This is a genomic window from Methanoregula sp. (assembly GCF_023227875.1).
GTDB lineage: Archaea > Halobacteriota > Methanomicrobia > Methanomicrobiales > Methanospirillaceae > Methanoregula.
The window spans coordinates 1-56,471 of the sequence record NZ_JALOCH010000005.1; the positions used below are offsets into that span (position 1 = coordinate 1).

Sequence of the window (56,471 nt, forward strand, 5' to 3'; positions counted from 1 at the left end):
TCCGGCTCGCTGATTTCTTAAGTGTCTCCTTTCTATTTGATTTCACACTCAAGAAAAGGAGACATTGTACCTTAGATCTTTTGGTCGTCGGTACAACCATTTTTGGATGAGGATTTCAACAGAGCAGGTTATCCATTTCTCCCATGCGATCTTTTTTATCGAGCCCTGAACATGGTTGATTGTTTGGTTATTAATTTCTTCCATAGATTTCGCTCCGGGCTCTTACGTACCGGAGAAGGATAAGGATGTTTTCGTTATAAGGCTTAATTAATTTTAAATGATGGATTGCTATTGCTGTTATTCGATCCATTGATTCCTGCGAGAATGGATCCTTGAGTCCGCCGGACTGATCCGGATTCCGTGACATCCCGTACCGCCCGGGGATTTCCCGGGGAGACCCGGCGCAGATACTAGTGATTATATAAGATTCCGCGAAATTGTTTTCCTGTCGAATTTATATTTTTGGTGATACCATGAAACGTCAATATCCTTGGAATAATGCCAGAAACCTGGTAATTTTTACCCTTATCCTGCTGATGTGCTGCACGGTTGCAGCGGCAAATATCACATTTTCTCCGGACGGTAAGGGATACCGGTTTGAAAAAGACGGGTGGACCTATCTCCATATTGAAGGTGCTCCCTATGAACGGGGGTACCAGCACGGATACCTGATGGCATCGGAACTTGCGGAAATACAGGATCTCAACAGGTATTTTGTCTATCACGATACCGGCATGGAATGGAATTATTTCATTAATGCTTCAATGGAGATGTATCCTCAGCATATAGACGATGAATTCAATACCGAGATGCACGGGATTGCAGACGGGGCAATGGCCGCAGGGACAAATATCAGTTACGATGAGGTCCTTGCATGGAATACCTTTATCGAAATGATGGGGTACTGGTGGCCTCAGGAGGAACCCGGGGCATACGAGACGATGGAGATAATGAAGGATTCCTGTACTGCATTTATCGCAACCGGGGATTACACAAAAGACAAGGGAATTGTGTTTGCTCATACGTCCTGGTATCCCTTTGAACGTGCCCATTACTTTGACTTAATAGAAGATATCCAGCCGGAGAACGGGAGCCGGATTCTGATGCAGACCGCTCCGGGTCTTCTTGACAGCACGATCGATTTTGTCGTGACCGATGCCGGGCTCATGATCACCGAGACAACGATCGGCGGGTTCCACCAGTACGAGCAGAACATGTCGCCGAATTTTTACCGGATGCGAAAGGCAGCGCAGTATGCGGATAGCCTGGATGAATTTGTCACGATCATGGACACGAACCGGAGCGGGGGCGTGGCAAACGCGTGGCTGGTCGGGGATCTCAACACCGGCGAGATCATGAGATTTGAGCAGGGCCTCAAGTTCTCCAGCGTGACCAAAACCAGGAACGGGTACTTTGTCACGGCAAACAATGTTGCAGACCCGCGGATCCGGAATTTTGAGGTTTCCGGGTTCAACCCGACCGATGTGCGGAACCCGGTGGGTGCACGGCTTGTCCGCCTCTCGCAGCTGATGGAGGAATACAAGGGAAGACTCTCTCCTGATACCGCAAAAGTGGTCCTCTCCAACCATTACGATGTCTGGCGCAGAACGACAACCCCGTCATCCCGGTCGATCGAAGGGGCATACTGGCTCGATCCGGATCCGGCCACGAGTGCTCCTGCCTACCGCCCGGCAGGTTCCTTCGACGGCAAGGTGGGCGATTCTGCCATGGCGGCAAATATGAGTTTTGAAGCCCGGTGGGGATTACCATCAGGCATGGCCTTTGATGCCGATGCATTCCTGGAACAACACCCGCAGTGGGGATACATGGAAGATTATCTCAAATCTTTTCCAACTCGTTCCTGGAATGTGTTTACTATCGAAGATAAGGATATTCCATGACCCCTTTTTTCTTTTTATTTTGGTTTGTTGATACTCCCGGAAAAGAATACAACCGACAGTAAGATATTAGTACGAACGACCCTGTGCAGTTGTATGCAGAAATAAACAAAGGGCGGACAACTCCGCTGCGACGAATAATCTCCTTTTTTTATCGGTCCCTGCCACCCCGTCGTTCGCTGTACGGGATATCGGCGCTCTTCCCCCGGGATAACTTCTCCCGTTCGCGCCGGGCACTCTCGAACCGCTCATCCAGAGGAATGTCGACACTCCCCCCCCGGGAAAGCTGCTCCTTCTCTCTCGCACCCTGGAACCGTTCCTCAAGAGGGATCTCAACACTCCGCCCTTTTGAGAGCTCCCCCCGCTCGCTGCGTGCCCGTTCGAACCGGTCCTGGAGCGCGATCTCATCGCTTCTCACGGAGGTGTACCGTTCCTGGGCATCACGGTCGCGCTGCTGCCGGCGTTCCTCAAAGGGGATGCTTGCACTCTGTCGTGACAACGACCCCCGGGGGGCAGCCGGCGCCGGTGCATCACTGTCGGAAATAAAATCGATACCGGGATCATCGGAAATGCTCCGGGAAGCCCGGGCTGGCACACGGGACCCGGCACCACGCCCGGCCGCCCCACCAACATCGGATGGCGTATGCCGTACTCCAGTGTATGCGTACGGGCTCTGGCCGGGGGCCCGTTTTTTCTCTCCCCGGATCTTCGCCACCTCATCGTTGATGATCTCCTCACGCTCGCTCTCGCTCCATTCGGTGAACATCAGGAACTGCAGGAACGCTTCCGGTTCCCGGAACACGGAGGCACGGATCCGTTCAAAGACGATCGTCCGGTCGACATTGCCGAACCATCCTCCCGACCGGATCGTGATCGCATCATCGCCGGACTCAAACACGAACACCCGCTCGATCTCGCCGTTCCGTCCCCAGCCGGTCTCCGACACTCCCTTATCCTCGAACGTGAACAGTTTTCCTACGGCACCATAATCGCCGCCTTCCCGGACGGCGATCCGCTGCGCTCCTGCCTCGTACTTGAATGTCCGGGGCGGTTGCCCGAAGGCAAATGTCTCTTCGAGCATCCCGTACGAATCGAAGATAAAACGGCGCAGGATCGTATCCTGGCGGGACAGGTCGTGCTCCGTCATGATATTGGTTGACGGGTCGAACCGGTATAGCCGTTTCTGGACTTTTCCTCCGTCAAGTACGCGGACTCCCCCGTTCCCGTACTGGTAATAACGCATGATGGTCCCGTGCCGGGACTCCGCGTGTTCGATAATGACTGCATCGGTCATATCAACAGGTCGCTCCGTTATTTTGAGTGTATCACTGGTTTTAACGTTGATCTGTCCGCCAAGAAATAGTTTCTTCCCGGATTGAGGATTTACGGGCTCATACAAAAGAGTAACCTTCATCCATTCCAGCAGATAACAGCTATCCGGAAATGACAGAAGACGTTCAGGCACCCGTACCCGATGGAGTGGCACAGGACAGTACCGTGTCGGCCCAGCCCGCCCCTGAAGAATCCGTTGGTATCCGCCAGGAACGCGGCCGCACCCTGTACCTGGCAAAGTGGAGCACGCGGTTCTGGGCATGGCTCATCGACTTCTGCATGGTGATCCTCTTCCTCAATATTATCCGCGGCATCTTTGCCCCGTTCTGGAACATCCCGTTGTATATCGATTTCCAGCATTGGGAACCATTTGAATTCGGGTTCCAGACCCTGTTCTTCTTCTTATACTGGACCGCTATGGAAGGGTTCCTGGGAAGGGGCCAGTCCATTGGCAAGATGGTGATGAACTTAAAAGTGGTCAATCGCGATGGCACGAAGATCCGTTACGGCACGGCCGCCATCGAGAGTTTCGGCAAGGCATTCATCCTCCCGCTTGACTGCCTCATCGGCTGGCTCGCGATGCCAGGCACCAAGCTCCGTATGTTCAACCGGCTCTCCAACACCATTGTGATCAAGACCGATTACAAGGAACCTGACGGTATCCTGTACATGAAGGACAAGGAATAACGGAAATTTTTTAGATCTTGTCTTTTGATAATTCAGGATTTCCGGATCAGCGGGAGATGCTTTTTCAGTACGACAACCGTATCCCGGGTCATTTGATGCGGGGGACCACCGGGACCAGGAGTGCTTCCCGACAGGATCGCTGAAAAGATCTGTGATACGGCCGCACCGTGGGAGGGGCTGTAGCCGCCTTCCAGCACGAGAGCTATAGGACAGTCCGCGGCCTGCATGAGGAGCCGGGTCAGGATGAAAAAATCCTCCGGCCGCAGGTCCATGCCGCCAAGCAGATCATCGTGGAGGGTATCCTGACCGGAGGAAATGATCAGGGCACCGGGCCGGAACCGCTCGATGGCTGGCACAAAAATCTCCGAGAATACGCTCCAGAAATCGGCGATGCCGGAACCGGCCTGGAGCGGGGCATTGATCGTGTAACCAGACCCGTTCCCGGTGCCGGTGTTGCCGATCTTCCCGGAATACGGGAACAGGTGTTGCTGGTGGACTGAACAGTAGAGCACCCGGTCCGTTCCATAAAAGGCATGCTCGGTCCCGTTCCCATGGTGGACGTCCCAGTCAACAATGGCGACACGGTCAACAATGTCAAGCGCATGTGCAGCTGCGATCGCCGCATTGTTGAGCAGGCAGAACCCCATTGGCCGGTCGTGTTCGGCATGGTGCCCGGGCGGCCGGGCAAGGGCGAATGCGTGCTCGCCATCCAGCGAACGGTCAACGGCCATGATCGCGGCGCCCACTGCATAGAGGGCCGCTTCATATGAGCCCTGTGTCACATAAGTATCGGGGTCAAGATAACCGGGAACCCGTGCGGCTGCGCAGCGCTGGCGGAGCCATGCGGTGTAATAAGGGGTATGCACGGTGTGCACGATCTCTTCGTCTGCCGGTCCCGCGATCCGTACGGGAACATGCGGGGGAACACCCGAAAGTGCTGAGAGCAGGCGGGCGTTGCACTCGGGATGAGCAGGATTGTCATGCCCGGCACTGGCCGGACTGGTGATTGCACAGCAGCGCCCCATCGTTGCTCCCTGCCAGAAAAATCCGTGGCCAGGTTACGGGAGTATTTTAATTTCCGGTATATCCAGTTTATGCCAGCGGAACGCAGGATATCAGGAGCGGGAGTATGGAGATGACAGGGAAGATCCGTCAGTCAGAAGAAAGAATCTCCGCAAGCCGGGCGGAACAGTCCGGGCAGAGCATCTTTTTCTTGCGGTCGAGTTCATCCAGCGTATCGGGCTTGAACATGATGCACTCATGCTTCTCGCAGTGGTCCAGGCCAAGCATGTGCCCGATCTCGTGGGCGCCTTCCTTGGTGATCCGGTCGATCAGGTCGTCGTCATTGCTGCGCAGGCCGTAATATTCGTTGCTGAGCCGGGCGCTCGATACGACCGCAGCGCCCACCTGCTGGCGGGCAAGCCCGAAGACAAAACTGTTGCCGTCCCTGAACAGGTCCTGGTGAACGACAAGAAGGACGGGATCGTCAATCCCGTGACGGTGCTTGTAGGCCTGGATGCTGTCAAGTAGTGCCTGCGCATCGATCTGCTTCCGCGCCGTGACGTAGCCCATCATCCGTACAGGGTTATCCGACACCGTTGTCAGCACACCAAGTAACGAGGAGATGATGCGGGAAACCGGCATCTGGAGACCGGGGGGTGACAAGGCATCCCAAAAAATATGGACATGCATCGCTATATTCTGTTGGAATGGACTCCTATAAACATATTGAGAATTGTGTCGGCAGGTACATCGCCGGGCACTACGCGAGTCCTGTTGAAGTGGGGATCGGGAAGAACTTTGACGCAGCGGAGGTCATCCATGCCGCGGGCATTCCGGTCCGGTGCACGGATGTGAAGGACCTTGTCCTGCCAGCAGGGATCGCGTTCCGGATCGACGATGTATTCGAACCGGACTTCTCATTCTACCGGGGTGCCGATGTGATCTACGCGATCCGTCCGGCGGTCGAGATGGTCCCCCCCCTTATCGCCCTTGCAGAACAGGTCGGGTGCGACCTCCTCGTGTATCACATGGGGTTCGAGGTCTACGGGAACGGGGGAGAGCCCATTGACTGCGGGGTGCTCCTCCACCGGTACGTCCGGGGATCAAAACCCGTCAAACAGGGTTGACTGGGTCTTTGCCGGCACTTTTTTTGTTTCAGGTTCATCTTTGGGAGCAATGGGCTCTTCCTTTGGCGGCCGGGGTTCCGGGGGTGTTTCAGCGAGGGAGATTACCGGCGCCGGTTCCACACGCGGTTTCTCTTTCTTTGGCTCTTTCTTCACCTTTTTCCGCTGCACGGTTTCCTTTTCCCGCTCCTTCTCTTCCTTCATGAGGGCCTTTATGATCTCCGTTGACCGGGCCCGGTCATTGAGGAAGAAATTGAGCTGGTCGGCATCGAACGAGAGCTCGCGGGCATACCCGGTAGGGTCCTGTTCGACTAAGAGCGAGATCGTGCCAAGATAATTCTCCCGCAGCGTGTTCTGGGGCATGTGCATCATGGCAGAGACCTTGTTCAGCGTGGCAAGGCGGATGGATTTCTGTTTCTTTGCCGTCGACATCTTCTGCCACCGCTCCGGGGGCATGATCCGGGTATGGATGCCCTTTCCCCCGGCGGCATCGGCCACACCGAGGAGCATGACCGCGGTTGCGTAGCGCCAGAGCGTGTGGTACTGGCGGCGGTAGGTATACCCGAGATATTCGTCGGCCCGCGAGAGGTGCCGGTATGCCCGGCCCATTGCGGCGGGGTCCTCGATCAGGTGGACACTGCCTTCAACCCACTGCTCGATGGTCTCCGGGGTATCGTTCACATCATACGAGAGCCGCATCAGCTCTTCGTCCCCGGTCCTGCCAAACAGGGCCGAGATCAGGGAGAAGATGGAGACCCGCTCGTCTTTCTGGGACGTGTGGACATGCACGTCATCCAGGTTGTCCCTCCCGATCGCAGAGGCATAGAGCATGTTGACCGCGGACCGGATGTCGCCTTCAGCGCTGTCAGCAATCGCATGGATGGCCGCATCGCTGCAGCTGATCTTCTCGGCAGCACAGAGGTACTTGAGGCGCGGGGCAATGGAACGGGCAGGGACTGCCTTGAACTGGACCGGGTCGCAGCGGGCCCGGATTTCCGGCGAGAGTCCGTACAGGTCGTTTGCGATCAGGACCATCGGCTGCTGCGCATGCCGGATGCATTCAATGATCGCCTTTGCCCCGCCACGGTCCGCATTCCCCTGGAGGTTGTCGGCTTCATCGAGGACAACGAGCTTGCGCGTCGCCCCGGTCAGGCTTGCGGTCACGCTCCCGGCGCCGGCGATCCGCTCGATCACCCCGGCGGTCCGCTGGTCGCTCGCGTTCAGCTCGATGACCTCCCAGTTCATGTCGTTTGCGAGCGCGTACGCCGCGGAGGTCTTGCCGATACCGGGCTTGCCGTAGATCATGAGGGGGCGGGACTTGTTCGTCCAGTTCCTCGCCCACTCCGCGATCTGCCGCACGGCGGTCGTGTTCCCGACGATGTCCGCAAGATGTGCGGGCCGGTACTTTTCTGCCCAGTCCATACAGACACGTTAGCCGTGTATCAAATAAATTATCTCTGATGAGACTCAAATGAAGCATACACGAAACTACGTTTCGGGTTTTTTCAGGTGATGTCGTGGTCCACAACTGCTCCACAGAGACAATTGCAAAAGTAGTCCGGGAATACGAGGGTGTCAAGAGAAAGCATGCCATCGGTGAGATGGTCAAGGCACTCAGGATTGACGCTCCCCATGTTGTGGCCGCATTCGGAGAGGACGCCGCGGTGATCGAGCATAACGGCGAAGCACTCCTCCTTGCTGCGGACGGCATCTGGTCAAAACTCATGGAGGCAGACCCGTACTGGGCCGGGTACTGCTCGGTACTGGTCAACGTCCACGATATCGCGGCAATGGGAGGGCGACCGATCGCGATGGTGGATGTCTTCTCCATGTCCAAGAGCATGATCCAGGAGCAGGTCGTGAAGGGGATGCACGACGCCTCGGCACAGTTCGGTGTCCCGATCGTCGGGGGACACCTGCACCCGGATGCTCCGTACAGTGTCATCGATGTCTCGATCCTGGGATCAGCCCGGCTTGACTCGATCATCTACAGCCATACGGCACAGGCCGGCGATGTGGTTGTTGCGGCTATTGACTTAAACGGTCGGGTCCACCCCTCCTGTGCCCTCAACTGGGACTCGGTCACCATGAAGTCCGCAGCCGAAGTCCGGGCACAGATCGCGGTGCTGGAACAGATCGGAGAGAAACATCTCGCGACCGCCGGCAAGGACATCAGCAACCCCGGCATCATCGGCACGCTGGGGATGCTCCTCGAGATCAGCGGCAAGGGGGCCGAGATCGATCTCGGCCTGATCCCAAGACCGGACCTTGCCAGGAACGGCATGACGTTCGAGCAGTGGGTCAAGATGTACCCGGGCATGGGTTTTATCCTGACCGCGAAGAAGGAACATGTGCCGGAGCTCATCGGGACATTCGCCGCAGTCGGCATGACCGCAAAAACGATCGGCACAGTCGACAATGAGAAGACCCTTCGGATCCGGTATGATGGCGATGAGACGCAGGTCTTCGACTTTATCAACAACGGGATCATGCACCTGACTGAAGAGGATGTTGCATGCCAGCCAAGGTAAGACGGGTCGGTATTGGTATATTGGAGGATCCCGACAAGGTCATTGAGAGTGCCATTGCCGCGAGCGGGACCTGCGAAGTCATCTGTTATTGTCGTCCCGGCGTGGTCAGCAAAAAACCGGGGAACCCCTCCGTCCAGATCACCGAACACGCCAGTCCCGAACAGGCAATGATCGACGACCTCATGGCCGGCAGGATCGACGCGGCCGTTCGGGGCACGCTCCCCTCCAATGCAACGCTGAAGGCGCTGAAGATTGCCGAAGGTGTTGACCATCTCGAACGTATCGCCCTGCTGGAGACTGCCCGCGGGAAAAAATTCCTGCTGACACCGGTTGGTGTGGATGAGGGCTGGACCGTCCCGGAAAAACTCGAGCTGATCCGGAAAGGGAAGATCATTGCGAAAAAATTTGGCCTTCCGGAGAAGACCGGTGTGCTGTCCGGGGGACGGCTGGGTGACGTGGGACGCCACAAGCAGGTGGATGCGAGCATGGCAGAAGCCGAGCTCGTGGCCCGGCTCTCCGGATCAGAGCACTGCGAGATCCTGATAGAAGATGCCATCGAGACGTGCGGCCTGATCATTGCACCGGACGGCATCTCCGGCAACCTCATCTTCCGAACCCTCACGTTCCTGGGGAACGGGTACGGCCATGGCGCGCCTGTGGTAAATATCAGCAGAAATTTCGTGGATACTTCGCGCGCCTCACCAAATTACACCAATGCGTTATTGCTCGCAGCATCTTTGTTGGAATAATTTAAAACCTTTAAATATCCTCTTTTTTCGAAAAACAACCATTTTTTAAGAGTAAAAAATATTCTGCGAAATTACGGACTCCGATTTCCTCTTGCTGTGCAACATGCCCTCCAATATCATAATACTGGATAAATTGCAGTATTTCCCCAAAAAGTATTTAAATATAACAAGTTGATTTCTTTTTGAGGTAAGAAACATGGCAGATTTACCAATTGCCGCAGTTGTAAGGATTGCGAAGAAAAACGGAGCCGAGAGAGTAGGAAGCGATGCAGCAGAGGCACTTGTGGCAAAGGCCGAGAAGTACATCGCCCAGCTGACCAAGGAAGCCAACAAGCTTGCCGAGCACGCTGGAAGAAAGACCATCAAGAAAGAAGACGTTGATCTGGCTGCAAAGTCCAACTGATCAACTCTTTTTTTCTAAAACTTTGGAATCTGTTTTGAGTTTTTATTGCTGCATTAAAGGATTATCGTAGTATCAGGACATCCACTTCATGTTCCGGACCATCCCCTTGTCCCCGCGGGATCCAGGCCGGTGCAGGAGTCTTTATCTGACATTCCACTCCATCAGATGAGAATAGGAGCCATGGCAATGGTACAGATTGACTACATGCAGGGAATGATTGCCGGGTACGCCACGTCACCGAAAGGACAGGAAACGATACGGAAATTCCTCACATCTCCCGAAGGCCAGAAGACCATCGACAGGTACCTTGCAACTCCGGAAGGGCAGGAGATGGGCCGGCTCCTCCTTACGAGGGCACTTGATTGCCTCGATCTTCCAGCGCCGGTCAAGGAACAGATCCGGACTGCACTTACTGATAAAAAGTGCTCATAGCGTCCCGATATTCCGGGGAGCGTTTCCCCGGATACGGAATTTAAGCGAGAAACATTTTTCACTCATCGAAAGATATTGGAATTAATGATATCCCTCCTCTATGTTGACGATGAGCCGGAACTGCTCAACCTGGGAAAACTGTTCCTTGAGAGGGAGGGGGAATTTTCTGTCACGACAACCGCATCCTCGCCGGAAGGCCTGGAGCTGATGGCAGGGGGAACGTTTGATGCCATCATATCCGATTACCAGATGCCCGTGATGGACGGCATCGAGTTCCTCAAGCAGGTGCGGGGCATGGGACGGTCCACGCCGTTCATCCTGTTCACCGGCAAAGGAAGGGAGGAGGTGGTCATCGAGGCGATCAACAACGGTGCGGATTTTTATCTCCAGAAAGGGGGGGATGCCCGGCCCCAGTTCGCAGAGCTCCGTCACAAGATCCTCGCAGCCCTGGAGCGCCGGCGAGCAGTCGATGCACTCAGGGATTCCGAACAGAGGCTGTCTGATATCATTAATTTCCTTCCCGATGCAACGTTTGCCATCGATACAGCGGGAAAAATAATCGCCTGGAACAAGGCGATCGAGATGATGACCGGCATGCCTGCCACAGATATGGTGGGCAGGGGGCAGTACGAATACGCAATCCCGTTTTACACGACCCGCAGGCCCATCCTTATCGACCTCGTCCTTTCCCCGGATGAACAGTATACGAAGGAGAACTACCATGATCTCTTAAATGCCGGTACGACCATTACCGCCGAAACGGTCATTGAAAAACCCGGTAGCGACACGGTGCATATCTGGGCAAAAGCCAGCCGTCTCTATGACAAGAACGGGAACATCACCGGCGCTATCGAGTCCGTGCGGGACGTGACCGGGCAGAAGAAAGTGGACCAGACCCTGCGGGAAAGCGAGGCGAAATACCGGGAACTGGTCGAGAATGCCAACAGCATCATCCTGAAACTGGACAAATCCGGCAATATCACCTTTTTCAACGAGTTTGCACAACGTTTCTTTGGGTTCACCGCCACGGAGATCCTCGGGAAACCGGTTGTCGGGACGGTTGTCCCGGCGCAGGAATCCGGATCTGACCGGGACCTCTCCCACATGATCGAGAATATCATCCGGCATCCTGAGGATTACGTGAATAATGAAAATGAGAATGTCACGAAAAACGGTGACCGGGTCTGGATCCACTGGTGGAACAAACCCATCTATGACAGGGACGGTGTTTTCGAGGGGGTTTTATGTGTAGGGACGGATATCACCGCCCGCAAGCGGATCGAAGACGAGCTCCGGATGGAAAATGAGAAGAACCGGGGGCTCATGAACCATGCCATTGACGCGATCGTTGTCCTGGATGCGGAGACCAGCATGTTCACCGATGCAAACCATAGAGCACTGGAGCTCTTCGGGAAGACCCTTGCCGAACTCAGGGCGATGAACTTTACCGGGATCTTCCCGGCAGAATTCCATGAGAAATACCAGGGGTACTTCACCGACACGGCCAGGAAGGGGACCGGATCGCATTCCCTCCTCGTTACCGGCAGTGACGGCCGGCTGATTCCGGTCATCGTGAGTTCAACGGCCATCGATCTCGGGGGCAGGCGCCATGTCATGGGAATCTTCCATGATATATCGGAGATCCAGATGGCCCAGGACGCATTACAGCTTGCCAACAAGAAACTCAACCTGTTGTCCGAGATCACCCGCCATGACATCCGGAACAAGCTTACGGTCCTCGGGGGGTACATCGAGCTCGTCAGGGATCACCCGCAGGAACCCGAGTACACCATGTACGTCCGGAAGATCCAGGAGATCGTTGGGACCATCGGCGAGAACATCGAGTTCACGAAGCTGTACCAGAACCTTGGGGTGGCAGCGCCGGGCTGGCAGAACGTCCATGACGTGTTTTTCCATGCCTGTGCCCGCCTCGATATCCGTAAAATATTTGTCCAGTCGGATACGGGCGACCTGGAAGTCTTTGCCGATCCTCTCCTTGAGCGGGCATTTTACAATCTTGCGGAGAACGCCATCCAGCACGGGGGGAATGTGACCACGCTCCGTATATCTGCCCAGAAATCACGAGACGGCGTGACAGTTATGATCGAAGATAATGGCATGGGGGTTCCCCCATCGGATAAAATCAGTATTTTTTCCAAGGGATTCGGGAAGAATACCGGTCTTGGCCTGTTCCTGGTGCGGGAGATCCTCTCCATCACCGGCATCAGTATCACCGAGATCGGGGAGTACCATAAGGGGGCCCGGTTCGAGATCCGCGTGCCACACGGGAAGTACCGCTATTCCGCGAATAAAATGGCAGACCGGTGCCATATACAGATCACCGGATCGGATGCCCCGGAAATTCCCGGAAATTCCCGGTGATCAGAAGAGGGACTTCAGTCCTGCCTGCACGAGAGGCCGGAGAAGCCGGATCATTTCAGGCCTGAAAAGCAGTTTTTTTGCGAGTGTCGACGGCCGGTCCATGTCGCCGTACTCCTCAATTGTCCTGATGATTTCCGGATCATTGAGGGCACGGACCAGATCGTCGATGTCCTGCCCGGAGAGGTGCTGCCGCATCTCGAGGAACCTGAACCCCAGGGCAAGCTCGTTCCCGATATCCGCCTTCCACCGGCGTTCATACCCGGACAGGACGGAATCGTCGAACCGGCTGGATGCACATGCCTCTGCTGCGACCGCGGCCGCATGCCGGGCCGACCGGATACCGGTATATACCCCGCCACCGGAAGTTGGTTTCGCAAAGCCTGCGGCATCCCCGACAAACAGCGTCCGGTGACCGTAGGTCTTCGGCATGACCCCGAGGGGAATGGTACCCGTGACGAGATGCACGGAAGAATCGCTGAATTTTCTGATGAAGGTGGCAAAATGCTCCTGTGCGTTCGACCGGGCACAGAGACCGACCCGCACCCGGCCCGGTGCCGTGGGGATCGACCAGCCAAAGAACCCGGGCGATGCATCCGGGTAGAGTTCGACAAAACGGGGGTCCGTTTCGTGCAGCGAGTCAGCCTGGATACCGGCAAGATATACCGGTGCCCGCTGCATGCCGAGCATCCGGGCAACCGTGCTCCGTGGCCCGTCGGCAGCGATCAGGACCTTAAACGGGATCGGTTCTTCCTGGTGGACTCCCCGGGTGATGAGCGTGTTGTCCCTGATGCCGCAGACGCTCGTCTTCAGGAGGAACTCCGCACCGGCGCGGGCCGCATTTTCTGCCATCTCCCGGTCGAGTGCCCCCCGGTCAACAACCAGCGCCATGGTTTTTTTCGCATCGATGAGGATACTGGAACCCTGGCCTGATATAACGCGGGCACCGGACACCCGGTTGAGGACGGAATGGTCCGACACGCGGCATTCGGCAAACGCCGCGTTGGAGAGGAGGCCGGCACACTGGACGGGATAGCCGATGGTGCCATGTTCCTCGATGCAGAGTGTCTTCAGCCCCAGGCCGGCACACTCGGTAGCTGCTGCACTACCGGCAGGCCCTGCACCGACAACGACAACATCGTAGGTCATAGTTTGTGAAATCATCCGGGATGAACGCGGGTCCCGTTACAAAAAGGAGGGGACGGGGATTATTTTCTCCCGCCGTACTTGTGGGTTGTGCATGCAGTTGTCGGGGAAGATCCATCGCTCCCCTCACCTTCGGGATGATAGAACCCGAGCAGGACGGAGAACAAGCCGAATGCCAGGGCAAACGTACCCATAACCGAGAGAATGAGGTTATCCTTAAAACCCGGGAAGTAATAGAACAGGATGCCAAGGAGAGCGAAACCTGTCAGGATCATACCGGGGATAAGGATATATTTTGTTTTCGGGTGCCTGAGCGCGAGCGTGATGTCGGTGAAACCATTATAGAACGCAACGGCTGCAATAATCAGGATGAACATGATGGCAACAAAGCCGGAATTGAGGAACGAGACGACCCCCACAACCAGCAGTACTGCGGCCATACTGAACCAGAGCATCGACTCCTCGCCTCTTCCCGTAATGGCAAGGAAGATTAAAATGCCGATACCGAGGATCAGCAGGATCCAGAAAAACCCATAGAATGCCCCGAGCATGGGCCCGGGAAGCATGAGGGCCAAAAACCCGAAGATTATTCCAACCATACCCCGGAAGAGGCACGATATTTTTTTGTCAAACATCATATTCACCAGCATGGTCCCGCTGTCCACGCATTTCCTACACTTCATTTGGTAATACAACTACAAAATGGATACTGTCCAGCCACACGGTTATCCGGGGGACTTGGAAGGACATCTGCATTTCACAGGGAGTTTTCGGTACTTCATCGCTTAAGACTATTCCGGCAAACGATGTGTACTTATTACCGGAGGTCAATACACTGGTGAGAGACGTTAGCGGAATTTTTTCTCCCGGACCTCAAGGCGGATGTAGTGTTTGTCCCCGACTCCTATGCCAGCAGAAAATCATGGTATATCCGGTACCCCGGTATCACTCGGGGAGATCATTGGCCGTGAATTATCCGCTGCAGAGACGAACCGCCGTAAACTTCTCGCGCAACGCGAACCCCTTGCCCTTCAGCGGGGTATCCTTGGTCTCTGTATCCTGACAAATCTCCTCTTCCTGGTGACCCGTAACGATTACATCTTCCTGTTCGTTGCTGCCAGTTTCTATCTCAATATGTTCTATTTCATCACCCTCCTCATCCCGACAAACCCACAAGCCGCGGATTTTAAGAAACCGGAAATTGCCAGATTTCATGCATGGCTCTGGGAGAATGGCATCACGTCCGGGACCCGCCAGTTCACCCGGATCTTCATCAACACGTTCTTCATGAACTGCCGGACACTCACGTTTGCGATCAGCCTGCTCTTTTCCGTGGACATCGCGTTCACCCTGATCGCCTGGCACGCCGGCCTGCCTGCCGGGATCACCCTCTTCGTCATTGTCCAGTCAGCGATTATCATCATTTTTTATGCCATCATCGGGAAAGTCGAGCCTTTCACCACCGCGTTTGCCGATAATATCGATCATGTCAGGACCCGCCTCTCCCGCGAGCTTCCCCCCTGGATCATCTCGCTCCTCTTCCTTACCGGGTTTCTCATCGTTGTCTTCATCTTCCTGACAACGATCATCCTCCTGCCGGGTTTCACGCTGAATATGTTCCTCACGGAATCCGGGCTGACCAGGCTCGCAAACCTGTTCCTCCCGCTGGGCATCCTTGCGATAAGCCAGTATTTCATCATCCGCTCCATCCACGGGAACACGAGCCGGGTGATGGCGGAACGCCTGATGGAACACCGGGAGGATGTGCTTCGCAGCCTTGCACGGGATGCCGGGGACAGCACCCCCGGCTCACCGGAAAGTGCCGAGCAGCGGTATGAGGTGACGTCCCGGCTCCTGGAATCCCGGATCTACCAGGTCAGGAGAAATTCCCTCTTAGGAGTGTTTCCCGTGTACGTCATCGATCTTGACTTCTCCGTAATGATGGACAGTACCACCCTGACCGCGATCAAAGGCTACATCAAAGAACGCCGGTAACAGGTGGCCCTGTCAGGGCTAAAAAAGTGGCAGGGGGACACCCCGGCCATGCCGGTAGTATCAGGGGCCGGTTGTCTTTTTCAGCTCCGGTGCAATCGTCTCCAGGATCCCGCTGTTCGCTGGCGTCACATAGACCAGGTACTGGCCGACCACGAGCAGGCTGCCCACAGGTTTTCCCTTTCCCACCGGGTGGGCATTGTACAGGAGGATCGCCGCGTCACGTGATTCTGCGCTGTTAAAAGCCTGCGTGGACATTGTCACGACATTACCGGAACTGTCAGTGAGGACGTAGACTTTTCCGCCGGTTGCCCCGGTCAGGTTCCACGTGGTATCCTTGACGCTGGTGATAGTGATTCCCGCGGCCTGTGCAGCATCCTTCACCGGCTCACCGGGAACCAGACGGTACGGTACTTCACCGGATATGAAAACGATCAGTCCGCAGGGTATCAGGAACATGAGGACAAGGAACAGTACCAGCCCGTGCTCCAGTTTTGGCGTCATATTCATGGGAATCCTCCCGTGTCAGCATCAGAATACATTTGTTCCATTATTCACACCTCTCAGGTCCGGCAGATTTTTTCCAACTGGCTTTTTTAAATTTCAGGAATACCAGGGGCGGCACGGCCAACAGGAACGTGCCGAGCAGTACGGATAGTATATAGGCGAGCCCGTTTGATGCAAAGAACGACGGGGGCATGAGCCCAACAACAAATGCCAGGGTTGTACCGAACAGCCCGAGCCCGCCGACAATCCAGACCCCGGCCATCCCGCCCGGTATCACAAAGGGACGGGGCGTGTCCGGCTGGCTGTACCGCAACCTGATGAGAGCGGCAAAGACGAGAATGTACACAATGCAGAGCAGTTCCACGGTCATGGCCGAGAGGATCCAGTATGCCTGGTTGACCGAAGGCAGGAAGACGTAGAGGAGCGAGATCGCCGAACCGATCAGTGCCTGGATGAGCAGGACGGCGACGGGCGCCCCGTACTTGTTCGTCCGGTCGAAGAGAGGGGGCATATTCCCTTCCTCGGCAACAATACCCAGCCCCTTGGCCGGGCCGATCAGCCACGACCCGAGATTGACAACGCCCCCGATGGTGATCAGCACCGCCATCGGGGCAACCAGCCATGCGATGCCGGCTGCGGCAAAGAAATACTGGATCGCCTGCATCACACCAGATGCAAGGCTAAGCTGGTCTGCCGGGATAACAATGGCGATGGCGAGTGTAGCGAGCACGGTGCAGATGACGATGATCAGGGCCGAAAGGGCCATGGCCCGGGGGAAATCTTTCTGGGGGTTCCGGGTCTCGAGGGCATGGAATCCCGCCATCTCCATGCCGGCAAAGAGGAGGACGATGGTAGCAAAGAACGGGAGCGTGGAGAAGTTTATGGTCGGGATCATCGCGTCAAGCGTGAGGGGCGGCAGGACGAGGGAAGAGCCCGACCCGAGCCACCAGAGCCCAAGCAGGATGATCAGCACTGCCGGGATGATGCTCCCGAGAATGACGCCGACGTTGCTGAACCGGGTTGATGCTTCTTCCCCGAAATAGGCAATCGCGGTCGTACCCCAGAACGCGATCATCATGACGCTGAACATGTACCAGGGATTGACGGCAAGGCCCGGGGTGAGGGCAAAGGCGAGCGTGGAGGCGATGAACGAAAGGACCGTCGGGAACCAGACAAGGTTGTTTGACCACTCGCAGAAAAGCGCGGTGAAACCCCCTTTCTCTCCGAACGCCTGCTTGACCCAGGCATAGACACCCCCGCCTTCGGGCCATCCGGTTGCCAGCTCGGCACCGGCAAGGGAGATTGGGATCAGGAAGAGGATCGCACCGAGGATATACCACCCGATGCACGACCACCCGTAGATCGCCATGGAGGGAAAATTCCTGATGGAAAGCACCGCTGCTACGTTGATCATGGCGAGTGCAAACAGTCCCAGCACTTTTTTCGATGGGAGACTACCCTCCGTAGCTGTTGCATCTGGGCTCATCGCTTCTTCTCCACGATGCAGTTCATCATGTACACACCGTTGACATTTTCGATACCGTGTGTGTCATGCTCAAAACCGGGGAACCGTTTGTCAAAATCCTGCATGGACAGGAGGTACTGGAGCACCGGTTCCTTCCTTGCCCCGGTCCGTTCACCCGGTGCAAGGAGGGGAATGCCTGGGGGATACGGGACAATTCCCGTGGCCACGATCCGGTTGCCGGCGTTTGCAACCGGGATCTGCTCCACTTCGTTCCGCACGAGTCTCCTGTACGCCTCGGCATAGGTGAGGGCCGGATCCGGCAGGAGCGAGAACGCCTGCTGGAGCAGTCCGCACATGTTGTGTACTTTTTTGAATGTATGCATCTCGTTTACAAGGTCCTGCAGCGTCATGTCGCCGTACCGTTCCGGCCAGGTATTCTTGAGGTCGGGGAAGACATCCTCCAGCGGGACGTTCTCGTCATAGAGCCGTTTGAACTCGAAGAGTTCGGTAATAAGGGTTCCCCACTTACCCTTCGTGATCCCTATCGAGAAGAGGAAGAGGATGGAGTAATCCCCGGACTTCTCGTTGATGATGCCCCGCGTATCCAGGAACTTCACCACGACTGCTGCAGGGATCCCCCAGTGTGCGAGCGTGCCGTCCTCATTGACACCGGGCATGATGACCGTGACCTTGATCGGGTCGAGCATGCAGTAATTGTCCGGCAGCCCATCGAAGCCATGCCAGGCATCCTTCGGATGCAGCACCCAGCAGGAGGGGTTGTCCCGGAGGGTATCGAGCGGTGCATCGGCAAAGGCAATCTTCTTCCTGGTCTTCGGGTCAGTGATTGTTGCCGGCTGCCACATGGGGAACCACCAGTCCGTCTTTTTCTTACCGGTCGCGATCTCCCGGCTGATACGTGCCATGGTCCGCCGGAACCGGATCGCCTCTTCAATGGACTCGGTGGTGAGCACCCGGCCGGAGGCACCGTCCATCATCTTTGATGAGACATCGAGCGACGCGATGATCGTATAGAGCGGGGAGGTGGAACTGTGCATCATGAACCCCTCGTTGAACCGGCAGTGCTCGACCGGGGCACGGCCATTCCGGATATGGATCATGGATGCCTGCGACAGGGCGGCCAGCAGCTTGTGGGTGGACTGGGTGGCAAAGACCGTGGGGCCGTCCTTATCCTTCGCCCCGTCCCGCATGGCGAAGCGGTCCTTATAGAGCGGGTTGAACCGGGCATAGGCATACCAGGCCTCATCGAAGTGGATGCTGTCAACGCTTTTGCCAAGCAGGGCTTCCACGTCCGCGGCATGGTAACAAAGCCCGTCGTAGGTTGAGTTGGTGATCACGGCATGGACAGGTTTTTTGTCCGGCAGCCCTTTTGTGAGCGGGTTGGCCGCAATCTTGGCCCTGATCGCTTTCTGTGACATCTCTTCCGGCGGGATCGGGCCGATGATCCCGTACCGGTTCCGTGTCGGGACCATGTAGACCGCAACGGAATGGGTCATGGTAAGGGCATGCTCAGCCGATTTATGGCAGTTCCGGTCCACCATGACGATGTCATCCTTTGTCACCCGGCCGAAGTACACGATCTTGTTAGCCGTTGACGTGCCGTTTGTCACGAAATAGGTAATGTCAGCGCCAAACACTTTCGCAGCGTACCGTTCGGCCTTGCCAACCGGTCCTGAATGGTCGAGGAGGGAACCCAGTTCCCCGACAGAGATGGAAAGATCGGAACGGAAGAGCTGCTCCCCGAAGAACTCGTGGAAGATCCGTCCCGCTGGTGATTTCCGGAACGCAGTGCCCCCGGCATGACCGGGCGTGTGCCACGAGTACTCGAAATCCTCCGAGAACTTCACCAGTTCGCCAAAGAACGGAGGAAGAAGCCGCTCCTCGTAGCGCTTTGCCGCGGCCGTGATGCGGCCGGCAATGAACTCAGGCGTATCCTCCATCACGTAGATGTACTCGTTGACCTCCCGGATCATATCGATCGTGAGCGAGGTCGGCGTCTCACTCGTGGGTTCTGCCATCAGGAATATCGGGATATCCTCGTTGCGGCTGCGGATCTCGTGGATGAGCTGCATCGTCTCCTTGTGCTTCTTTGCGGTATCCCCGCCAAGGTTCCAGTTGATGAGGATGCAATCGACTTCCGGGAGACCGGAATAGGCAGCCCGGGCATCGGCCGGTGATGCAACATCCGCGACCCGGATACCGAACTCCTCAAGGCCCTGCACGATCCGTTTGATCGCCCGCCCGTGGGGGGTGTCGGTATGGATCGCGTCATCGATGACGGCGACCAGGAGGTGATCTTCGGGATTCATCGGACTCTCCTCTGCAGTCCTGATGTAGGCTGCAGGCCCTGATCTTGTATGCTCCTGCTCATGTGCAACGCTTGGGGAGATAAGGATTAAATAATTCGGTATTCATTCCTGGAAATCACCTGCCGGCCGCAATACTGTCCTGGTCTATCCGTAAGATCCTGCCAGGAGGAAGAGCGATATTATCAGGAGGATCCGGCGTTCTGGTCTCCAGAGCCGGAGAAAAAGAGAATACTACATATACTTTCTTCGTGTATTTTACACCGGAAATGATTACATGACTGAAGAAATCTCCATTACCGATCCAGCGATGATCGATATGAAACTCTTTCCCTGGTGGCTCCTCCTCCTCTGGGGGATCCTTGCACTGCTCCTCGGGGTTGCATTCCTCTTCACCCCCGGGATAACAACAGAACTCCTTATCACGTTCATGGGAGCCTACTGGCTCGTGGGCGGGATCTTTGCTATCGTGAGCCTGGCGGTCGACAGGACCAACATGGGCTGGAAGATCTTTCTTGCGATCATCAACATCATCGCCGGCATCCTGATCTTACTCAAGCCACTGTACGCGACCGTCTTCATCCTGTCATTCCTGGTCATCTTCATCGGCTTCTGGGCCTGTTTCGTGGGAGGGGCCCACCTGTTCCAGGCCTTCACGAAGAAGGACTGGGGGAACGGCGTTCTCGGGGTTATCAGCCTGATCTTCGGTATCATCCTCCTGATCAACCCATTCCTGACAGCGGCACTTCTTCCATACATTGCCGGTGGGTTCGCAATCATCATGGGGCTCTGCTCGATTGCCGTTGCATTTACCGCAAAGAAGTGCACGGATGTCGTAAAGGCGTGAAATTTTTTTAAAATTTCTTTTTTTTCAATGAGCCGGTAACACCGGTTGTTAAAAAACAGTTGATTTTCGCGTAATGCAATAAAATTAAAAAAACCCGGCTCCTCACCGTCCGCGAAACCGGAATATCGCAATCGAAAAGAACCGCTCGAAGAAGTACAGTACGCCGAAAAATACGGCCGCGTACACAACAAAACCGGCAATGAAACCAACGGGTCCGCCAAGGCCGGACAGGTTCATCAGCATGTTGGAGACCGTGTTCGCGATAAGGACGGCACAGAGGAGGACGACAATGATCTCCGCTGCGCGTTTCACCACTGAAAGATCCATGGAGTTGTTGCGGGGTCCGGGCATATAAAACCTTCAAACCGGGCGCCCGTAACGACGCCCGGGCAGGTCCCCCCAACCTTAAATTAGGCTGCGCGCAATACTACCTTTCAGGAGATACAATCCATGGAAGCCAGGAGCGAGAGAAAGGACGGGGTTCTTGTTTTTTTTGTCAACGGGAGGCTCGACGCATTCGGGGCACAGCAGCTCGACAGCTGGGCCCGTGAAGAACTCAATGACGATGACAAGGAACTGGTTGTCGATATGACCGACACCCCCTACCTGAGCAGCGGGGGCATACGGGTATTCAATGGCCTGCAGAAGGAACTGAAACGCCGGAGCGGGAAGTTTGTCCTCTCTGCGGTCGGGGAGTACCCGAAAAAGGTGCTCGAAATGGCAGGCTTTTCCACGGTCTTTCCCATGTACGCGACAACGGAGGAGGCGGTTGAGGACCTGAATAAAAAACGCAGGAACCCGTCCCTCTTCAACGAGATCTTTTACAAGAAGATCATCGAAGACGGCGTCAGCCTGACCATCGAGCCCGGCTGGATGACCAAATCCCCGGCCATCCGTGTCACCGGGGACCTCGACAAAGTGCTCCATGCAACGATCACCGAATCCGATATCAGGATGAAAAAATTCTCCGAGGTCACCTATTCCCTGGGCCTCGGGGCCCTGGGCGCTGACGCCAAGGATGCCCTTCCCCTCCTCGGGGAAATGATCACGCTGTACGGATCGATGGTCTGGCTCCCGACCGATGGCAACAGTACTCCGGACTTCCTGACACCCGGGAATACCTCCGGGAGCGACCTGCCCGTATATACCGGGTTCAATATCACGCTCGACGGCCCATTCAACGAATACCTCACTCTCGACACGACCAATCCAAAAGGAGTAAGCATATCCGATATCTACAAGGTCATTTTCTCGTCGGCACGGGACCGGATCAAGACCTACCGTGGCGTTGTCGCCGTGACCATGTGGGGAGTCCTCTCCGGCTTTGCCAGCTCCGGGCTGAAGAAGGCCCCGGTCGCCGGGTCGGGACTCAAAAAAGGGGAGTCGATCATGGCCCCTTCCCGGGCCCATGAATGGATGGCGTCCGACAGCGGCACGTCATACCAGGGCGATACGCTGGTGAGCTTTGGTATCGGTATCGATCTCGGCACCGACCTCTCTGGGTTCAACCCGGAAAATCTCGATTCCCTGTATTATGCAAACCCCCTGAACACGGGTGCGGGAAAAGGGATGTACCTCCACAACCATGGCGTGGTCTTCAGGAACATTCCCTATGATCCAACCCTTGACCTGAATACGCAGGTAAAAAAGATCGTTACGGACGGGGAGTTTGTGGACATGCGCCACCTGCTCGATTCCACGAGGCTGCGCAAGGCAAAGATCGGTATCGCCTATATCCAGGACATCCAGCGCGAACCCTAAAAAAAAAATTAGTTCGTTTTTCGTTTGATCATGGTGAGGATATTCTTCCCGTCTTCATACCGGTAGAGGATCTCATCCATGACCTGCCGGATCAGGAAGAAGCCCAGTCCCCCGATCTTCCGGTCCTCAATATCCCCGCCCAGGTCGGGTGCGGGAAGGGTAAGGGGATTGAACGGAACCGCCCGGTCTTCAAGCCGGATCTCAATGATCCCCACGTCCGCCTTACACAGGACGAGAACCTCGCCACTCCCGCCCTTGTACCCGTGCATGATGACATTGGTCACCGCTTCCTCAACGGCAAGCTGGGTATCGAGAATATCCTCCTCAGGAAAACCATGGTCCTCCATGAGGGCATGGAGCGCTGTTGAGAGCCGGGGGATCTCATCGATATCCGATTTGAGTGTCAGCGCGAGCAATCTCTCCGGCATTCTTACATCACCCTTGCGGCCATCCGCGTGCTGGCATCCGACGGGAGGTGACTCCCGTCAGACTCCCGGTTCTCTGCAATGGTCACGTACATCACCTGAAGGAGTGCGATCAGGGATAAGAGGCTCATTGCTGCCATGACGGTCAGGTACGCATTGATCGCATTCCATCATAAGGATGTCCAAATCGTTGCACAGAGATACCATTATCTTTTTCAAGCACTGACATTTCTTAAGAATTTTCGACACATTGTGTGGGGGGATCATCATGGATATTACCACAACCAGCAAAGACAACGCAACCATACTTTCCATTGCCGGCAGGGTCGATACTGCCACCGCACCCCTGCTCGAGCAGGCGATAAACAAGGAGATCGATGCAGGCCACCGTCAGGTCCTGCTGAATTTTTCCGAGGTATCCTATATCAGCAGCGGGGGCCTCCGGGTACTCCTGGCAACCGCGAAAAAACTCAAGGCACCCGGGGATAAGTTCAGCATCTGCAGTCTCTCGCCGGAAGTCCTGAAGATCCTCAAACTCGCAGGGTTCACATCGATCTTCTCGATCTATCCGTCCGAGGGAGAGTCGCTTGCCAGCTGGTAACACCCCACTGGTCTCTCATGAGTGGCAGCCCCTCCCGGGAGCTGCCGGGGCACAGGTTTACCCGCTTATCCGTAAGATCGACACGATCTCGTCCAACTCCTACCTTATCCAGACGCCGGATGCCATCCTCCTGATCGATCCGGGCGGCATTCCCGAACAGGCCGAACAGCTCATGCAGGTTGTTACGGAATGCCGGCACGAAAAGGAGCGGCCGTTCTTCGTCATCCTCACCCATGCCCATATCGACCATTTCTCCGGGATCCAGAATATCCCGGCCTTTGCCTATACCGATGCGGCCGTCCTGATGGTCCAGGATGCCGGTGCTTCCGCTCTTGAACGTGGCGACAGCGGTATGACCCAGGCGGACCTGATGGGGTCGGCCATCAGCCCGATGCGGGTAGGGCACCATATCCTGACAGCGGACCGCAGGGACCATCCCGGCATGCCCGTCGAAGTCTGCCTGCCAAATGGCGGGCTCCTGACCATTACGGTATTCCCGGCCGACCCAATATCCATGCTCCCGGACCGGGAGACTATCGTGTTTGGACACGAAACCTCAATCGACTGTTACAACACGCCCGGGCATAGCCCGGACAGCATCTGCATCCAGATCGGTTCGCTCCTCTTTATCGGGGACCTGTTTTTTGCAGCTAATCCCGGCATTGCCGGCATTGTCGGGTGGTCGCAGGAAGACCTCATCCACTCGTTCGAGGGCATCGGGGCCCTCCTCAGTGCAGGCGGGATTACCACGATCGGCCCCGGCCACGGGCGCCTCATCCCTGCTGAGGATGCAGCAAAGACCCTCGCGGTCATAAAGAGAGATGCCCTTGCCCTTGCCAATATCGCCGAGCTCAACCGCGACCGTGCGGTCCAGGCCGCCGCTTATGCCGAAGACAGCATGGAGGAAGTGAACGAACTCTTCACGATCATGGCAGGACGCCTGTATTATGTCTCGTTTGTCCTGGACGAACTGGGGGAGTCCGAGATCGCAAAAGAGATGGACGCGCTCATCAACGGCGATACCATCGATGAACTCCTGGACGCGTTCAGGCTCTTTGCCGAGGAGCACCACCGGGGGGGCGGGGTCTCCATCCACCTTGCCCTCAAGGCAGGACAGGTAGTCGCCAAGCTGCAGCGCATATTCAACAAAGACGAACTGGCCCACATCATCGACCCGACCCTGGTCAACCGTGCAGCCCGGCTCCTGTCGGACTATACCACCATGTTCCGCGGGTTTACCCCGCCCAAGGAGATCACGGTCGTTAATCTCCCGACCATCATCGAGACGCTTATCGCTGGTCTCTCGGTCCCTGCCTGTTCCGATGATGACATGATGTCATCGGTGGATGACGAGAAGGCATTTGCCCGCATGCTGCTCGCACGTATCGGGACGCGTCCCCTCCTCGAGGACGTGGAGTTCACCATGCAGGAGATATGCGACCCGCTGGCGGTTGCCATTGACCGGGACCATTTCACCGACCTCCTCACGTATATCATGGAAGACCTCGTGGGGACCGGTTCGGATACGATCAGTCTTTATATCGCCAGGAACGATCCTGACGTGAGTGTCACGATCGCCGGCAATGTCTCTTCTGCGGAGGACGATGGCGGCCGGAAGAACCTGCGGTTCCTGTCCGGGCTCTCTCTCCGGGCAGGCGGGAGCCTCTCGTGTACCCGGGACGAAACAGCTGGTATGCGCAGTTATACGATCACCGTCACCAGCGTCATCTGATACCCCGTGACCGGATACACATAAGACCGGGATACCGCAATGGATTTCACCACCACCCCTGCGCCGGACAAGGCGTCCCCGTTCATTGAATTTGATAACATCACGGTCTTCCACGGGGAGAAGAAAGTCCTCGATGCACTATCGGTCATGCTCAGGCAGGGTGAGAACGTGGCAATCCTCGGCCCGAATGGCGCGGGAAAATCCACGTTTATCAAAACGATCCTGCGGGAATTCTATCCCTGCCTTGATGGAAACAAAGTTACATTCCGGATCTGTGGGAAGGACGTGTGGGACGTCTTCGATCTGCGGTCTGCTTTTGGGGTCGTGTCAAATGATCTCCAGTTCACTTTTACGCGGCAAATTACCGGCCGGGAAGTCATCCTCTCCGGGTTCTTCTCCAGTATCGGGCTTTTCAACCGCGAGATTACCCCGGAGATGGACCGGAAGGCAGACGATATCCTTGCATTCCTCGAGATCGGTCATATCTGCGACCGGCCCATGACGGAGATGTCATCGGGAGAAGCCCGCCGTTTCCTGATCGGGAGGGCCATGGTCCACGACCCTGAAGTCCTGATCCTTGACGAACCGACCAACAGCCTCGACCTCCATGCACTCCATGCGTTCCGGCAGACGATCCGTAAGATCGCACAGTCCGGCACCGGAATCATCCTCGTCACCCACAACCTTCAGGATATTATCCCGGAGATCTCCCGCGTCATCCTCATGAAGAACGGGCGGTTTGAACACGACGGCCCGAAAGAGACTTTGTTGACCGACAGGTACATCGGCCACCTGTTCGAAGTGCCCGTGCACGTGAAAGAGGAAAACGGGTATTATTACGCGACCGGGTATTGAACAAAGAGGATGATCTTTTTCTTCTCTTCCGATCAGAGATAGGTATAGATGCTAAACAATTCTCCCGGATCCGATTGTGCCACGGATACAGGTGAGATCATGGATGCACTCACCCGGCTTTTCAACAAGGCAGCCATCATCGAGCGTGAGCCTGCCGACACCGGAGACGGAGTGCTCCTTTATACATCAGAGGTCCACCTGATCGACATGGCCGGCCGTTTTCCGGAAGAGAGCATGTCTTCGCTGGCTGTCCGCATGGGGATCACCAAGGGGGCCATTTCCCAGACCACAAAAAAACTCGAGGAGAAAGGATACCTGGAACGGATAAATCAGGAGGGGAACAATAAAACGGTCTTTATCCGGCTCACGGATTCCGGTAAGAGGGCATATGACTGGCACCAGGCATATCATGCCCTGGTCAACGAGAGGATCATCCGGGAGATCTCGGGCCTCGACAACAGGGATCGGGAGAATATCAGGAAATTTTTCCTTGAAATCGAGAAGATATTTGACGACTGTCCGGAGACCCGGCGCGGGATTACAGACAGCATCGCGGGGGGATGCCAGAAGAAGACCTGATCCTGGTCTTTAACCCGCATAGCCCATTAAATAGTTTAGATACTATACTATTTTCTGCACATACCTTCAAGGATTGGAACACCATGACAGTACTATCAGAAATCACCCTAAGTTCAATCTCAGAGAGCGACAGAAAGTCCGTTGTCGATCTCTTCAATTACTACATCGAGAACAGTTATGCAGCATACCCGGAACAGAAAGTCCCATATGAATTTTTTTCCCTGTTCCTTGATGCCTCCAGGAATTATCCCTCTGTAGTTGCACGGGGGAGTGAGGGAACTGTTGCTGGATTCGGTTTGCTCCGGCCACACAACCCGATGGCGGCATTCCGGCATACGGCTGAGGTCACCTATTTTCTCCGGCCGGAAATGACCAGAAAAGGGCTCGGCACGAGGATGTTTGAGTATCTTGAAACGGCAGGCAGAAAGCAGGAGATCACGTCGCTCCTTGCCAGCATCTCATCGCTGAATGATGGCAGCATCCGGTTTCATACCCGCCAGGGATTCACCGAGTGCGGGAGGTTCCTCAGTGTTGGAATGAAAAAAGGAGTTGTTTTCGATATGGTTTGGATGCAGAAGTTCATCTGAACCGGATTAAAACTTCCCCTTCGTGCTCCGGACCGCCTTCTTATTCCCGCTGATTGCAAGGGCATCCCCAAGGGCAATGCCGAATGCCTTGAAAGCCGCTTCGCACTGATGGTGATCGTTCTTCCCGGAGAAGGTGATATGTGCGGTGATCCCGGCCCGGGTGCAGAGGGAGTAGAAGAAATGCTCGAAGATGTCGGAAGGAATAGTGCCCACGAGCTTGTTGCCGAAGGTGCCATGCCAGACAAGGTATCCCCGTCCCCCGCAGTCGAGCGCGACCTGCGAAAGAGACTCATCCATCGGGATGATGGCATGGGAAAACCTGCGGATACCCCGGCCGTCACCGATCGCCTGCTTTATCGCATCGCCTAACACGATACCAATATCCTCGATCGTGTGGTGGCAGTCCACATGCAGATCGCCTTTTGCAGTGCAGGTCATGTCGAAACCGCCATGCTTTGCCATGGCAGTGAGCATGTGGTCAAAGAACGGTACGCCGCTGTTGACCTTCACGTTCCCCACACCGTCCGGGTTGAGCCTGATCACGATCTTCGTTTCCTTTGTCTCCCGCTTCACTTCAACAACTCTCACTTACATTCCTCCAGTGCATCTTTCAGTTTGATCTTCCCGCTGTACAGGGCAGAGCCGAGCACCGCCCCAAAAGCACCGGCATCCTTAAGGCCCGCCACATCGGACCGGGACGAGACGCCGCCGGCAACGACAACGGGGATTCCGACCGCATCGATCAGCCGTTTCACCGGTTCAAACCGGACGCCCTGCTGCAGGCCCTCTACATCCACATTCGTATAGAGGAGCGAGCCGGCTCCCAGCTCCTCAAACCTTTTTGCCCAGCCGATATAGTCCCCCGCCATCTCCTGCCAGCCGTGGACCGCGATCTGCCCGTCCCGGGCATCCACGCCGGGCATTACCCGGTCCCTGCCGAATTCGCGGGAGAGTGCCCGGATGCATTCCGGTTCCTGCGTGGCAAGGGTCGAGATAATGACGCGGTCCACGCCGGTCTCAAGCCAGCGTCTGGCATCGTCAATTGAACGGATGCCCCCGCCAAGTTCGATCTCGACGCCGGTCTCTCTGATCACCTCAGCGATGAGTCCTGCATTCTGCGAAGATGTCCCGAATGCCCCGTCAAGGTTGACCATGTGGAGTGCCCTGGCGCCTTCGTCAAGCCAGCGGGTTGCACAGGAAAGGGGATCGCCATACGCGGTCGCACTCTCCCGTTTCCCCTGCACCAGCTGGACACACCGGCCCCCGAGGATATCAACAGCGGGAAAGATTTTCATGGGTCCGCCTACCGGATCATCCGCTGGATTGCCATCACGAGTATGTCCTTTGCCCCTGCACGCCTCAAGGCATTAATCAGGGAATAGACCCGTTCCTCGTTGACGACCGCGTGGACCGCAACAAGGTCCTCGCTCGATGCCACGTCCATCACCGTCGGCCCCGAGAGACCGGGCAGGACCCGCTTCACCGTTGCAAGTGACGAACGCTTCACGTTCATCATCAGGTAGCACTGGCCCCGGGCCCGGACGACGCTCTCAAGCGCAAGGTGGATCTCCTCGATCTTGTCTTTCTTCGCCTTTAACGATTCGCGGTTTGCGATCAGCTGGGTGGAGGTCGTCAGCACATCTTCGATCACGCGGAGGCGGTTGGTCTTCAGGGTGGTCCCCGAACTGGAGAGATCGATGATCGCATCGGCGATCCCGAGTTGCGGTGTCGCCTCGCAGGCCCCGCCGACCACCGCGACATCGACCTTCACCTTGTGCCGTGCGAAGAACGAGCGGGTGATCACCGGGAACTCGGTGGCGACCTTCTTCCCGGCAAGCTGCTTTACGGACGTGATGCCGGAATCCTCGTGGACGGCCAGCACCAGTTTCGCTCTCCCGAGCTGGAGGTCGAGGAGCTCCTCCACCTCGGCCTCGCGTTCCACGACCATGTCATGGCCGGTGATGCCGAGGTCCGCAGCGCCCGTGGCCACGTACTCCGGGATATCCACCGGCCGGGCAAAGAGGATCTCGACATGGGGGTCGAGGGTCTTGGTGATCAGGCGCCGTTCACTGGTCTCCGCGAGATGGAGCCCGCTCTTCTCGACCAGGTCCATGATGGGGGCCGCAATCCGTCCCTTGTTGGGGATCGCGAGACGTACGATATCGGAAAAAAGGGGGGTGTCACGGTTTTTTCTGGATTTTACCGGTTTTGCCATGTTCGGATCAGAAGGTCTTGAGTTTGCCTTCGATTACCTTTTCGGTAATGTGGGTGACATTTGTCAGCTGGTCGTCCACAATTTCCCGGATATCCGCATTGATGTCCTTGAGCTTCACGCCGCACTCGGGGAGGACCTGGACGCTTGCGACGAGCGGCTGGTCGATCGGCTTGCCGATCTGCGAGAGCAGCCGGATGTACATCTCCTCGATACCGTCAACCTTCTTCACGCACTCCTGTGCCACCTGGGTGGAGAGGAGGTTGTAGATCTTGCCGATGTGGTTGATCGGGTTCTTGCCGCTCGTTGCTTCCATGGACATCGGGCGGTTCGGGGTGATGAGCCCGTTGCACCGGTTGCCCCTGCCTACCGATCCGTCGTCGCCCATCTCGGCGGAGGTGCCGGTAACGGTTAAGAAAACGCTCTTCTTCCTGATGTCGTCGGCCGTATTGACATGGACAACGACCTTCCGCTTGGTGCTCTTCTTCGCGATCGCGGTGATCTCCTCGTTGAGGATGCTCATGTATTCCGAGTATTCCCGGATGTCCTTGCAGTACCGGTCAACGATCGCACAGGCAACCGTGAGGGTGATGGTGTTGCCGTCGCGGAGGCCCATGATCTTGATGTCCTGGCCGATGGCGGGATATTTCTTCCGGAGCTTCGTGTCGATATAGTTGGAGCTGTTCAGGATGATGTTCTCCACATCCGAGAAGGGTGCGTGGCCGACACCGAACGAGGTGTCGTTTGACCGGGGGATCTTGCCCTGGCTGGGCTTGAAGACATCTCGCAGGTCGGTGGACCCGGTCCCGAGCCGGCAGTCGATCATGAGCTCGCGGTTGAGGTTGAGTTCCGGGAGGATCTTGTGGATATATTTGTGGGCTGCCTCCACGGCCACGGCATCCGCGGGGACGTTGACGCCATTGAACTGCTTGGTCGCCCGCCCGTCAAGGAGGACATAGATCGGGCGGATCATCCGGCCGCCGCCGAACTTGGGTGCGGACTCGCCAGCAACGACCTCGCCCTGGTCGGTATTGTGGTGCAGGACGACCCCGAATTCGTCGAGGTAGGTCTTGCAGAGAGCCTGGCTGATCGACTCTGCAATCCCGTCGGCAATGCTGTCCGGGTGGCCGAGACATTTACGCTCAGCAAGTTCGATCCGCTGTTTCTCCAAAGGAATCTGGTCCAGTGCTTCAATCTGAATGTTTCTCTTCATTGGTTTCCTCGTGACACTTCGTAATAATAAAAGGGACTGGAGTTCATATAACAATTTCCAATTATGCAATAATTGCAGCACCAAATATTACTTATAGTAATTTTTCACACGCATTTTCGCACGCTTTTCTGTCGTCTCTTTTTTTAAAAACGGAATATGTGTAACGAGAGAGTATGTCGTTCGCATAAATCGGACCGGGACACCGGGACACACAGAACTCGTGTGCCCGGAAGTAAAAAAGACGGGAAAAAGAGAGACCGTTATCGTCTCAGGAATTTGTGCAGGATCGTCATCTCGCTGCCTTTTGGTGCCTTCTTGACCGGTGGCCGTGTCGGGACGGGCTTGACATCTTCAACCTCATCGTCGTCAATATCATTCGGCATGGCCGGTTTGTGCTCGTGTCCCGGCGGGTCCGTCCGTGTTGCTTTCCGGCTGGCAGCGGTCGGGGCCGTGCGGGAATGCGGAAGGGTCCGGCCCTGGTTCAGTTTCGTCCCGCACCCGGGACAGAAGTTGGCAGAATGGGGCAGTTTCTTTCCGCAGTTATGGCAGAACTGGGGTGAACCCGCCGTCTCCCCCGGGACCGGTTTTTCCTCGATGTTTTCCTGAACGATGGGGCGACGCGGCTGGACAAAATCCGGCCCGGGCCCGGTCTCTTCCGCATGGCGCCTCACGGGTTCAACAACCGGTCTTCTCAGCGGTTGGCGGGTCTGCGGCCCGGCCTGGTTAATGGCGCCTTTCATCGCACCTTTCATGGCCGACTGCACTTCCGGCTTTCGCACCGGGGGTACTTCGGGTTCCTCTGCCGGGGGGATCTCCCGTTCATAGGACGATGCCACGACCTGGCGGACATGCGTCCTCCGCGGGGGGGCCGCCACCGGTTCCGGTTCGGGCTCCGGTTCCGGTTCTTCCTCCTGCACGTTGTAGAGTGAGAGCAGGCGTTTTACCGGGGGTTGCCGCTCATGGTCCTTCAGCGACTTCTTTGCAGGGCGCAGTTCCTGCTTCTGGCGGGGTCTCTCCGGGGGCCGGGCAACAACCGGTTCCCCGGCCTCTTCTTCAGCCTCTTCAGCTTCTTCTGGTTCTTCAGTTTCTTCGGGCTCTTCAGGTTCTACACGTTTCCGGGGTGCCGGAGCCGGTTTCTTCGGGGCCTTTTTTATGGGTTCGTCCTCACCGTGAAGGAGGGAGAGCCATTCATCGATCTCACTGGACCGGTCGGTGCCGCTCTGGGCAAAGACCAGTTTCATGGTCTTGGTATCATCGTCTCCTGACTTGATGGACAGGACGAGCACGGGATCGGAATTCTCCGAGAATTCCACAATGCTCCCTGCGATCGTATCCCGCGCAACATCTTTTGCCGTGACCTTGAGTTTCTTTTCCTGCGTATCGATGAGGAAAATACGCTGGTTGGTCAGGTATGCGTGGAAAAAGAATTTCTTTACCGTTACGTTGAGCGAACCGATCAGCACCTGTTCCCCGGGCTGGAGGATCTTCGAAAGCCCACCTTCCTCTTCATCCTCAGAATCGGGATCGTCCGAAGTCGTTGCATGCTGTGCCATTTTCTGCACGTTTTTGTCAACGGTGAACTTGCCCGCGCCAGCTGCCGCTTTTGCAGGGCGCCGGCTGATCTTGCCGCCGCAGTAGCCGCATTCGGTTATTTCATCCCGTATATTCATCCCGCAGTGTGGGCACTTCATCGGTGAGCTCCGTTTCACGGTATCCGGACTGGATAACTATAATGTTCTCATTGGATAAGAAAAATTCTCTGATCACACATTCAACCCCATACCCGCCATTTTTTCATGCATCTCCGGGATGCATGAGGTGTTCAACCGCATGCAGGAGTGACTGCCGCTCATCGTCGCGGTCCGCGGCGTGGAAATACAGCCCGGCCTCTTTCCGGTGGTTGCAGAGGAGGGCATTGATCCTGCACCGGGCCGCGTCGCCCGCGAGGAGGCAGTCATCCGCCCCGACTCTCCCGAACCGGTTATTAATGGCGGCAGCGACGGGGCCGGGAGACTCTGCTGCATGGTAGAGACCCCGGTTCACGACCACGATCAAAACACCCTTCTTTTCCGTTTCCCCGGAGTTTTCTGCCCTGAACGACCCGTATTTCTCATCCCCGAAGGGGTTGAGGAACTCGCGGTAGAACGGGTCGAAACGCTCCTTGAGCTGGGAGAGGAAGACGCCGGTCTGCAGGGGGAGATACCGGGAATATTTTGCATTGACCGGGTCCCGCAGGTGCCCAAAGGCCGGCTCTTTAAGCAGGTCGGTAAGGGGTTTCTGGACGCGGACGAACGCATCTTCCCGGAGACCGCCGGTATATTTCAGGCCGATCGGCCGGAAGTACAGGATCTTTCCCGGGAGCGGGACGGCAAGCGACCCGTCCTTTAACGGGGAGAGTATGACCGATGCGGCGGGCAGTGCCTGCGGCGTTTTCTGTACCGGCACGCCGGGTTTCTTCTCGGCCGGGCGCCGTTCCTGAGGGCGGTTTGCGCCGGTGTTACACGCAATGCCGGCCCATATCTCCGGTGAATAGGTCTTATCGAGATGTTTCTTCCAGAGCGGGTCACGGATCGTGGCAATGGACACGAGCCGGAATGCCGGGCCGACCGGTATGAACTTTGCCCCGCAGTGGGTGCAGGCCATATAGAATTCCGTGTGGGGGATACCGAAGAGTTGTTTTCCGACAACCCGTTCCAGGATACCGGTCCGGCACACGGGGCACATGTCCATCCATGAAAGCGAGGCAGTATCCACTCCCCCAAGCCGGACCGAGGGGGCGAGTGTTGATGCGATATGCCAGGTCCATGGCGGGAGCAGCCGGACTGCTTTGCGGGGCCGGTGCATCTGCCGGTCGATAATTTCTGTCATCTCTGTGATGCCGGCGCTGCAGAGCACTTCGGTGATAACCGGGACAACGGTCTTTCCGGGAATGCCAAGGCGCTCTTCAAGGCAAAAGTCGAGCCCCCGGGCAATCCCCCCGGGCAGATCCCGGGGTGTGGTGATCGCAAGCGTCCGGGTCACCTCGGCGTTCAGGCACTCCATCGTGACCCCGACCAGTTCACCGGTTACATTCACACCGCTCCGGAGGAACGGGAGTTGCGATACGCGTTTGCTGACCGTATCGCAGGAATGGGCGAAGAGCTCGGGAGCAATGGGGAGATACTGGGGGGCGGGCATAACAGTTCCATAATATTACGACTGCGATCCGATAACAGTTGCCGTGAGGGAGATGGGACCGCACGACGGAAACTGCCCCAATGAAAAACCGGAGTATGATGAACCGTTCAACGATACACCGGGCGGGAAAACGAAATATATTATATTAAATGATACGATGCCCGGGGTACAGATTATCACCGCACAGTACCAGTATTGCCGTCATGCCATGCACCTATTCCTTTAAGGAGTTCCGGTAATCGGAGGGGATAAGAAAAGGTCAGTACAATGCAGTTCACCAAAAAACTCCGGCGCGGGTTTGCCACCCTCCTGCTTTCGGCAGGACTGGCCTACCCGGCCTGCGCCGCGATCTGTCCCAGAGGTCACAGCGGATGCCCGTCCCCCGGCAGGTGTTTCCTCTTTACCGATGCAGACGGGAACTCGCTCTGTGATTATACCGCAGGATCCGGGTCTTCCTCCTTTGGCAGCCCGGGGGAGAGCCAACCTGCAACCCCGGCAAACTCACTGGATACCTCCACCGCACACGTTCAGAGCACTGCTGGTTCAGGTCTCGACTCGCTCAGTATATCGGTCATCATAACAGGAGCAGTCCTCTTTGCCCTGCTCAGTATCGTGATTTACCTCGGCATCAGGAAGGGGACCGGGGGAATAAAAATTGACAGACGCGTCCCGGCTCTTACCCTCTCCACGCTCGTTGCGCTCGGGATATCGCTGATGGCCATGAGCATCCTGACCGGGAGCGGGACCTCCGGCATGGTCTTTGCCCTTATCTACATTACAGCCGGCACGCTGCTCACGTCATACCTCTGGTACGCGGGCGTGATGACCCGGCGCATTACCCTTGCACTTGCGGCAGAGAGCACGCTGGCCGGTTTTGTCTTCCTTGCGCCGGTCATGCCATTGGAATTTATCGGCATCGTCAACAGTATAACCGCCGCGTCATCGGTCACACCCGCGATCATCATCCTCTGTGCCGTCATTGCCATCACGTTCATCATTGGCAGGACCTTCTGCGGCCACCTCTGCCCGGTCGGGTCGCTGCAGGAACTTGCCTATGAGGTGCCGGTGAAGAAGATCGATATCCGCAGGATAACGATCTTTGAGACGATCCGGCTCGGGGTCTTTGCTGCCACCATCATTGCCGCGGTATACCTCGTGGACCTCATGGCATATACCGGGCTGTTCGAGCTCTTCTCGCTCAGCCTCTCCGCAGTGCTCATCGTGGCAGCCGGGCTTATCCTGCTCTCGGTATTCCTGTACCGCCCGGTCTGCCGTATCCTCTGTCCCTTTGGTGTCCTCTTCTCCCTGCTGGGAGGGTTCAGCCTTTTCCGGCTGCGGCGCAGTGAGTCCTGTATCGGCTGCAAAAAATGCGAGAAGGCCTGCCCGGTGCATGCCGCCGGCGCGGACGATCCAAAACGGGAGTGCTATCTCTGTGGCAGGTGCACGGACAACTGCCCGGTTGAGACCGCGATCAGCTATCGCAGGTGAACCGGACCGCACCTGGCCGGAACGGATCCTGCAGGGATTAATCAGGATCATCCCCACATTCTTTATTATGAAGATCCTCAGGACCCTGACCCGCGTTTATACCAGCGACCCTGAAACCACAATCTCATTTTACGAACACCTGACCGGCACAAAGGCCGGAATGAGGTTTTCGATGCCCGCAATCGGGCTCGAGATCGGATCGGTCGGGGATGTGCTGATCATTGCCGGTACTGATGAGGCACTCCGGCCGTTCTGGTCTACCATTGCAACGTTCCTCGTGGATTCAGTTGACGATTACCATCGTTTCCTGGCTGAAAACGGGGGGACCATACTGCGCCCGCCGCAGCAGGTGCCGACCGGCATCAACATGACCGTACGTCACCCGGATGGATCCGTTATCGAATATGTCGAACACCGGAAATAATAACCTGAAATTCCGGCACGAAAAAAAAGAAAAAATTGGCCTAACAATGGCAGCGGAACCGTTCCCGGACCATATCCGGGATCTCTGATACGCGTGATGCAACCGGGACGCCGTGCTTTTTGAGCCGGGCGATCTTTGACCGGGCATCGCCCTCGCCACCTTCAACGATTGCGCCGGCATGGCCCATCCGCTTGTCGGGAGGAGCCGATACACCGGCAATGTAGGAGACGATCGGGAGGTCCGTGGACTTTGCCCCTTCCTCTTCAAGGTTACCGCCGACTTCACCGATCAGCACGACTGCTTTTGTCTGGGGATCGTTTTCGAACCGCTCCAGCACATCCACAAACGTCTGGCCGATCACCGGGTCGCCACCGATACCGACAACCGTGCTCTGGCCGATACCGGCCCGGGTGAGCTCGTCCACGACTTCATAGGTCAGAGTGCCGCTGCGGGAGATGACACCCACATTCCCGTGAGAGAATAATCCGGCCGGCATGATGCCCATCTTTACTTCCCCGGGAGAGAGCAGCCCCGGGCAATTGGGGCCGATCACGCTCGCACCTTCCATACGGGCGTACGCGATCGCCTTCATGGTGTCCTGCACGGGAATATGCTCGGTGATGCAGACAATGGTCCGGATGCCGGCATTTGCCTCCTCCATAATCGCGTCGGCTGCTGCGCCGGCCGGGACGAAGATGACGGCAGCACCGATGTCATGCTCCTTCATCGCATCCTTCACGGTGTTGAACACCGGCACACCATGCACCTGCTGGCCGCCCTTACCGGGTGTCACGCCGGCAACAACGCCCCTGCCTCCGACCTGCTGTGCATAGGCATTCATCAGGCCGATATGGAACTCGCCCTGTTTGCCGGTGGCTCCCTGCACGAGTACCCCGGTCTTTTTGTCCCCGTAGATCATGCGGTCACCTGCACAGCCTTCTTCACAACAAGATCCATCGTATCCAACATCTCGTAACCCTTCTCGGAAAGGAGTTTCCTGCCCTCTGCCTCGTTCGTGCCGGCGAGCCGGACGATCACTTTCTGGGAGATGCCCGCTGCAATGATGCCCTTTGCAACCTCATCGCACTTCGTGATCCCGCCCAGCAGGTTCACGACAATGACTTTGACGGACGGGACACTTGCCACGAGCCGGACCGCGTTCATCACGCGTTCGCTCTCGGCACCGCCTCCGACATCAAGGAAGTTCGCCGCCTTCCCGCCATAGAACTCGATGAGGTCGAGCGTTGCCATCGTGAGCCCGGCGCCGTTGCCGATCACGCCGATGGCGCCGTCCAGTTCAACATAGGAGAAGCCGTGCTTCTCGGCCTCCCGCTCCCGTTCGGAGAGGTCGCGGTTCATGGCGATCCCCTGACGCCCGAGGGCATTGTCGTCCACGATGATCTTCGCATCCGCAGCAAAGACCCCGTTAGGCGTAGTGACGAGCGGGTTGATCTCGGCAAGAAGAGCATCCTTCTCGATGAATATTTTGTAGAGTTTGTTGATGACCGGGCCGATCTCCTTTGGCGCTTTCCCGATCAGTTCCCGGATCAAGAACGGCGGGAGGTCCTTCATCAGGGGGTTTGCAACAACCTTTTTGATCAGTTCCGGGTGCTCCCGGGCAGTGATCTCGATCTCCACCCCACCGGCTTCGGTGAAGAGGATGAGCGGCTGTTTGCTCGACCGGTCGACCGTGATCGAGAGATAATACTCGTGCTGTATGTCGAGTTTCTGCTCGGCAAGGACTTCCTTTACCGGCAGGCCCTTGATCTGCTTTCCGAAGAGCTCTTTTGCGACCTTTGTCCCGTCGGATTTGCCGGCCATCAGGATGCCGCCGGCCTTTCCCCTGCCGCCGACATCCACTTGTGCCTTGAGGACGAATGCCGCACCCAGTGCGCCGAGATGGGGGGTGAGTTCGTCAGCCGATCTGATCAGGAATCCCGCCGGGACAGGGATCCCGGCCTCCCATAATACGTTTTTTGCCTCGTATTCGCGTAGTTTCATGGTTGCTTCCCCAGCTGCAGGCCGAGCTGCATGGCTTTCAGGTTGAGCTCTTCGGTCCCCTTGGGCACGGAGTCGAGGATCGCCTTCTCCAGGGCTTCTTCGCTCACGACATGCGTTGCAGCCACGAGCGCCCCGAGCATCACGATGTTTGCCACGATGTCTTTCTTAAGCGTCTGCTTGGCTTCCTGTGTCGCCGGGATCTCGATGCACCGGCATTTCGGGCGGGAGTGGACGAGTGAGGAGTCAACGAGCATCAACGCGGGGTCTTCTGCGCCTGCGCCGTACTTCTCGAACCCTTCCTGCGACATGATGATGTAGATATCCGGGTGGGCAACTTTCGGGTAGAGGATCTCCGCATCGTCAATGACTACCTGGCTCATCGAAGCCCCGCCCCGGGCCTCGGGACCGTACACCTGCGTCTGGACCGCGTACTTGTTGTCGTACATCACGGCAGCCCGGCCGAGGATGACTGCGGAGAGGATGATCCCCTGTCCGCCAAACCCGGAAAACCTGACCTCGCTTCTCATGGCTTCACCCCCATTGCCGGCCTGTTTCTGCGGGTGAGTTCCCCGACAACGAACATGTCTTCAGGGATGTGCTCGCCGTTCTCCAGCATGCGATCACGTTTTGCCCGGAGCAGGGAGTGGACTTTTAAGTACTCGACATGGTCGGCCACCAGCCGGAACTTGTTCCTGCGCCCGAACGCCGTGGGGCACTGGACGAGTGCCTCGATGAAGGAGAAGCCGGGGGTCTCGAGCCCGACCTTAACCGCCTTCTCGAGTTCCTTCACGTGGTACGAAGTCCAGCGGGCAACGTAGTTTGCACCGGCAGCGGTTGCGAGCTGGCAGAGGTCGAAGGGTATCTCGGCACACCCGTACGGGGTTGTGGACGAGAGGCACCCCTTGGGGGTTGTCGGGCTCCCCTGCCCTCCGGTCATGCCATAGATCTGGTTGTTCATGCAGACCACGGTGAGATCAATGTTCCGGCGGCATGCATGGATGAAGTGGTTGCCACCGATCGCCGCAAGGTCGCCGTCGCCCGTGAACACGACCACGTGCAGGTCCGGGTTTGCCATCTTGACACCGGTGGCAAACGCGAGCGCCCGTCCGTGGGTGGTGTGGAGCGAGTCGGTGAGGATGTATCCCGGGGCACGCGATGAGCAGCCGATGCCGGAGACAAAGACTGTCTCCTCCTTCGTCCATCCCATAGAATCGACCGCGGCGAGCGTGCAGTTGATGATCGTCCCGTTCCCGCAGCCAGCACAGTAGATGTGGGGGAGCCGGTCCTGCCGGAACCAGTCCTCGTAACTCATTGCTTCGCCTCCAGTGCTTCGACAAGTTCGGCTGGCGTGTGGAGCTCCCCGCCCAGCTTGGGGATACTCTTTACCGGCACCTTCACGTGCCGCTCGATCTCGCGGGCGATCTGCCCGAGATTCATTTCGGGAACAAGGAAACGCCGTGCATTCCTGAACTCCGCAAGTGCCTTCTCCGGGAACGGCCAGACGGTACGGATCCGCAGGAACCCGACATCGTTATTCGGACGGTCGTGGAGCACCTGCTGCACGGTCCTGACCGGGCCACCGTATGCAACAAAGACCTGCTCGGCGCCCGGGTTGATGATATCGTAATCCGCCATCTCGTACCGGGCATTCTCGATCTTGTCCACGAGCCGCTTCACAAGGGCCATGTGCAGGCCCGGGTTCGTTGCAGCCGGGTATCCCCGCTCATCGTGAGTAAGGCCGGTCACGTGGACGTGCTGGCCTGTACCGAACTGCGGGAAACCGGGGACCAGATCGGGGTCCGTTGCCCTGAAGGGAGGGGTGCCGGGCACGAACGGCTTTCGCGATACCCGCTCGACCGTATCGGGGATGATGATCTTCTCCCGCATGTGCCCCACGGTCTCATCAGCCATCAGGAAGACCGGCACGCGGTACTTGTCAGCGAGATTGAATGCCTTCGCGGTCAGTTCGTACATCTCCTGCACGCTCGCAGGGCAGAGGGCGATGATCGCGTAATCACCATGCGAGCCGAACCGGACCTGCATCATGTCGCCCTGCGCCGACATCGTCGGCTGGCCGGTGGAGGGACCGCCCCGCTGGACATTAACGACCACGCAGGGCGTCTCGGTCATTGCAGCAAACCCGATGTTCTCCATCATGAGCGAGAAGCCGGGCCCGCTCGTCGCGGTCATCGCCCGTGAACCGGCCCACGATGCGCCGATGATGGATGCCATCGAGGCGATCTCGTCCTCCATCTGGATGAAGACACCGCCTTTCTTCGGCAGTTTTGCTGCCATGAACTCGGCAACCTCGGTCGAGGGGGTGATCGGGTAGCCCCCGAAAAAATTACAGCCGGCTGCTAGCGCCCCCTCGGCACAGGCCGTGTTTCCCTGCCAGAATTCAGTCCGTGTCAATATTCAATCGCCACCTTGTGGGGTTCGTACGGCTCTTCCTCGGTCCAGTGGATCGCCTGGTCGGGGCAGGTGAGCTGGCAGACACCGCAGAGCTGCCGGCCGTAGAGGTTCCGGAGCCGGCAGTTGGTACAGCGCTCGGGACGGTCAAGTTCCGGGACGACTATGCCCCGGCGGTTGGGCCGCTTGCCTTCCCTGAATATCTTATAAGGGCAGACCTTTGTACAGAGGTTGCATCCCTTGCACCGGGTCTCGTCGATGGCGAGTTTCATGAACTGGCAGTCCTGTCGTAGTACTTATACGGTAACTGTTACAAAAAACCTCTTCTATTGTGCTGAGGGTTATCAGCAGCGAAGGTCGGCTTCGCCTCCCTTCTCGTCCTCAAGGTCCTTCCGACCTTTCGGAACCCGAAGCTGGAGAATGTCGAAAGTCATCAGACTGGAGACTGGAGAAGACCGTCAGGTCTTCGACCGAACGCTTCAGCGTTCTTCGACTTGCGGGTCACCAGAATGTCGCTTCAGTGTTCTGCCTTGCACAATTCGGGAGAATATATCCTGAATACATCTTCCGCATTTTTCCGGGCCGCGTCAAAGATATCGTTCCCGTGAGCATCGATCCCGACTACGAGGGGGAGGCGGTCGAGTTCGATCGCCCATACCGCCTCTGCCATCCCGAGGTCCTGATAAAAGACTCCTTTGAGGGTCATGTGAGATGAGGCCAGTGCAGCACACCCTCCCGTGAACGCGAGGTACACTCCCTTGTTCCGGAGCTGCTCCCGCACGGTTGCCCCCATCCCGCCTTTCCCGATGATGCCCCGGACCCCCTTCTCGATCAAAAACCCGGAGATCTCGTTCATCCGGGCGGAGGTGGTGGGGCCGGCGGCAATGACCTTGTTGTCCCGGATGACCGGGCCGCAGTGGTAGATCACGGCCCCTTTCGGATCGAACGGAATGCCGGATTCTTTCATCCGGAGGTGGGCCTCATCCCGTGCCGTGTAGACCATGCCCGAAAGCTCGACATGGTCCCCGGCATGAAGGGAGAGGACTTCGTCCCCCAGCGGGGTTTTAAGCTGGATGACGTTTCCGGTCATCGCTTAACCTCAACGGTCGCATGCCGGTTCGCCCAGCACTGGATGTTCACGGCCACGGGCAGCGATGCCGTGTGGCAGCCGGCCGTCTTCACTTTTACCGCAAGGGCAGTGAAATCCCCGCCCAGTCCCATTGCCCCGATCCCGAGCTTGTTCACGGCGTAGAGGAGCTGCTGCTCGTACTCCGTCATCGTGTCAACCGGTTCGAGCAGGGCTTCCTTTGCGAGTGCCGCTGCGCCATCGAACGTCCCGCCGATCCCGACCCCGATGATGATCGGGGGGCAGGGGCGTGACCCTGCGAGATACACCGTCTCGACCACGAACTTCCCGATCTGGTCTTTCTGGGAGGGGAGGAGCATCGCGATCCGCGACATGTTCTCGGCCCCGGCGCCCTTGGGGAGCACCGTGACCGTGAATTTTTTCCCGGGCTTCACGTGGATGGCCGGCATCCCGGCGCCGGTATTGTCGTTCGTGTTGTGCCGGGTGAGCGGGTCAACGACATTCGGCCGGAGCGGGACTTCCTTTGTTGCCCTGCGGACACCTTCCGCAACCGCGTCGTACAATTCCGGAGTGAGGGGGATGTCGGGGGGAACCGTGAGGTAGATGACCGGGACGCCGGTGTCCTGGCACATCGGCACGCCCAGTTCCCCGGCAGTCCTGATGTTTTTCAGGATATTGGCAAACTCGCCACGGGCCACCGGGTCCGTCTCGGCAAGGGCGGCGTTCCCGATCACCTTCAGCACGTCGAGCGGGAGGCGGATGGCCGCTTCGCGGTACGCCTGGAAGGTGGCATCGGACAGCGCCCTAAAGATGAGATCGGGTTCCGGGATCTGCATTTAATTATACTGGGGGGCAGGGGGTAATATACGTGTGCGATATGCATGCCATCCGATACCGAATGAGCGGTCGTGTCGGGATAACCCGGAATATTTCCTCAGCAGAAAGGGATATACAATTTCGCAGATATGGATGTAATATGCCGGGCAGAATTCGGGTACTCTATGTCGATGACGAGCCCGGACTCCTTGAAGTAGCCCGGATATTCCTTGAGCAGACAGCTGAATTCAGCGTCGGGATCTCGACATCGGCCCAGGAAGCGCTCAGCAACCCCTCGATCCGGTCCTACGATGCGATCGTATCCGACTACCAGATGCCGGACATGAACGGGATCGAATTTTTAAAGGTGGTCCGGGAACGGTTCGGCAACATCCCCTTCATCCTTTTCACCGGGAAAGGCCGCGAAGAGGTCGTGATCGATGCAATCAACAACGGGGCCGATTTCTATCTCCAGAAAGGCGGGGATCCCCGGTCCCAGTTTGCCGAACTCGAACACAAGATCCGGCAGGCTGTTGCACAGAAGAAAGGCCAGGACGAATTAAAATCTGCGTACGAACAGATTATCGCTTCAGAAGAGGAACTGCGGCAGCAGTACGAGGAGATCGCGGTTGCCCAGCAGAAACTCCTGGAAACCCAGCAGCAGCTGACCGAGATCGCGGGCACCATCCCGGGCGTTATGTTCCAGTATTATGCCCGTCCCGATGGCAGCTGGGGATTTTACTACGTGAGCACCCGTTCGCAGGAAGTGTTTGGCATCAGCCATGAGGCGGATCGGTTCTTCGACCGGTTCTCTGCGCATGCCGACCCGCGCGACCGCGATGCGATCATGGACTCGATCAAAAAAGCGGTGTCGTCGGCATCGCAATGGGACATCGAGGGCCGGTTCATCAAGCCCTCCGGGGAAACGATCTGGTTCCAGGGACTGGCCCGGCCGGTGAAGAAAGGTCCCGAGCTCATCTATAACGGCGTCCTGCTGGATATCACCGGCCGGAAGAAGGCCGAAGAAGAGCTCCGTGAAAGCGAGAGAAAACTGCGGGAAGCGCAGGAGATGGCGCACCTGGGATTCTGGTCCTGGGACACAAAAACGGGACACGTGGAATGGTCTGACGAAGTTTTCAGGATCTTCGGTATCGATCCGGGCGAGTTCGTCCCGCAGATCGATTCCATCCTTGAACTATCACCCTGGCCTGATGATCACCAGCGCGACAAGGAACTGATCGAGAAGGCGATCAAGTCCCGTGAGCCGGGTATGTATGAACAGCGGTTCCTCCGGCCGGATAAGAGCACCGGTTATTATTACTCAACATTCCAGGGCAGGTACGATCAATCCGGCAATCTTACCTCTATCATCGGGACTGTGCTGGATATTACCGGCCGGAAAAAAGCTGAAGAGGCGCTGCTGGAGAGCGAGAAGCGCCTCCGGCTCTTTATCCAGCAGGCACCCGCCGCCCTTGCGATGTTCGATACGGAGATGCGCTATATCGCAGCAAGCCGCCGGTGGATCACAGACTACCATCTCGGCGATGAGGAGATCATCGGCCGTTCCCACTACGAGATCTTCCCGAAGATCCCTGAAGGACTGAAGGCGGTACACCGCTGGGGTCTTGCCGGTGAGGTCGTCTCTTCCGATGACGACAGATTTGTACGGGAAGACGGATCTGTCCTGTGGCTTGCATGGGAAGTCCGCCCGTGGTACACGACCGGCACTGTTGTCGGTGGCATCATCATCTTTTCCGAAGATATCACCAAACGCAAGAAAGCCGAGGCGGCACTGAGAGAGAGCGAGGGGAAGTACCGGAGCCTTGTCGAGAAGGCAAACGAGGCCATTACGATCATCCAGGACCTGCGCATGGTCTATGCCAACCCCCGTATGATCGATCTCGTCGGGATCGCAGCGATCGACCTTCTTGGCATGGAATTCTGGGAGACGGTCTGGCCCGAGGACCGGGAGATGCTGAAGACACACTACCAGCAGCGGTGTGATGGGGAAGATGTCCCGGACAACTTCGATTTCAGGATGATCGGCCCGGGAGGGAGCCCGCGCTGGATTTACATCTCGATCGCGATGATCCAGTGGCATAGCAGGCCTGCAACCCTCAACCTGATGACCGACATCACGGAACGGAAACTCGCGGAAGCGGCACTCCGGGAAGCCAGCCGGAAACTCGGTCTCTTAAACAGCATTACCCGGCACGATATCGTGAACCAGCTGACCACGCTCCAGGGCTTCACCCAGATCGCAGTGAGGAAAGAGCGCGACCCGGTCGTTGCCGGGTACCTCGCAAAGATCGAGGCCAGCTCCAGTACGATCCACCGCCAGATCGAGTTCATGAAGACCTACCAGGAGCTGGGAGTCCATACCCCCGGCTGGTTCCGACTTGACGAGCTGGTGGCAAAGGCGGGGAGGAAGGAGGTCATGTGCTCCGCTGCCTGTGCGAATGCCGAGATCTTTGCCGACCCGATGCTCGAGAAGGTCTTCTTCAACCTGTTCGAGAACGCGATGCAGCACGGGGGAAACGTGACGGAGATCCGTGTCGGAGGCGAAGAGGTCACCGGCGGGCTCGATATCATCGTGGAAGATAACGGGACCGGGATCCAGGCCGGTGAAAAAGAGAAGATCTTCGAGAAAGGATTCGGGAAAAATACCGGGCTTGGCCTCTTCCTCGCAAAGGAGATCCTCGCGATCACCGGGATTACGATCCGGGAGAACGGTGTACCGGGGAAAGGTGCGAGGTTCGAGATCACGGTGCCGAAAGGAAAGTACCGGATGATCTGGAAGTGACGGGACGATTTTTTACGGGGGATAAACCGGGGATGTTGTAACCGGTTGCCGGAAAAATTTTTTCCGATATTTTTCCAAACAATTTTTTAAATTTATTTTTGATAATTTTTTTTCAAATCCATTTTAGAATTTTGATTGTGGATTCAATTACAAAAAATCCGGTCTCCACTCTCCTGATTACCTGTCCAGTCGTAAGGATCACTCCCGGATCCGATCCGGCCCACCCCACCCACAATCCAAAACACGTTTTACCTGCCGATCGCCCGCCCAAATGTGGCTAAATATGACCTCTCCCTCACCGGTGTGAAAACTGCTAAAACCCGGGGAAATATGCCCTCATTTTACCGAATTATGACCTCTGGATCCGGGAAAATGGGTAAACGGACCCCGCACAGGGCCCGGATTCCCCTGTCCCTAAAATCAGGTCATTCTCCGACGGTGATCGGGGTATCGGGATCTTCCCCGGGAGACGAGACCGGATCAGCGGTGTCCTCTGACACAGTACCCTTCCTGACTGACAATCTGCCGGTATTCTGTAATCCTGACACAGTTTGTAAAATGGATATCCCGGAATTTTTTCCGGAATTCTTCCGGTAAAAATATCCAGCGGAAAAAATTTTTAAAAAAATTTTCACGCTCACCTCATCGCATACTCACAACCCGGCAAATTTCGTCCCGCCAGCAGCTGCCCTGTTCAGGGTTAAGGAAAAACACAGGAGTTATTCGTCTTCATCCTTTTCACCTGGTTTTCGTTTCATCAGGTACCACACTCCTGCTGCCCCGGCGACAATTGCAATGATCACAATCGCGAGAAATACCGGAACGAATGAGAGCCCAATCGTCCGCGGGCCCGCCTCCATTTCCCCCTTTGGAGCGGGTAATAATGTATCGGACATCTTGACCTCGACGCGGATGGTCGGTGTAATCTCGTACCGGGAGGGAGGGGAAAGATTTGCGATATCGGCGCCGGTCACGTTGAGCTCCGGGCTGGTGACGATCGGCCAGGCCTGCCGGTTATCATCAGGAACTGCAGCGCTGGTTATCGGCATTATCATGTACATCATCGCCAGCGATACAAGAATGAATGAAACTGCTGCATCGGTTCTCATGCGGACCACGTCCCGTAATAACAAGCTGGTACCCGTCTGTCCAAGAGGTTTGTGGTCGGAAAAAGCAGATGTGGCAGGCCGGAACTGTTCAACACACGAGACCCGTTATCATACTCATGATCTGCCGGGTGGTTTTCGGGTCAATGATCAATAACAGGCACGAGCCCGGCGCCATTCATCCCGCCAGCACCTTCCCGTCCCGGCCCAGCTCGACAAGCCCGTCCGCGATGATCCGGAAGAACCGCAGGGTGCCGTGCTTGGAGCAGAGCCAGAGCTCGCGTGAGATTGCCGTGTCATGCGTGATCAAACGGAGCTTCTGGATATCTTCGCTGAATTCCGCGGCAATCTCCGCAAGCGACACAAGGATCCGCCGTGCATATTTCACGCAGATGAATGCAACCGGCACCGTGGAGACGATCGTGAAATCGTACAGCCTCTCCGGGCCGTTCTCTGCCATCTGGACCTTCTCCCGTATCTCTGCAACGGGTATTGATGCCCTGTATGCCCGGCGCGATTTTGGTCCGCGGCTCATGATACCATCCCGGCCCGGATTTTTTTTGCCATTCGCCTGGTGTAATCTTCTTGAGACATTTGTGATTATTTTGATTTAAAGAAATTATATAAATAATAATAGGATGATGGAGGTTCGGGGAATTGCAGACCCTTTGGTCACCAGTGAAAAAATCCTTCAAACAATCGCGACAGAAAAAAACTAAAAAAATGTGAAAAATATTACTTCTTGCCGCCCTTTGCGTGGGCTCCGCCTTTCTTGTCGTCGGCCTTGGCCGGTGCTGCATCCTTGCCACCCTTTGCGTGGATTGCGCCGCTGCCCTTGACTGCCTCTGCGCCCTTTGCGGGCTCGGCTGCGGCCGCTGCTGCCTCTTCCGTAACAACCGGTGCTGCAACGACCTTCTCACCAACGAGCTTCGGTGCCGCAACGATCTTGCCGCTGACCTTGATCGTGCTGACTTTCAGGTGCGCGGGAGTCGGGAGCTTGTGAGCGCTGTGCCGGAGTGCGTCCTTGATCTTCTCTAAGTACTGGGGGGTTGAGTAGACGGTCAGGATCTTCTGGCCCGGGTCGACCCGTGCTGCCGTGCCGACTGCCTTGCCGAACGCAAGGCGCATGCCTTCCGAGACACGGTCCGCACCGGCACCGGTTGCCTGCTTATTCTCGCGCAGGACGTGGTGGGGATAGACGCGTACCTTGAAGTGGAAGTTGGACCTGCCGACATCCTTCATCAACCGGCGGTTGGCGGTGATACGGGCTGCCTCGAGTGCGCTGTGCCGGATCTGGCATGCCTCCTCAACGATAAGGTCGACTTCAGTCGGGAATTCCTGCGAGAGGTTGCCCATCTCGTACTGTACGATCTTGCTCCCCGGAACACCGCCCATATATTTCCGCCGTGTATAGGCCTTCTTGGAAATGTTCCTGTACATCTTTGCCGGTTTTCTAACCATCGCGTCCTACTCCTGTGGTAAATTGTTAAAAGCGGGCAGAAATATCGGAAAAAGACTCCGATACTCATACCGGTACGCTTCACAAACTGCTTTAATAAAATGGCTATGGCGCGTATTAAACCTTACTGGATAGCAGTGTGCTGGTTGATAAGGTCCAGCACATCGCGCCGGAGCCGGGCGAATTCCACGTTCGTCCGTTCGCGGGGCCGCGGGAGATCGATCTCGAAGATCCGGCTGATCCGGCCCGGGCGGGGCGTCATCACAATGATCCGGTCCGCGAGGAAGACCGCCTCGTCCACGCTGTGGGTGATGAAGATCACCGTCTTTTTGGTCTTCTCCCAGATCTCGAGCAGCTCCTGCTGGAGCATGTTGCGCGTCTGGGCGTCGAGCGCCCCGAACGGCTCGTCCATTAAGAGGAGGACCGGGTCGAGCGCGAGCGCCCGGGCAACCGCGACCCGCTGCCGCATCCCACCCGAGAGCTCCGAGGGATAACTGTCCCGGAACGGGGAGAGGTTGACGAGGTCGAGGTACTGTCCGGCAACCCGGTAGCGTTCCTCCTTTGCCACCCCTTTCATCTCAAGCCCGAAGGCGATGTTGTCGATGACCGTGCGCCACGGGAAGAGGGAGTATTCCTGGAAGACCATGCCCACCTTCGGGCTGGGGCCTTTCATCTCCTCGCCATCGAGGATGATCGAGCCTGACGCCGCAGTGTCCAGGCCCGCGATCATGCGCAGCAGCGTGGTCTTGCCGCACCCGGACGAGCCGAGGATGCAGACAAACTCCTTGTCCTGCACTGCGAGGCTGAGGTGCTCGAGGACAACGAGCCGCGAGCCATCGTCCCGCGCAAACGACTGGTTCAGGTCCCGTATCTCAAGGTCTCCCATCTCACGCCACCTCCCCGGTCCGCCACTTCAGGAAATGCCGGTCGATATAATACCGGAATACCATGTCGAACGCCAGGCCGATCATGCCAAGCAGGATCATGTACACGACAACGCTGTCCATCTGGTGGAGGGAATAGAAGAACCAGAGTTTCTGGCCGAGACCGTAGTTCGAGACCCCGAAGAGTTCGGCAGCAACAAGGCACATCCAGCCCACGCCCGTCGCGATCCGGATCCCTGCGGCGACCGAAGGGAGGGCGGCAGGGAACGCGATGTACCGGATCAGGTCGCGGTCCTTTGTGCACCCCAGCATCTTCCCGGCTTCGACAAATATCCGGGGCACGCCGCGGAAGCCGCTGTACGTGTTGATGATGATTGGAAAGACCGACCCGACAAAGATGATGAACCCCGCAGAGAAAGAGGTCAGCCCGAACCAGATGATCGCAAACGGGATCCAGGCAAGGGGCGGGATCGGGCGGAGGAGTTCGATGAGAGGGTCGATGAAGGACTCGAACCGGCGGTTCCAGCCCATGATGATCCCGAACGGGATGCCGACAAGGAGCGCCAGGCCAAGGCCGATGGCAAAGTGGACCAGGCTTGCCTGGATGTCAAGAAAGATATCACCCGTCTGGAGCAGGCTGATAAACGCAGAGAGAACATCCGTTGGGGCGGGGAGGATGAAGGGATACCGTATAATCACTGCCGCAATGAATTGCCAGATGACGATTGCCAGCAGGACCGCAAGCACGCCGAGCCGCCAGTCTTTGCCATTCGTGTCTGCATGTCTGCCCATGGATTCTGGTTCCCGAGGTTTGTTCCAACCGGATTTCCCATCGTAGTTACGGTGCCGGTTGGCGCTCTGAATAGTACTTTATAGTAAAGAACGTCAAGGGAAAAAAAAGGTTGGTCGGGATACCTCAGCTCTTCGTGTAGAACGTGAGATCAAAGATCTCGTCCCTGGTGAGAGGTTTCTTGATGTACCCGAGTTCGTACTGGATCTTCGCGTAATCGAGGACCGGTTCGACAATGATGTTCGGGTCCGATGCCCAGTTGCCGTCCCATTCCGCGAGCGATGATTTGACATCCTCGAGCTTGGCGCCGGTCTTGGTCGAGTAGATCACGGCTGCCTCGTCAATGTTCTGCTGGTTCCAGAGAACTGCCCGGTCATTGGTCTTGATGATCTGCCGGACGATCTCCGGGTGTTCGCGGATCAGCTTGCCGCTGACAACAAGGACGCAGCAGGTGTGGTTCGGGTACATCTCGCCGGAGTGGACCACGACCTTGCCCTTGCCCTGGTTTACGACCGTGCTCGGCGAGGGAGTCGGCAGGAAGATCGCATCGACCTTGCCGGCAGTGATGGCCGTGACGGCGTCGCCCGGGCCCATGCCCTTGATGAAGACATCCTTGTCCGGGGTGAGATTGTTCTTGTTAAGCCAGTCACGCAGGACGGTGTCCTGGATGCTCCCGACCTGGAACGTAGCGATGGTCAGTCCCTTGAGGCTCTCCGGGCCTTTATAATCGATGTCATTCCGTACGACAAGATCAGAGCCCTGTGTGTTGACACCGGCAACGATCTTGGCGTCAAGCCCTTGGGAGAGCGCGGTCAGGACCGGGGCTGCTCCAACGTAGGCAACATCGATTTCGCCGGCAAGCATAGCCGCCATCTCGGGCGGACCGCTCGGAAAGACCTTGTCAGAGATGTTTACAACGCCAAGAGGAGCGAGGTCCTCCTTGAACCAGCCTTTCTCCAGGGCAGTAATTGCCGCCATCTGGTGGGTGCTGGGCTGGTACCCGATACGGAGCTCCTTGACAGGAGCAGCGGTGGAGGGCGTTGTTGCAGTACCTGACGACTGGGTGCAGCCGGCAGTGATCAGGAGAAGGGCAATCGCGACGAGCGCAATTGCCATGATCTTCATCGGTTTCATGCGGAAGTGTTGTTTCGGGATTATTAAATATTACATTATCCGGGCAAAAAATCTCTTATTTTGTCCATTTTTTATAAAAAAAAATTACAATTGGACACATATTTTATCATTACTGTCCACATTCCGCCGGATTCCCGCAGCGATTTTGAGGACAAAAAGGAAAATTTTTTCTTTAATTAGCCTGTTTGTACCTGTTATATGGTACAGGTGGACCCCATCGACCGGCTCATGCGCGCTGCACTTATCTCGGATGAGGAGTTCGTCGCTACCCTGAATGACCTGCTCCGTCACGACCTGCGGATCAGTGTGCGGGAATTATCGGAAAAGAGCGGGATCGCCCAGAGCTCGCTCTATAAGATCATGCACGGGAAACGGTCACCCAACCTCTCGACCCTCCGCTCGATCATCCGTGCCCTGCGCCAGTTCTATCATGTGGGTGCGGAAGACTTCATCGGGCTCATTGCTGCACGCCCGGTACTGGAGAGCGTGGAGGAGCGGGTGGCGGATATCGACGGCCATCGCATGCGGGTGCGGGAATATCCCGTTCACACGATGGAAGATGCGATCGTCGCCGCGGTACGGGCGGAACGGGAAGGTGCTATTGCGATTGTCTGTGCCCCGATCGTGTCCAGCGTCATCGATCAGCTCGTCCATATCCCGGTGGCAACGATCATCCCGCGTGAATCGGTACAGCGGGCGATCGAACTTGCGGCGCGTAAGGCGTGGCTTTAATCCCATGACCGCCAATTTATTAGCAGGTGACAGGATGCGAAAGGACGTTGTACGGCAGGGGCGTCTTTCCGGCACACGGTCAGCGGCAATCACCCGGTACCTCTCTTCAATGGAAGCGGACCGGTCCATTGCCCGCGCTGACCTGCTCGTCGATATTGCCCATGTGCTGATGCTGGATACGCAGAAGATCAATAAACGGGCCGTGACAAAACCGATTGTTGCGACACTGCTCGGATACTATGACGACGGGATCCCGGACGAAATCTTTGACGAACAGTATGAGGACGTTCACGCCGGGATCGAATCGCTCCTGATCGAATCAATCGGTGCGGAAGCCGGCGGCAGGATGCATGTCGGCCGGTCACGGAACGATGAGGTGGCAACCTGCATCCGGATCCGGATCCGTGAGGACCTGCTTGCCCAGATGGCAGCACTCCTGAAAGTCCGGGCCACCCTGCTCGCAATTGCCGACAAGCACATCGAAAGCGCCATGCCCGGGTTCACGCATCTCCAGCATGCCCAGCCGACCACGCTCGCCCACCATCTCCTGGCCTACGAGCAGGCATTCTCCCGGGACTTCGACCGGCTCCAGTCCGCCTATACGCGGGTCAACCTCTCACCCCTCGGCGCTGCTGCATTTGCCTCAACAGGATACCCCATCGACCGGAATCTTACAGCGCATCTCCTCGGGTTTGACGGCCTTGTAACCAACACGATGGACGCGGTCGCCACCCGGGACTTCGCGCTCGAAACCCTTGCAGACTTAAGCATCATGATGGCGAACACGAGCCGGCTCTGCGAGGAACTGGTCCTCTGGAGTTCGGCCTTTGTCCGGTTCGTGACGCTTGACGATGCAGTCTGCTCCACGTCATCCATCATGCCCCAGAAGAAGAACCCCGATGTTGCCGAGCTCATGCGGGCAAAGTCCGGCGCGGTCTTCGGGGCGTTTGGCGGTGCGTTTGTAACGGTCAAGGGTCTCCCGATGAGTTACAACCGCGACCTGCAGGACCTCACCCCCCACCTCTGGCGCGGGGTGCAGGATGCCCATGAGAGTATCGTGATCCTCGCGGAGATGCTTGACGGGGCCACGTTCGATACGGAACGGATGGCAGAAGAGGCCGGGAAGGGTAACTCTACGGCAACCGAACTGGCAGATTCGCTGGTCCGGACCTACGGGCTCCCCTTCCGGACCGCCCACAATATTGTCGGGAGGGCAGTACAGAAAGGCAACCTCTCCCTTGCCACGCTGGAAGCGGCGGCGCAGGAAGTGGACACTAAGATATCCTTAAAGAAACTGGGCCTGACCAACGATGAGATCGACCGGATGCTCGATGTGCAGTATTCGCTCTCGCTCCGCACGGCACCGGGCGGACCGGCACCGGCGGCAACGAAGAAGTCCATCGCCCAGCGGAAGAAACAACTCAACGCAGATAGCGCCGGCACCAAAAAGATACAGGCCGCCCTTAACCTCGCAGAAAAGATCCTCATCACTTCAGCACGGAGGCTGGTAGCATAACAACTGAGTTCGTTTCAGGAGACTTCGTCCGGTGTGAATACGGAGGGAAGCAGTTGAAGGGCATATACATTACCGAACGCGATGGCATGGCCGTTGTCAAGCTCGGTTCCGGCTATAACATCGGTGTGCCTCCCAAGGTCTGCACGTTCGTTGAACGGCCGGCCCCTGCGGCGGTAAAGCCGGTTGACGTGAAACAGGACAGCAGCCTTCCCAATCTATCTATTGTCTCCACGGGAGGGACGATCGCAAGCCGGATCGATTACCGGACCGGTTCCGTGACGAGCCAGTTCAATGCGAGCGACATCCTCGTTGCCATCCCCGAGCTCGCGGAGATCGCGAACTACCGTACGATCCCTCTTGCCACCATCCTCTCGGAGAACATGACCCCCGCGATCTGGCAGGAGCTTGCACGTGCGATCCATGAGGAGATCAAAGGAGGGGCGAAGGGGATCATCGTCACGCACGGGACCGACACGATGGCCTACAGCGCGGCGGCGATCAGTTTCATGATCGATACACCGGTGCCGATCGTCTTTGTCGGGTCCCAGCGGTCTGCCGACCGGCCTTCGAGCGACAATGCGATGAATGCGGTCTGTGCGGCAGCGGCGGCAACGAGCGATCTCGGTGAGGTCGCGGTTGTCATGCACGCTTCGACAAACGATGACCACTGCACCATCCACCGTGGCACCCGGGTGCGCAAGATGCATACGTCACGCCGCGATGCGTTCCGGAGCCTGGGTATCCCGCCGATCGGGAAGGTGGAATATCCTTCCCGCACCGTGACACTCGCACCGGATACAGTGCGACGCGGGACACATAAACTGGCGCTCCATGACAAGCTCGAACCCCACTGTGCCCTCGTGCAGTTCTTCCCGGGGATGTCTCCGGACATTCTCAGGGCATTCGAAGGGTACAAGGGTATCGTGATATCCGGTACCGGCCTCGGGCATACCAGCACAACACTCATCCCGCAGCTGAGGCACCTCACCGGAGCGAGCACCGTAGTGGTAATGACCTCGCAGTGCATGAACGGCAGGGTCTGCGACCGGGTGTACGATACCGGGCGCGACCTGCTTGATGCCGGGGTCATCGAAGGCGGCGACATGCTGCCGGAGGCTGCACTGGTCAAGATGATGTGGGTACTCGGCAATGAGAAAGACGGAGAGAAAGCGAAAGCCCTGATGCAGGCGGACCTCAAAGGCGAGTGCAACCGGAGGAGCGCCCATGGATTATAAGAAGGCCGGTCTTGTTGCCGGGATCGAGATCCACCAGCAGCTGGACACCGCGGAAAAACTCTTCTGCCACTGCCCGACTGCCCTCCGCGAGACGGCCGAGCATGCGGGAGAGTTCTCCCGGTTCCTGCGGGCAACGGTCAGCGAAATGGGGGAGATAGACCGGGCAGCAAAGGAAGAGATGAAACGCGACCGCCGGTTCCAGTATTATACGTACGACACGACCTGCCTTGTCGAGGACGACGAAGAACCCCCGGCACCGATGAATGACGAGGCGCTCTCGGTCTGCCTTACGATCGGGAAGATGTTTTCCATGACACCGGTCCCGCAGGTGCACACGATGCGCAAGCTCGTGATCGACGGCTCGAACACCAGCGGGTTCCAGCGCACGGCCCTTGTCGCACTGAACGGGACTCTTCCAAACGGGGGAGAGATCGAGACGATCTGCCTTGAGGAGGAGGCGGCGCAACGGGTGAAAGATGAGGTCTTCAGCCTCGACCGCCTCGGCATCCCCCTCATCGAGATCACGACATCCCCGTGCATGCACACTCCCGAAGAGGTGCAGAAGATGGCGGAGTACATCGGCATGGTGCTCCGCTCCACGGGCAAGGTGAAACGCGGGATCGGGACGATCCGGCAGGACGTCAACATCTCGATCGCACAGGGTGCCCGCGTGGAGGTCAAGGGCGTGCAGGAACTGGACCTGATCGCCGAAGTTGTCCGGCGCGAGGTGCAGCGGCAGCAGAACCTGCTTGCGACACGGGACGAACTCAAAGGCCGGGGCGCATCCGTAGATACGGCAAGTGCCCAGGACATCACCACCCTGTTCAAGGACACCAAATCCACCGTGCTGAAGAAGGCAAAGAAGATCCACGCGATTATCCTCAAAGGTTTCGCCGGCCTTGTCGGCCGCGAGATCCAGCCGGAGCGCCGGCTTGGCAGCGAGATGTCGGACTATGCAAAGAAGTGCGGGGTCGGCGGGATCTTCCACACCGACGAACTCCCGGCATACGGGGTCACCGCAGAAGAAGTCGCATCCCTTAAGACACATATGAAGGCCGGGGAGGCAGACTGCGTGATCATCGTCGCGGGTGGAAGCGAGAAGCAGGCCGTGTGTGCGATCGGCCAGGTGGTCACCCGGGCAACGATCGCCCTTTCGGACAAACCGGTCCCCGAAGAGACGCGGAAGATGCTCGAGACCGGGAGCTCAGCCTACATGCGACCCCTGCCGGGCGCAGCCCGTATGTATCCTGAGACAGACGTCCTCCCGGTCATCATTGACGATGCACGGTGGAGGGCAGTAACCATTCCCGAACTGCTGACCGCACGCGCCGACCGGTACGCGAAAGAGTACCAGATCGACCTCCCGTATGCCATGCAGCTTGCCGGCTCGGATAAACTCCCGTTGTTCGAACGCGCGATTAAGGAGGGTATCAAACCCAAGCTCGCCGCCTTTACCATCCTGTCAACAGCAACCGAACTCAGGAGGGACGGCGTTGATGTCAGGAAAATTTCCGACGACGCGTATCTTGCCACATGGCATGCCGTAGAGAAAGGACAGACAGTAAGAGAGGCGATCCCGGAGCTCTTCCGGAGCATTGCCGCGGGCAGCACCTTTGAAGAATCCCTCAAAAATCTGGCACCCCGGGTCTCACGCGAAGAACTCGAAGCGATCGTCAGGAAGATCCTTGCGGACCGCTCCGAGTTTGTCGCACAGAAGGGCAAGGCAGCCCTCGGCCCCCTCATGGGCGTGGTCATGGCAGAAGTGCGGGGATCGGTTGACGGGAAGATGGTCAGCGAGGTCCTGAGGACCGGGATCGACAAGGCACTGGAACCTAAATAGAGGCGCGGGGTCTGCGAAATGGTGAGAGGCATCAGACCCGAACCGGGAAAAGAACCAAAGGTTCTTCAACCAGTCAGACTTCGAAGAACCCTGAACGGGTTCTTCTCCTCTTCCAGGCCTGATGGCCAGTCGGAAATCGAAGATTTTCCTGATGGAAAATCTTCTTCTCTTCCTGGTTCTACGAACCAGTCAGACCCAACATTTATCACCCGCACGGAAGAATTAGATAAGGAGTTTAACTATGGGCAAGACAGGCACAACCCTATGGGCACAGATAAAAGGCGTAAAAGGACAGATCCGGCTCGTCCCCAAGAAAGAGGGCGAGGCAAAAACACCGGGTCCGAACCAGCGCTTCAAGGCCGGCGCCAATGTAAAGCAGATCGACCAGATCGCTGAGGCGCAGGGCGGACGCGGCGGCGGAAAAAGACGTGGCGGCAGGCGCGGCGGCGACCGGTCCGGTGGATCCGGCATGAACGAGTCCACGGCAAACCCGATGATCCGCAGGCACATGAAGCGGGCAAAAGTCTCCGCGCTCGGCACAAAGGCCAAGTCTTCCCGGTAAAACATTCTATAATCAATAGGGAACCTGTCATGGGGTTCGAGGTCCCAAAACCTCTTTTTTCTCCGACTGGTTCGATGAACCAGAAGGATGAGAAGAACGCATCAGTGTTCTTCGAAGGTCGGCTGATGCCACCCTTCTCATTGTCGAGGTCCTGATGAACCTCTCCAACTTCGAACGTATCGGCCCTGCCGGTTCATTCCGTCAAGGATAACTATCTTTTATCCC

At 57.1% G+C, this 56,471-nt stretch carries 56 protein-coding genes; 24 read left to right on the plus strand and 32 right to left on the minus strand.

What is annotated here, in order from left to right:
• The first annotated feature begins 473 nt into the window (after positions 1-473).
• Positions 474-1,901, plus strand: coding sequence for a C45 family peptidase (locus M0R30_RS06305; protein ID WP_292544809.1), 1,428 nt, complete (start codon positions 474-476; stop codon positions 1,899-1,901).
• A 148-nt stretch (positions 1,902-2,049) separates the two neighbouring features.
• Here M0R30_RS06305 and M0R30_RS06310 read toward each other — a convergent pair whose 3' ends face one another.
• The gene (locus M0R30_RS06310) at positions 2,050-3,192 is read right to left on the minus strand and encodes a hypothetical protein (RefSeq protein WP_292544811.1); all 1,143 of its coding nucleotides are present in this window, start codon (positions 3,190-3,192) and stop codon (positions 2,050-2,052) included.
• 149 nt (positions 3,193-3,341) lie between these two features.
• Between M0R30_RS06310 and M0R30_RS06315 the strand changes: the two genes are divergently transcribed.
• Positions 3,342-3,917: an RDD family protein gene (locus tag M0R30_RS06315; protein WP_292544814.1), complete on the plus strand. Its 576-nt coding sequence runs from the start codon at positions 3,342-3,344 to the stop codon at positions 3,915-3,917.
• 32 nt (positions 3,918-3,949) lie between these two features.
• On the opposite strand, the gene M0R30_RS06320 is transcribed toward M0R30_RS06315, so the two are convergent.
• Both M0R30_RS06320 and M0R30_RS06325 read right to left on the minus strand, forming a co-directional pair.
• Positions 3,950-4,942 (minus strand): histone deacetylase, encoded by a 993-nt coding sequence (locus M0R30_RS06320; RefSeq protein ID WP_292544818.1) that lies wholly within the window; start codon positions 4,940-4,942, stop codon positions 3,950-3,952.
• 127 nt (positions 4,943-5,069) lie between these two features.
• Positions 5,070-5,609 carry an archaemetzincin family Zn-dependent metalloprotease gene (locus M0R30_RS06325; RefSeq protein WP_292544821.1) on the minus strand — a complete coding sequence of 180 codons (540 nt, stop codon included), beginning with the start codon at positions 5,607-5,609 and terminating at the stop codon, positions 5,070-5,072.
• Positions 5,610-5,626: 17 nt separating this feature from the next.
• On the opposite strand from M0R30_RS06325, the gene M0R30_RS06330 reads away from it, so the two are divergent.
• On the plus strand, positions 5,627-6,046 hold the full coding sequence (locus tag M0R30_RS06330; RefSeq protein ID WP_292544824.1) for a UPF0146 family protein: 420 nt from the start codon (positions 5,627-5,629) through the stop codon (positions 6,044-6,046).
• Here the strand turns inward: M0R30_RS06330 and M0R30_RS06335 are convergent.
• On the minus strand, positions 6,023-7,465 hold the full coding sequence (locus M0R30_RS06335) for a replication factor C large subunit (RefSeq protein ID WP_292544826.1): 1,443 nt from the start codon (positions 7,463-7,465) through the stop codon (positions 6,023-6,025). The two genes, M0R30_RS06330 and M0R30_RS06335, sit on opposite strands and share 24 nt — an antisense overlap.
• Positions 7,466-7,560: 95 nt before the next feature.
• Between M0R30_RS06335 and M0R30_RS06340 the strand changes: the two genes are divergently transcribed.
• The 5 genes from M0R30_RS06340 to M0R30_RS06360 all read left to right on the plus strand — a co-directional run bounded on the left by M0R30_RS06340 (position 7,561) and on the right by M0R30_RS06360 (position 12,540).
• Positions 7,561-8,574 (plus strand): methanogenesis marker 2 protein, encoded by a 1,014-nt coding sequence (locus M0R30_RS06340; protein WP_292544829.1) that lies wholly within the window; start codon positions 7,561-7,563, stop codon positions 8,572-8,574.
• Complete coding sequence (gene mtxX, locus M0R30_RS06345) at positions 8,559-9,323, plus strand: methanogenesis marker protein Mmp4/MtxX (protein WP_292544832.1); 765 nt, start codon at positions 8,559-8,561, stop codon at positions 9,321-9,323. The genes M0R30_RS06340 and mtxX overlap by 16 nt, the downstream gene beginning before the upstream one ends.
• 196 nt (positions 9,324-9,519) lie before the next feature.
• On the plus strand, positions 9,520-9,726 hold the full coding sequence (locus tag M0R30_RS06350; protein ID WP_292544835.1) for a histone family protein: 207 nt from the start codon (positions 9,520-9,522) through the stop codon (positions 9,724-9,726).
• A gap of 186 nt (positions 9,727-9,912) precedes the next feature.
• On the plus strand, positions 9,913-10,158 hold the full coding sequence (locus tag M0R30_RS06355) for a hypothetical protein (RefSeq protein WP_292544838.1): 246 nt from the start codon (positions 9,913-9,915) through the stop codon (positions 10,156-10,158).
• 84 nt (positions 10,159-10,242) lie between these two features.
• On the plus strand, positions 10,243-12,540 hold the full coding sequence (locus M0R30_RS06360; RefSeq protein WP_292544841.1) for a response regulator: 2,298 nt from the start codon (positions 10,243-10,245) through the stop codon (positions 12,538-12,540).
• Here the strand turns inward: M0R30_RS06360 and M0R30_RS06365 are convergent, their stop codons facing one another.
• Positions 12,541-13,701, minus strand: coding sequence for an NAD(P)/FAD-dependent oxidoreductase (locus tag M0R30_RS06365; protein WP_292544845.1), 1,161 nt, complete (start codon positions 13,699-13,701; stop codon positions 12,541-12,543). It abuts the gene before it with no gap.
• 44 nt (positions 13,702-13,745) lie between these two features.
• The gene (locus M0R30_RS06370; protein ID WP_292544848.1) at positions 13,746-14,366 is read right to left on the minus strand and encodes a hypothetical protein; all 621 of its coding nucleotides are present in this window, start codon (positions 14,364-14,366) and stop codon (positions 13,746-13,748) included.
• Positions 14,367-14,589: 223 nt separating this feature from the next.
• On the opposite strand from M0R30_RS06370, the gene M0R30_RS06375 reads away from it, so the two are divergent.
• Entirely contained in the window at positions 14,590-15,678 is a 1,089-nt protein-coding gene (locus M0R30_RS06375; RefSeq protein ID WP_292544851.1) for a hypothetical protein, read from the plus strand.
• Between the two features lie 60 nt (positions 15,679-15,738).
• Here the strand turns inward: M0R30_RS06375 and M0R30_RS06380 are convergent, their stop codons facing one another.
• The 3 genes from M0R30_RS06380 to M0R30_RS06390 are packed head-to-tail and all read right to left on the minus strand — an operon-like array spanning position 15,739 to position 19,974.
• The gene (locus M0R30_RS06380) at positions 15,739-16,185 is read right to left on the minus strand and encodes a hypothetical protein (protein ID WP_292544854.1); all 447 of its coding nucleotides are present in this window, start codon (positions 16,183-16,185) and stop codon (positions 15,739-15,741) included.
• A gap of 40 nt (positions 16,186-16,225) precedes the next feature.
• Positions 16,226-17,668, minus strand: coding sequence for an amino acid permease (locus M0R30_RS06385; protein ID WP_292544856.1), 1,443 nt, complete (start codon positions 17,666-17,668; stop codon positions 16,226-16,228).
• Entirely contained in the window at positions 17,665-19,974 is a 2,310-nt protein-coding gene (locus M0R30_RS06390; RefSeq protein ID WP_292544859.1) for an Orn/Lys/Arg decarboxylase N-terminal domain-containing protein, read from the minus strand. The genes M0R30_RS06385 and M0R30_RS06390 overlap by 4 nt, the downstream gene beginning before the upstream one ends.
• A 274-nt stretch (positions 19,975-20,248) precedes the next feature.
• Between M0R30_RS06390 and M0R30_RS06395 the strand changes: the two genes are divergently transcribed.
• Entirely contained in the window at positions 20,249-20,818 is a 570-nt protein-coding gene (locus M0R30_RS06395; RefSeq protein WP_292544862.1) for a DUF308 domain-containing protein, read from the plus strand.
• Positions 20,819-20,920: 102 nt separating this feature from the next.
• Here the strand turns inward: M0R30_RS06395 and M0R30_RS06400 are convergent, their stop codons facing one another.
• Positions 20,921-21,145, minus strand: a complete 225-nt coding sequence (locus M0R30_RS06400) for a hypothetical protein (protein WP_292544865.1) — start codon at positions 21,143-21,145, stop codon at positions 20,921-20,923.
• 123 nt (positions 21,146-21,268) lie between these two features.
• Here M0R30_RS06400 and M0R30_RS06405 point away from each other — a divergent pair, with 123 nt between their 5' ends.
• Positions 21,269-22,579 carry an STAS domain-containing protein gene (locus M0R30_RS06405; RefSeq protein WP_292544868.1) on the plus strand — a complete coding sequence of 437 codons (1,311 nt, stop codon included), beginning with the start codon at positions 21,269-21,271 and terminating at the stop codon, positions 22,577-22,579.
• Positions 22,580-22,587: 8 nt separating this feature from the next.
• On the opposite strand, the gene M0R30_RS06410 is transcribed toward M0R30_RS06405, so the two are convergent.
• Together M0R30_RS06410 and M0R30_RS06415 are read right to left on the minus strand one after the other, a co-directional pair.
• Positions 22,588-23,007: an ATP-binding protein gene (locus M0R30_RS06410; protein ID WP_292544871.1), complete on the minus strand. Its 420-nt coding sequence runs from the start codon at positions 23,005-23,007 to the stop codon at positions 22,588-22,590.
• Between the two features lie 2 nt (positions 23,008-23,009).
• A complete protein-coding gene (locus M0R30_RS06415; protein WP_292544874.1) occupies positions 23,010-23,144 on the minus strand; it encodes a hypothetical protein in 135 nt (44 codons plus the stop codon).
• Positions 23,145-23,272: 128 nt separating this feature from the next.
• On the opposite strand from M0R30_RS06415, the gene M0R30_RS06420 reads away from it, so the two are divergent.
• The 5 genes from M0R30_RS06420 to M0R30_RS06440 all read left to right on the plus strand — a co-directional run bounded on the left by M0R30_RS06420 (position 23,273) and on the right by M0R30_RS06440 (position 27,358).
• On the plus strand, positions 23,273-23,605 hold the full coding sequence (locus tag M0R30_RS06420) for an STAS domain-containing protein (protein WP_292544877.1): 333 nt from the start codon (positions 23,273-23,275) through the stop codon (positions 23,603-23,605).
• Positions 23,592-25,337: an MBL fold metallo-hydrolase gene (locus M0R30_RS06425; protein WP_292544880.1), complete on the plus strand. Its 1,746-nt coding sequence runs from the start codon at positions 23,592-23,594 to the stop codon at positions 25,335-25,337. The genes M0R30_RS06420 and M0R30_RS06425 overlap by 14 nt, the downstream gene beginning before the upstream one ends.
• Before the next feature lie 39 nt (positions 25,338-25,376).
• Positions 25,377-26,192, plus strand: coding sequence for an ATP-binding cassette domain-containing protein (locus M0R30_RS06430; RefSeq protein WP_292544883.1), 816 nt, complete (start codon positions 25,377-25,379; stop codon positions 26,190-26,192).
• Positions 26,193-26,291: 99 nt separating this feature from the next.
• Positions 26,292-26,771: a winged helix DNA-binding protein gene (locus M0R30_RS06435; RefSeq protein ID WP_292544886.1), complete on the plus strand. Its 480-nt coding sequence runs from the start codon at positions 26,292-26,294 to the stop codon at positions 26,769-26,771.
• Positions 26,753-27,358 carry a GNAT family N-acetyltransferase gene (locus M0R30_RS06440; RefSeq protein WP_292544890.1) on the plus strand — a complete coding sequence of 202 codons (606 nt, stop codon included), beginning with the start codon at positions 26,753-26,755 and terminating at the stop codon, positions 27,356-27,358. Before M0R30_RS06435 ends, M0R30_RS06440 begins: the two co-directional genes overlap by 19 nt.
• Before the next feature lie 6 nt (positions 27,359-27,364).
• Here the strand turns inward: M0R30_RS06440 and hisB are convergent, their stop codons facing one another.
• The 6 genes from hisB to M0R30_RS06470 all read right to left on the minus strand — a co-directional run bounded on the left by hisB (position 27,365) and on the right by M0R30_RS06470 (position 33,960).
• Positions 27,365-27,946, minus strand: a complete 582-nt coding sequence (gene hisB, locus M0R30_RS06445) for an imidazoleglycerol-phosphate dehydratase HisB (RefSeq protein ID WP_292544893.1) — start codon at positions 27,944-27,946, stop codon at positions 27,365-27,367.
• A complete protein-coding gene (gene hisA, locus M0R30_RS06450) occupies positions 27,943-28,653 on the minus strand; it encodes a 1-(5-phosphoribosyl)-5-[(5-phosphoribosylamino)methylideneamino]imidazole-4-carboxamide isomerase (RefSeq protein ID WP_292544895.1) in 711 nt (236 codons plus the stop codon). The genes hisB and hisA overlap by 4 nt, the downstream gene beginning before the upstream one ends.
• An 8-nt stretch (positions 28,654-28,661) precedes the next feature.
• Positions 28,662-29,573, minus strand: coding sequence for an ATP phosphoribosyltransferase (gene hisG / locus M0R30_RS06455; RefSeq protein ID WP_292544898.1), 912 nt, complete (start codon positions 29,571-29,573; stop codon positions 28,662-28,664).
• A 7-nt stretch (positions 29,574-29,580) separates the two neighbouring features.
• Positions 29,581-30,783 carry a methionine adenosyltransferase gene (locus M0R30_RS06460; protein ID WP_292544901.1) on the minus strand — a complete coding sequence of 401 codons (1,203 nt, stop codon included), beginning with the start codon at positions 30,781-30,783 and terminating at the stop codon, positions 29,581-29,583.
• A gap of 260 nt (positions 30,784-31,043) precedes the next feature.
• Positions 31,044-32,474 (minus strand): zinc ribbon domain-containing protein, encoded by a 1,431-nt coding sequence (locus tag M0R30_RS06465; RefSeq protein ID WP_292544904.1) that lies wholly within the window; start codon positions 32,472-32,474, stop codon positions 31,044-31,046.
• Positions 32,475-32,577: 103 nt separating this feature from the next.
• Complete coding sequence (locus M0R30_RS06470; RefSeq protein ID WP_292544907.1) at positions 32,578-33,960, minus strand: hypothetical protein; 1,383 nt, start codon at positions 33,958-33,960, stop codon at positions 32,578-32,580.
• Positions 33,961-34,227: 267 nt separating this feature from the next.
• On the opposite strand from M0R30_RS06470, the gene M0R30_RS06475 reads away from it, so the two are divergent.
• Positions 34,228-35,448, plus strand: a complete 1,221-nt coding sequence (locus M0R30_RS06475) for a 4Fe-4S binding protein (protein WP_292544911.1) — start codon at positions 34,228-34,230, stop codon at positions 35,446-35,448.
• A gap of 67 nt (positions 35,449-35,515) precedes the next feature.
• The gene (locus tag M0R30_RS06480; protein ID WP_292544914.1) at positions 35,516-35,872 is read left to right on the plus strand and encodes a VOC family protein; all 357 of its coding nucleotides are present in this window, start codon (positions 35,516-35,518) and stop codon (positions 35,870-35,872) included.
• 40 nt (positions 35,873-35,912) lie between these two features.
• Here the strand turns inward: M0R30_RS06480 and sucD are convergent, their stop codons facing one another.
• The 8 genes from sucD to M0R30_RS06520 all read right to left on the minus strand — a co-directional run bounded on the left by sucD (position 35,913) and on the right by M0R30_RS06520 (position 42,205).
• Positions 35,913-36,791 carry a succinate--CoA ligase subunit alpha gene (sucD, locus tag M0R30_RS06485; protein ID WP_292544917.1) on the minus strand — a complete coding sequence of 293 codons (879 nt, stop codon included), beginning with the start codon at positions 36,789-36,791 and terminating at the stop codon, positions 35,913-35,915.
• A complete protein-coding gene (locus M0R30_RS06490) occupies positions 36,788-37,873 on the minus strand; it encodes an ATP-grasp domain-containing protein (protein ID WP_292544919.1) in 1,086 nt (361 codons plus the stop codon). The genes sucD and M0R30_RS06490 overlap by 4 nt, the downstream gene beginning before the upstream one ends.
• The gene (locus M0R30_RS06495; protein WP_292544922.1) at positions 37,870-38,400 is read right to left on the minus strand and encodes a 2-oxoacid:ferredoxin oxidoreductase subunit gamma; all 531 of its coding nucleotides are present in this window, start codon (positions 38,398-38,400) and stop codon (positions 37,870-37,872) included. The genes M0R30_RS06490 and M0R30_RS06495 overlap by 4 nt, the downstream gene beginning before the upstream one ends.
• Positions 38,397-39,185, minus strand: coding sequence for a thiamine pyrophosphate-dependent enzyme (locus M0R30_RS06500; protein ID WP_292544925.1), 789 nt, complete (start codon positions 39,183-39,185; stop codon positions 38,397-38,399). The genes M0R30_RS06495 and M0R30_RS06500 overlap by 4 nt, the downstream gene beginning before the upstream one ends.
• On the minus strand, positions 39,182-40,285 hold the full coding sequence (locus M0R30_RS06505; protein WP_292544928.1) for a 2-oxoacid:acceptor oxidoreductase subunit alpha: 1,104 nt from the start codon (positions 40,283-40,285) through the stop codon (positions 39,182-39,184). Before M0R30_RS06505 ends, M0R30_RS06500 begins: the two co-directional genes overlap by 4 nt.
• Positions 40,282-40,554 carry a 4Fe-4S dicluster domain-containing protein gene (locus M0R30_RS06510; protein ID WP_292544931.1) on the minus strand — a complete coding sequence of 91 codons (273 nt, stop codon included), beginning with the start codon at positions 40,552-40,554 and terminating at the stop codon, positions 40,282-40,284. Before M0R30_RS06510 ends, M0R30_RS06505 begins: the two co-directional genes overlap by 4 nt.
• Positions 40,555-40,799: 245 nt before the next feature.
• Positions 40,800-41,372, minus strand: coding sequence for a FumA C-terminus/TtdB family hydratase beta subunit (locus M0R30_RS06515; protein ID WP_292544934.1), 573 nt, complete (start codon positions 41,370-41,372; stop codon positions 40,800-40,802).
• Positions 41,369-42,205 (minus strand): fumarate hydratase, encoded by an 837-nt coding sequence (locus M0R30_RS06520; protein ID WP_292544937.1) that lies wholly within the window; start codon positions 42,203-42,205, stop codon positions 41,369-41,371. The genes M0R30_RS06515 and M0R30_RS06520 overlap by 4 nt, the downstream gene beginning before the upstream one ends.
• A gap of 140 nt (positions 42,206-42,345) precedes the next feature.
• Between M0R30_RS06520 and M0R30_RS06525 the strand changes: the two genes are divergently transcribed.
• Positions 42,346-44,988, plus strand: coding sequence for a response regulator (locus M0R30_RS06525; protein WP_292544940.1), 2,643 nt, complete (start codon positions 42,346-42,348; stop codon positions 44,986-44,988).
• A 719-nt stretch (positions 44,989-45,707) separates the two neighbouring features.
• Here M0R30_RS06525 and M0R30_RS06530 read toward each other — a convergent pair.
• From M0R30_RS06530 to M0R30_RS06555, 6 genes are all read right to left on the minus strand, one after another.
• Positions 45,708-46,097 carry a hypothetical protein gene (locus tag M0R30_RS06530; RefSeq protein WP_292544943.1) on the minus strand — a complete coding sequence of 130 codons (390 nt, stop codon included), beginning with the start codon at positions 46,095-46,097 and terminating at the stop codon, positions 45,708-45,710.
• A 175-nt stretch (positions 46,098-46,272) separates the two neighbouring features.
• Positions 46,273-46,629: a hypothetical protein gene (locus tag M0R30_RS06535; RefSeq protein ID WP_292544947.1), complete on the minus strand. Its 357-nt coding sequence runs from the start codon at positions 46,627-46,629 to the stop codon at positions 46,273-46,275.
• Positions 46,630-46,829: 200 nt separating this feature from the next.
• Positions 46,830-47,555, minus strand: coding sequence for a 50S ribosomal protein L16 (locus tag M0R30_RS06540; protein ID WP_292544949.1), 726 nt, complete (start codon positions 47,553-47,555; stop codon positions 46,830-46,832).
• Positions 47,556-47,677: 122 nt separating this feature from the next.
• A complete protein-coding gene (locus tag M0R30_RS06545; protein WP_292544951.1) occupies positions 47,678-48,439 on the minus strand; it encodes an ABC transporter ATP-binding protein in 762 nt (253 codons plus the stop codon).
• 1 nt (position 48,440) lies between these two features.
• Entirely contained in the window at positions 48,441-49,229 is a 789-nt protein-coding gene (locus M0R30_RS06550) for an ABC transporter permease (protein WP_292544954.1), read from the minus strand.
• Between the two features lie 124 nt (positions 49,230-49,353).
• The gene (locus M0R30_RS06555; protein ID WP_292544957.1) at positions 49,354-50,361 is read right to left on the minus strand and encodes an ABC transporter substrate-binding protein; all 1,008 of its coding nucleotides are present in this window, start codon (positions 50,359-50,361) and stop codon (positions 49,354-49,356) included.
• A 198-nt stretch (positions 50,362-50,559) separates the two neighbouring features.
• On the opposite strand from M0R30_RS06555, the gene M0R30_RS06560 reads away from it, so the two are divergent.
• The 5 genes from M0R30_RS06560 (at position 50,560) to M0R30_RS06580 (ending at position 56,246) form a co-directional block, all read left to right on the plus strand.
• Positions 50,560-51,093, plus strand: coding sequence for a helix-turn-helix domain-containing protein (locus tag M0R30_RS06560; RefSeq protein ID WP_292544960.1), 534 nt, complete (start codon positions 50,560-50,562; stop codon positions 51,091-51,093).
• Between the two features lie 34 nt (positions 51,094-51,127).
• Positions 51,128-52,609, plus strand: a complete 1,482-nt coding sequence (gene argH / locus M0R30_RS06565; protein ID WP_292544963.1) for an argininosuccinate lyase — start codon at positions 51,128-51,130, stop codon at positions 52,607-52,609.
• Positions 52,606-53,844, plus strand: coding sequence for a Glu-tRNA(Gln) amidotransferase subunit GatD (gatD, locus tag M0R30_RS06570; RefSeq protein ID WP_292545430.1), 1,239 nt, complete (start codon positions 52,606-52,608; stop codon positions 53,842-53,844). Before argH ends, gatD begins: the two co-directional genes overlap by 4 nt.
• Positions 53,834-55,684, plus strand: a complete 1,851-nt coding sequence (gene gatE, locus M0R30_RS06575) for a Glu-tRNA(Gln) amidotransferase subunit GatE (RefSeq protein WP_292544966.1) — start codon at positions 53,834-53,836, stop codon at positions 55,682-55,684. The genes gatD and gatE overlap by 11 nt, the downstream gene beginning before the upstream one ends.
• A 241-nt stretch (positions 55,685-55,925) precedes the next feature.
• Complete coding sequence (locus tag M0R30_RS06580; protein ID WP_292544969.1) at positions 55,926-56,246, plus strand: DUF5350 domain-containing protein; 321 nt, start codon at positions 55,926-55,928, stop codon at positions 56,244-56,246.
• Positions 56,247-56,471: the final 225 nt, after the last annotated feature.

Coding starts and splice junctions, on each gene's coding strand:
- M0R30_RS06330 (WP_292544824.1), top strand. CDS start 5,627: ATGGACTCCTATAAACATATTGAGAATTGTGTCGGCAGGTACATCGCC.
- M0R30_RS06365 (WP_292544845.1), bottom strand. CDS start 13,701: ATGATTTCACAAACTATGACCTACGATGTTGTCGTTGTCGGTGCAGGG.
- M0R30_RS06335 (WP_292544826.1), bottom strand. CDS start 7,465: ATGGACTGGGCAGAAAAGTACCGGCCCGCACATCTTGCGGACATCGTC.
- M0R30_RS06325 (WP_292544821.1), bottom strand. CDS start 5,609: ATGCATGTCCATATTTTTTGGGATGCCTTGTCACCCCCCGGTCTCCAG.
- M0R30_RS06395 (WP_292544862.1), top strand. CDS start 20,249: ATGACTGAAGAAATCTCCATTACCGATCCAGCGATGATCGATATGAAA.
- M0R30_RS06310 (WP_292544811.1), bottom strand. CDS start 3,192: ATGACCGATGCAGTCATTATCGAACACGCGGAGTCCCGGCACGGGACC.
- M0R30_RS06550 (WP_292544954.1), bottom strand. CDS start 49,229: ATGGGCAGACATGCAGACACGAATGGCAAAGACTGGCGGCTCGGCGTG.
- M0R30_RS06460 (WP_292544901.1), bottom strand. CDS start 30,783: ATGAAGAGAAACATTCAGATTGAAGCACTGGACCAGATTCCTTTGGAG.
- M0R30_RS06430 (WP_292544883.1), top strand. CDS start 25,377: ATGGATTTCACCACCACCCCTGCGCCGGACAAGGCGTCCCCGTTCATT.
- argH (WP_292544963.1), top strand. CDS start 51,128: ATGCGAAAGGACGTTGTACGGCAGGGGCGTCTTTCCGGCACACGGTCA.
- hisG (WP_292544898.1), bottom strand. CDS start 29,573: ATGGCAAAACCGGTAAAATCCAGAAAAAACCGTGACACCCCCCTTTTT.
- M0R30_RS06315 (WP_292544814.1), top strand. CDS start 3,342: ATGACAGAAGACGTTCAGGCACCCGTACCCGATGGAGTGGCACAGGAC.
- hisA (WP_292544895.1), bottom strand. CDS start 28,653: ATGAAAATCTTTCCCGCTGTTGATATCCTCGGGGGCCGGTGTGTCCAG.
- M0R30_RS06490 (WP_292544919.1), bottom strand. CDS start 37,873: ATGAAACTACGCGAATACGAGGCAAAAAACGTATTATGGGAGGCCGGG.
- M0R30_RS06520 (WP_292544937.1), bottom strand. CDS start 42,205: ATGCAGATCCCGGAACCCGATCTCATCTTTAGGGCGCTGTCCGATGCC.
- M0R30_RS06410 (WP_292544871.1), bottom strand. CDS start 23,007: ATGCCGGAGAGATTGCTCGCGCTGACACTCAAATCGGATATCGATGAG.
- M0R30_RS06405 (WP_292544868.1), top strand. CDS start 21,269: ATGGAAGCCAGGAGCGAGAGAAAGGACGGGGTTCTTGTTTTTTTTGTC.
- M0R30_RS06495 (WP_292544922.1), bottom strand. CDS start 38,400: ATGAGAAGCGAGGTCAGGTTTTCCGGGTTTGGCGGACAGGGGATCATC.
- M0R30_RS06510 (WP_292544931.1), bottom strand. CDS start 40,554: ATGAAACTCGCCATCGACGAGACCCGGTGCAAGGGATGCAACCTCTGT.
- mtxX (WP_292544832.1), top strand. CDS start 8,559: ATGCCAGCCAAGGTAAGACGGGTCGGTATTGGTATATTGGAGGATCCC.
- M0R30_RS06390 (WP_292544859.1), bottom strand. CDS start 19,974: ATGAATCCCGAAGATCACCTCCTGGTCGCCGTCATCGATGACGCGATC.
- M0R30_RS06515 (WP_292544934.1), bottom strand. CDS start 41,372: ATGACCGGAAACGTCATCCAGCTTAAAACCCCGCTGGGGGACGAAGTC.
- M0R30_RS06400 (WP_292544865.1), bottom strand. CDS start 21,145: ATGGATCTTTCAGTGGTGAAACGCGCAGCGGAGATCATTGTCGTCCTC.
- M0R30_RS06370 (WP_292544848.1), bottom strand. CDS start 14,366: ATGAAGTGTAGGAAATGCGTGGACAGCGGGACCATGCTGGTGAATATG.
- gatE (WP_292544966.1), top strand. CDS start 53,834: ATGGATTATAAGAAGGCCGGTCTTGTTGCCGGGATCGAGATCCACCAG.
- M0R30_RS06530 (WP_292544943.1), bottom strand. CDS start 46,097: ATGAGAACCGATGCAGCAGTTTCATTCATTCTTGTATCGCTGGCGATG.
- M0R30_RS06525 (WP_292544940.1), top strand. CDS start 42,346: ATGCCGGGCAGAATTCGGGTACTCTATGTCGATGACGAGCCCGGACTC.
- M0R30_RS06380 (WP_292544854.1), bottom strand. CDS start 16,185: ATGAATATGACGCCAAAACTGGAGCACGGGCTGGTACTGTTCCTTGTC.
- M0R30_RS06545 (WP_292544951.1), bottom strand. CDS start 48,439: ATGGGAGACCTTGAGATACGGGACCTGAACCAGTCGTTTGCGCGGGAC.
- M0R30_RS06305 (WP_292544809.1), top strand. CDS start 474: ATGAAACGTCAATATCCTTGGAATAATGCCAGAAACCTGGTAATTTTT.
- M0R30_RS06415 (WP_292544874.1), bottom strand. CDS start 23,144: ATGGCAGCAATGAGCCTCTTATCCCTGATCGCACTCCTTCAGGTGATG.
- M0R30_RS06580 (WP_292544969.1), top strand. CDS start 55,926: ATGGGCAAGACAGGCACAACCCTATGGGCACAGATAAAAGGCGTAAAA.
- M0R30_RS06360 (WP_292544841.1), top strand. CDS start 10,243: ATGATATCCCTCCTCTATGTTGACGATGAGCCGGAACTGCTCAACCTG.
- M0R30_RS06555 (WP_292544957.1), bottom strand. CDS start 50,361: ATGAAACCGATGAAGATCATGGCAATTGCGCTCGTCGCGATTGCCCTT.
- M0R30_RS06350 (WP_292544835.1), top strand. CDS start 9,520: ATGGCAGATTTACCAATTGCCGCAGTTGTAAGGATTGCGAAGAAAAAC.
- M0R30_RS06320 (WP_292544818.1), bottom strand. CDS start 4,942: ATGGGGCGCTGCTGTGCAATCACCAGTCCGGCCAGTGCCGGGCATGAC.
- M0R30_RS06500 (WP_292544925.1), bottom strand. CDS start 39,185: ATGAGTTACGAGGACTGGTTCCGGCAGGACCGGCTCCCCCACATCTAC.
- M0R30_RS06475 (WP_292544911.1), top strand. CDS start 34,228: ATGCAGTTCACCAAAAAACTCCGGCGCGGGTTTGCCACCCTCCTGCTT.
- M0R30_RS06375 (WP_292544851.1), top strand. CDS start 14,590: ATGCCAGCAGAAAATCATGGTATATCCGGTACCCCGGTATCACTCGGG.
- M0R30_RS06560 (WP_292544960.1), top strand. CDS start 50,560: ATGGTACAGGTGGACCCCATCGACCGGCTCATGCGCGCTGCACTTATC.
- sucD (WP_292544917.1), bottom strand. CDS start 36,791: ATGATCTACGGGGACAAAAAGACCGGGGTACTCGTGCAGGGAGCCACC.
- M0R30_RS06440 (WP_292544890.1), top strand. CDS start 26,753: ATGCCAGAAGAAGACCTGATCCTGGTCTTTAACCCGCATAGCCCATTA.
- M0R30_RS06535 (WP_292544947.1), bottom strand. CDS start 46,629: ATGAGCCGCGGACCAAAATCGCGCCGGGCATACAGGGCATCAATACCC.
- M0R30_RS06435 (WP_292544886.1), top strand. CDS start 26,292: ATGGATGCACTCACCCGGCTTTTCAACAAGGCAGCCATCATCGAGCGT.
- M0R30_RS06470 (WP_292544907.1), bottom strand. CDS start 33,960: ATGCCCGCCCCCCAGTATCTCCCCATTGCTCCCGAGCTCTTCGCCCAT.
- M0R30_RS06385 (WP_292544856.1), bottom strand. CDS start 17,668: ATGAGCCCAGATGCAACAGCTACGGAGGGTAGTCTCCCATCGAAAAAA.
- M0R30_RS06355 (WP_292544838.1), top strand. CDS start 9,913: ATGGTACAGATTGACTACATGCAGGGAATGATTGCCGGGTACGCCACG.
- M0R30_RS06420 (WP_292544877.1), top strand. CDS start 23,273: ATGGATATTACCACAACCAGCAAAGACAACGCAACCATACTTTCCATT.
- M0R30_RS06480 (WP_292544914.1), top strand. CDS start 35,516: ATGAAGATCCTCAGGACCCTGACCCGCGTTTATACCAGCGACCCTGAA.
- M0R30_RS06540 (WP_292544949.1), bottom strand. CDS start 47,555: ATGGTTAGAAAACCGGCAAAGATGTACAGGAACATTTCCAAGAAGGCC.
- M0R30_RS06465 (WP_292544904.1), bottom strand. CDS start 32,474: ATGAAGTGCCCACACTGCGGGATGAATATACGGGATGAAATAACCGAA.